General features: G+C 70.7%; 48 protein-coding genes (1 of these 48 running past the window's edge). 22 read left to right on the top strand and 26 right to left on the bottom strand.

The genetic code is table 11. The features are described from left to right. The 9 genes from IF11_RS0115785 to IF11_RS0115745 all read left to right on the top strand — a co-directional run. On the top strand, positions 1-20 hold the 3' portion of the coding sequence (locus IF11_RS0115785; RefSeq protein ID WP_030352225.1) for a hypothetical protein. Its footprint begins 1,120 nt before the window's first position; the window shows 20 of its 1,140 coding nt (coding positions 1,121-1,140); its start codon lies off the left edge, out of view; its stop codon occupies positions 18-20. Between the two features lie 18 nt (positions 21-38). Continuing rightward, positions 39-563 carry a phage baseplate assembly protein V gene (locus tag IF11_RS0115780; RefSeq protein WP_030352224.1) on the top strand — a complete coding sequence of 175 codons (525 nt, stop codon included), beginning with the start codon at positions 39-41 and terminating at the stop codon, positions 561-563. Positions 564-631: 68 nt separating this feature from the next. Further along, a complete protein-coding gene (locus tag IF11_RS0115775; RefSeq protein ID WP_030352223.1) occupies positions 632-967 on the top strand; it encodes a hypothetical protein in 336 nt (111 codons plus the stop codon). Continuing rightward, the gene (locus tag IF11_RS0115770; RefSeq protein WP_030352222.1) at positions 964-1,332 is read left to right on the top strand and encodes a GPW/gp25 family protein; all 369 of its coding nucleotides are present in this window, start codon (positions 964-966) and stop codon (positions 1,330-1,332) included. Before IF11_RS0115775 ends, IF11_RS0115770 begins: the two co-directional genes overlap by 4 nt. Continuing rightward, positions 1,329-4,526, top strand: coding sequence for a putative baseplate assembly protein (locus IF11_RS0115765; RefSeq protein WP_030352221.1), 3,198 nt, complete (start codon positions 1,329-1,331; stop codon positions 4,524-4,526). The genes IF11_RS0115770 and IF11_RS0115765 overlap by 4 nt, the downstream gene beginning before the upstream one ends. Then, entirely contained in the window at positions 4,523-8,353 is a 3,831-nt protein-coding gene (locus IF11_RS40175; RefSeq protein ID WP_037727847.1) for a putative baseplate assembly protein, read from the top strand. Before IF11_RS0115765 ends, IF11_RS40175 begins: the two co-directional genes overlap by 4 nt. After that, entirely contained in the window at positions 8,350-10,524 is a 2,175-nt protein-coding gene (locus IF11_RS40170; protein WP_030352219.1) for a hypothetical protein, read from the top strand. Before IF11_RS40175 ends, IF11_RS40170 begins: the two co-directional genes overlap by 4 nt. A 108-nt stretch (positions 10,525-10,632) precedes the next feature. Further along, entirely contained in the window at positions 10,633-12,228 is a 1,596-nt protein-coding gene (locus IF11_RS0115750; RefSeq protein WP_030352218.1) for a DUF6519 domain-containing protein, read from the top strand. A gap of 30 nt (positions 12,229-12,258) precedes the next feature. After that, the gene (locus IF11_RS0115745; protein WP_030352217.1) at positions 12,259-13,140 is read left to right on the top strand and encodes a peptidoglycan-binding protein; all 882 of its coding nucleotides are present in this window, start codon (positions 12,259-12,261) and stop codon (positions 13,138-13,140) included. 59 nt (positions 13,141-13,199) lie between these two features. On the opposite strand, the gene IF11_RS0115740 is transcribed toward IF11_RS0115745, so the two are convergent. From IF11_RS0115740 to IF11_RS0115730, 3 genes are all read right to left on the bottom strand, one after another. Further along, entirely contained in the window at positions 13,200-13,685 is a 486-nt protein-coding gene (locus tag IF11_RS0115740) for a MarR family winged helix-turn-helix transcriptional regulator (RefSeq protein WP_051745961.1), read from the bottom strand. After that, on the bottom strand, positions 13,682-14,278 hold the full coding sequence (locus IF11_RS0115735) for a hypothetical protein (protein ID WP_030352215.1): 597 nt from the start codon (positions 14,276-14,278) through the stop codon (positions 13,682-13,684). The genes IF11_RS0115740 and IF11_RS0115735 overlap by 4 nt, the downstream gene beginning before the upstream one ends. 241 nt (positions 14,279-14,519) lie before the next feature. Continuing rightward, positions 14,520-15,377 carry a GNAT family N-acetyltransferase gene (locus tag IF11_RS0115730; protein WP_030352214.1) on the bottom strand — a complete coding sequence of 286 codons (858 nt, stop codon included), beginning with the start codon at positions 15,375-15,377 and terminating at the stop codon, positions 14,520-14,522. 146 nt (positions 15,378-15,523) lie between these two features. On the opposite strand from IF11_RS0115730, the gene IF11_RS0115725 reads away from it, so the two are divergent. Beyond that, positions 15,524-16,789, top strand: coding sequence for a serine hydrolase domain-containing protein (locus IF11_RS0115725; protein ID WP_078490712.1), 1,266 nt, complete (start codon positions 15,524-15,526; stop codon positions 16,787-16,789). 98 nt (positions 16,790-16,887) lie between these two features. Here IF11_RS0115725 and pstB read toward each other — a convergent pair whose 3' ends face one another. The 10 genes from pstB to IF11_RS0115675 form a co-directional block, all read right to left on the bottom strand. Then, complete coding sequence (gene pstB, locus IF11_RS0115720; protein WP_030352212.1) at positions 16,888-17,724, bottom strand: phosphate ABC transporter ATP-binding protein PstB; 837 nt, start codon at positions 17,722-17,724, stop codon at positions 16,888-16,890. A 21-nt stretch (positions 17,725-17,745) separates the two neighbouring features. Continuing rightward, positions 17,746-18,723: a sortase gene (locus IF11_RS0115715; protein WP_051745960.1), complete on the bottom strand. Its 978-nt coding sequence runs from the start codon at positions 18,721-18,723 to the stop codon at positions 17,746-17,748. 181 nt (positions 18,724-18,904) lie between these two features. After that, positions 18,905-20,359, bottom strand: coding sequence for an Ig-like domain-containing protein (locus tag IF11_RS37790; RefSeq protein ID WP_030352210.1), 1,455 nt, complete (start codon positions 20,357-20,359; stop codon positions 18,905-18,907). A 146-nt stretch (positions 20,360-20,505) separates the two neighbouring features. Next, positions 20,506-21,507 carry a substrate-binding domain-containing protein gene (locus tag IF11_RS0115705; protein WP_051745959.1) on the bottom strand — a complete coding sequence of 334 codons (1,002 nt, stop codon included), beginning with the start codon at positions 21,505-21,507 and terminating at the stop codon, positions 20,506-20,508. Between the two features lie 256 nt (positions 21,508-21,763). Beyond that, positions 21,764-24,280 (bottom strand): hypothetical protein, encoded by a 2,517-nt coding sequence (locus IF11_RS37785; RefSeq protein WP_051745958.1) that lies wholly within the window; start codon positions 24,278-24,280, stop codon positions 21,764-21,766. Next, the gene (locus IF11_RS0115695; protein ID WP_030352207.1) at positions 24,277-26,010 is read right to left on the bottom strand and encodes a phosphate ABC transporter substrate-binding protein PstS; all 1,734 of its coding nucleotides are present in this window, start codon (positions 26,008-26,010) and stop codon (positions 24,277-24,279) included. Before IF11_RS0115695 ends, IF11_RS37785 begins: the two co-directional genes overlap by 4 nt. Continuing rightward, positions 26,007-27,323, bottom strand: a complete 1,317-nt coding sequence (pstA, locus tag IF11_RS36680; RefSeq protein ID WP_030352206.1) for a phosphate ABC transporter permease PstA — start codon at positions 27,321-27,323, stop codon at positions 26,007-26,009. The genes IF11_RS0115695 and pstA overlap by 4 nt, the downstream gene beginning before the upstream one ends. Before the next feature lie 63 nt (positions 27,324-27,386). Beyond that, positions 27,387-28,439, bottom strand: coding sequence for a phosphate ABC transporter permease subunit PstC (gene pstC, locus IF11_RS0115685; RefSeq protein WP_240627799.1), 1,053 nt, complete (start codon positions 28,437-28,439; stop codon positions 27,387-27,389). A 147-nt stretch (positions 28,440-28,586) separates the two neighbouring features. Further along, complete coding sequence (locus IF11_RS0115680; RefSeq protein ID WP_030352204.1) at positions 28,587-28,979, bottom strand: YegP family protein; 393 nt, start codon at positions 28,977-28,979, stop codon at positions 28,587-28,589. A gap of 303 nt (positions 28,980-29,282) precedes the next feature. Further along, a complete protein-coding gene (locus IF11_RS0115675) occupies positions 29,283-30,491 on the bottom strand; it encodes a S8 family peptidase (RefSeq protein ID WP_030352203.1) in 1,209 nt (402 codons plus the stop codon). Positions 30,492-30,967: 476 nt separating this feature from the next. Between IF11_RS0115675 and IF11_RS0115670 the strand changes: the two genes are divergently transcribed. Together IF11_RS0115670 and IF11_RS0115665 are read left to right on the top strand one after the other, a co-directional pair. After that, entirely contained in the window at positions 30,968-32,323 is a 1,356-nt protein-coding gene (locus tag IF11_RS0115670; protein WP_030352202.1) for a M14 family metallopeptidase, read from the top strand. A gap of 202 nt (positions 32,324-32,525) precedes the next feature. Beyond that, complete coding sequence (locus IF11_RS0115665) at positions 32,526-33,506, top strand: aldo/keto reductase (protein ID WP_030352201.1); 981 nt, start codon at positions 32,526-32,528, stop codon at positions 33,504-33,506. A gap of 66 nt (positions 33,507-33,572) precedes the next feature. Here IF11_RS0115665 and pdxR read toward each other — a convergent pair whose 3' ends face one another. The 4 genes from pdxR to IF11_RS0115650 all read right to left on the bottom strand — a co-directional run bounded on the left by pdxR (position 33,573) and on the right by IF11_RS0115650 (position 37,367). Then, complete coding sequence (gene pdxR, locus IF11_RS0115660) at positions 33,573-35,018, bottom strand: MocR-like pyridoxine biosynthesis transcription factor PdxR (protein WP_051745957.1); 1,446 nt, start codon at positions 35,016-35,018, stop codon at positions 33,573-33,575. Positions 35,019-35,055: 37 nt separating this feature from the next. Continuing rightward, positions 35,056-35,742 carry a hypothetical protein gene (locus IF11_RS40165; protein ID WP_051745956.1) on the bottom strand — a complete coding sequence of 229 codons (687 nt, stop codon included), beginning with the start codon at positions 35,740-35,742 and terminating at the stop codon, positions 35,056-35,058. Positions 35,743-35,898: 156 nt separating this feature from the next. After that, positions 35,899-36,204 (bottom strand): hypothetical protein, encoded by a 306-nt coding sequence (locus IF11_RS40160; RefSeq protein WP_051745955.1) that lies wholly within the window; start codon positions 36,202-36,204, stop codon positions 35,899-35,901. After that, positions 36,201-37,367: a hypothetical protein gene (locus tag IF11_RS0115650; protein ID WP_078490710.1), complete on the bottom strand. Its 1,167-nt coding sequence runs from the start codon at positions 37,365-37,367 to the stop codon at positions 36,201-36,203. The genes IF11_RS40160 and IF11_RS0115650 overlap by 4 nt, the downstream gene beginning before the upstream one ends. Positions 37,368-37,475: 108 nt before the next feature. Between IF11_RS0115650 and IF11_RS0115645 the strand changes: the two genes are divergently transcribed. After that, a complete protein-coding gene (locus tag IF11_RS0115645; protein ID WP_030352198.1) occupies positions 37,476-37,976 on the top strand; it encodes a hypothetical protein in 501 nt (166 codons plus the stop codon). Positions 37,977-38,045: 69 nt separating this feature from the next. On the opposite strand, the gene IF11_RS0115640 is transcribed toward IF11_RS0115645, so the two are convergent. Beyond that, positions 38,046-40,085: an ATP-binding protein gene (locus IF11_RS0115640; protein WP_030352197.1), complete on the bottom strand. Its 2,040-nt coding sequence runs from the start codon at positions 40,083-40,085 to the stop codon at positions 38,046-38,048. 316 nt (positions 40,086-40,401) lie between these two features. Here IF11_RS0115640 and IF11_RS0115635 point away from each other — a divergent pair, with 316 nt between their 5' ends. Then, on the top strand, positions 40,402-41,358 hold the full coding sequence (locus IF11_RS0115635; RefSeq protein WP_030352196.1) for a hypothetical protein: 957 nt from the start codon (positions 40,402-40,404) through the stop codon (positions 41,356-41,358). Between the two features lie 43 nt (positions 41,359-41,401). Here the strand turns inward: IF11_RS0115635 and IF11_RS0115630 are convergent, their stop codons facing one another. Further along, a complete protein-coding gene (locus IF11_RS0115630) occupies positions 41,402-42,877 on the bottom strand; it encodes a short-chain fatty acid transporter (RefSeq protein WP_030352195.1) in 1,476 nt (491 codons plus the stop codon). Positions 42,878-43,218: 341 nt separating this feature from the next. Here IF11_RS0115630 and IF11_RS0115625 point away from each other — a divergent pair, with 341 nt between their 5' ends. After that, a complete protein-coding gene (locus IF11_RS0115625) occupies positions 43,219-43,650 on the top strand; it encodes an Rrf2 family transcriptional regulator (protein ID WP_030352194.1) in 432 nt (143 codons plus the stop codon). 97 nt (positions 43,651-43,747) lie between these two features. Beyond that, positions 43,748-44,500, top strand: coding sequence for an SDR family NAD(P)-dependent oxidoreductase (locus tag IF11_RS0115620; protein WP_030352193.1), 753 nt, complete (start codon positions 43,748-43,750; stop codon positions 44,498-44,500). A gap of 3 nt (positions 44,501-44,503) precedes the next feature. On the opposite strand, the gene IF11_RS0115615 is transcribed toward IF11_RS0115620, so the two are convergent. Beyond that, entirely contained in the window at positions 44,504-45,481 is a 978-nt protein-coding gene (locus tag IF11_RS0115615; RefSeq protein WP_051745954.1) for an SDR family NAD(P)-dependent oxidoreductase, read from the bottom strand. A gap of 118 nt (positions 45,482-45,599) precedes the next feature. Continuing rightward, positions 45,600-46,346, bottom strand: a complete 747-nt coding sequence (locus IF11_RS0115610) for an SDR family oxidoreductase (RefSeq protein WP_030352191.1) — start codon at positions 46,344-46,346, stop codon at positions 45,600-45,602. Positions 46,347-46,738: 392 nt separating this feature from the next. On the opposite strand from IF11_RS0115610, the gene IF11_RS0115605 reads away from it, so the two are divergent. After that, entirely contained in the window at positions 46,739-47,266 is a 528-nt protein-coding gene (locus IF11_RS0115605; protein ID WP_051745953.1) for a DUF4142 domain-containing protein, read from the top strand. A 129-nt stretch (positions 47,267-47,395) separates the two neighbouring features. Here the strand turns inward: IF11_RS0115605 and IF11_RS40875 are convergent, their stop codons facing one another. Then, positions 47,396-47,569 carry a hypothetical protein gene (locus IF11_RS40875; RefSeq protein ID WP_157848435.1) on the bottom strand — a complete coding sequence of 58 codons (174 nt, stop codon included), beginning with the start codon at positions 47,567-47,569 and terminating at the stop codon, positions 47,396-47,398. A 212-nt stretch (positions 47,570-47,781) separates the two neighbouring features. On the opposite strand from IF11_RS40875, the gene IF11_RS0115595 reads away from it, so the two are divergent. Then, positions 47,782-48,858 (top strand): LLM class flavin-dependent oxidoreductase, encoded by a 1,077-nt coding sequence (locus IF11_RS0115595; protein ID WP_051745952.1) that lies wholly within the window; start codon positions 47,782-47,784, stop codon positions 48,856-48,858. Between the two features lie 384 nt (positions 48,859-49,242). Here IF11_RS0115595 and IF11_RS0115585 read toward each other — a convergent pair whose 3' ends face one another. The 3 genes from IF11_RS0115585 to IF11_RS38920 form a co-directional block, all read right to left on the bottom strand. Continuing rightward, positions 49,243-49,974: a 2OG-Fe(II) oxygenase gene (locus IF11_RS0115585; protein WP_030352188.1), complete on the bottom strand. Its 732-nt coding sequence runs from the start codon at positions 49,972-49,974 to the stop codon at positions 49,243-49,245. 202 nt (positions 49,975-50,176) lie between these two features. Further along, entirely contained in the window at positions 50,177-50,965 is a 789-nt protein-coding gene (locus IF11_RS0115580; protein ID WP_078490708.1) for a 2OG-Fe(II) oxygenase, read from the bottom strand. Between the two features lie 194 nt (positions 50,966-51,159). Then, entirely contained in the window at positions 51,160-51,720 is a 561-nt protein-coding gene (locus tag IF11_RS38920; RefSeq protein WP_078490707.1) for a DUF2690 domain-containing protein, read from the bottom strand. 420 nt (positions 51,721-52,140) lie between these two features. Between IF11_RS38920 and IF11_RS0115570 the strand changes: the two genes are divergently transcribed. The 3 genes from IF11_RS0115570 to IF11_RS0115560 all read left to right on the top strand — a co-directional run bounded on the left by IF11_RS0115570 (position 52,141) and on the right by IF11_RS0115560 (position 56,045). Continuing rightward, positions 52,141-53,100 carry a 5-dehydro-4-deoxyglucarate dehydratase gene (locus IF11_RS0115570; RefSeq protein ID WP_030352186.1) on the top strand — a complete coding sequence of 320 codons (960 nt, stop codon included), beginning with the start codon at positions 52,141-52,143 and terminating at the stop codon, positions 53,098-53,100. A gap of 143 nt (positions 53,101-53,243) precedes the next feature. Then, positions 53,244-54,581, top strand: a complete 1,338-nt coding sequence (locus tag IF11_RS0115565; RefSeq protein WP_030352185.1) for a gluconate:H+ symporter — start codon at positions 53,244-53,246, stop codon at positions 54,579-54,581. Between the two features lie 132 nt (positions 54,582-54,713). Continuing rightward, entirely contained in the window at positions 54,714-56,045 is a 1,332-nt protein-coding gene (locus IF11_RS0115560) for an enolase C-terminal domain-like protein (protein WP_030352184.1), read from the top strand. 705 nt (positions 56,046-56,750) lie between these two features. Here IF11_RS0115560 and IF11_RS0115555 read toward each other — a convergent pair. After that, a complete protein-coding gene (locus IF11_RS0115555; protein ID WP_030352183.1) occupies positions 56,751-57,188 on the bottom strand; it encodes a hypothetical protein in 438 nt (145 codons plus the stop codon). A 79-nt stretch (positions 57,189-57,267) separates the two neighbouring features. On the opposite strand from IF11_RS0115555, the gene IF11_RS0115550 reads away from it, so the two are divergent. Further along, entirely contained in the window at positions 57,268-57,573 is a 306-nt protein-coding gene (locus IF11_RS0115550) for a transposase (protein WP_211266751.1), read from the top strand. Positions 57,574-57,671 lie beyond the last annotated feature (98 nt).

Below are 57,671 nucleotides of genomic sequence, written 5' to 3'. Positions count from 1 at the left end.
GCACGACCGTGCGCCCGTAAGGACCAGGAGAATTTCGTATGGCGGCACCGAACAACCGCTTCCTCGGCAAGTTCCGGGGCCGCGTGATCGACAACAGGGATCCGCTCAGGATCGGCAGGATCACGGCCCAGGTGCCGGATGTGCTGGGCGACGAGGCGTCCACCTGGGCGCTGCCCTGTCTGCCCTTCACCGGGCGTCAGTCGGGGCAGTACGCCGTCCCGGAGATCGGTGCCGGTGTGTGGGTGGAGTTCGAGCAGGGGGATGCCAGCTTCCCTGTCTGGACGGGGTGTTGGTACGGAGACGCCGCCGAGCTGCCGCCGCGCGCGAGCGCCGAGTTGCCCGCCTCGCAGCCGGTGGTGATCCAGACCCCCGGCGCTCACAAGCTGGTGATGTCGGACGTGCCCGGCGGCGACGGGATCCTGCTGGAGGCCAAGGGCGGGGCGTACGTCCAGATCGACGAGAAGGGCGTGACCATCGGCAACGGCAAGGGGGCGTCCATCGTGCTGATCGGCGACGAGGTCAGCATCAACGAAGGCCGGCTGATCGTGCCGAAGAAGCGATAGCGACAGCGAGAGCGACAGCGAGAGCGACAGCGAGAGCGATGACGACGAACAGAACGGGGAGAGGTCTGTTGTCCGGGAATGTTGTGAACGGTGGGTCCACGATCAGCTGCCCGCACGGCGGCCGGGTCGTACCCGCCTCCGCCCGATCGTCCGGTGTACGGATCGACGGCCTGCCCGTGCCCACCGCCACCGATGTCTTCACCGTCAGCGGCTGCCCGCATCTCATCGACGGCGTACCGCATCCGTGTGTCACGGTCCGCTGGACGCCGGAGCGCGGCGGTGTGCTGATCGACGGCGCGCCCGCGCTGCTCGACAGCACGTCCGCGCTCTGCTTCAGCGCCGCTCTGGTGCCGCAGGGCCCGCCGGTCGTCGCGACGGCCGCGAGGGGGGTTGCGTCCCGATGAGGAGCGACATCGCCTTCCCCTTCCGTACCGACCGGCGCGGGCGCACCGCGCACGCCGACTACGACGACCATGTGCGGGATCTGATCGAGCAGTTGCTCTTCACCAGCCCTGGCGAGCGCGTGATGCGCCCCGACTTCGGCTGCGGTCTGCTCGATCTGGTCTTCACACCGAACAGCCCCGAACTGGCCTCCGCCCTGGAGCTGTCCGTGCAGGCGTCGCTCCAGCGCTGGCTGGGCGAACTGATCGAGGTGGAGGCGCTGGACGTGGTGAGCGAGGAGAACGTGGTGCGGGTGTATCTGCGCTATGTGGTGCGCTCCACCGCGAGCCGGCGCGACGAGGTGTTCGAGGGGAGCGGCCCGGTATGAGTGTGCCGAGCGATCAGTTGGTCTGCCGTACGGACGGCAGGCGTACGAAGGTAAGGGCCGCGCGGCTCGGTGGTGTGGACGCGGTCGAGGTCGGTGACGACGGGCTCACGCTCACCGTCACTTTCCTCGGCAAGGCGCCCCACGGGCTCTGCCCGGAGAACATCCGGATCGACGGCGGCCGGCGGATCACCGGTATCGAGGCCGTCGAGGTGTCGGTCGAGCGCGAGGAGGACCCGGAGCTGGACGACCGGCTGTTCGTCACGCTCGACCGCACCGGCGACACCTCCCGCTACCGGCTCTCGATTGTCGGGACGGATCCGTACGGACGGCCCGGCACCGAACCGTTCCCGGGCTTCGACCAGCGCTACTTCTGGGCCGACTTCGACTTCCGGGCGGACTGTCCCACCCCCTTCGACTGCGCCGATGAGCGGCCGGAGTGCCCGACTGTCCACACTCCCGCGCCCGTCATCGACTACACCGCGCGCGACTACGACACGATCCGCCGGCTGATCCTGGACCGGCTGGCGCTCACCACCCCGGACTGGGTCGAGCGCAATGCAGCCGACCTCGGGACGACACTGGTCGAACTCATCGCCCACACCGCTGATCTGATCAGTTATCAGCAGGACGCGGTCGCGACCGAGGCGTATCTCGACACGGCACGGCGCCGGGTGTCCGTACGCCGTCATGTGCGGCTCATCGACTATCCGATGCACGACGGGGTCAACGCCCGCGCGTTCGTCACGGTCGAGACCGTACGCCGGCTGACACTGCCGCCCGGTACGTTCCGCTTCGCCGCCGTCGATGTCCGTACGCTCGGGCCGCGCGACCGGCCCGAGATCGGTACGGTCGTCGACGACCGGGATCTGGCCGTGCTGGACGAACGCGGTTCGGTGGAGGTCTTCGAACCGGTCGTCGCCGAGGAGCCGTTGGTCCTGTCCCCCGAGCACAACACCATCCGCTTCTGGACCTGGGGCGACGAGGTGTGCGCGCTGCCCCGGGGAGCCACCGCCGCCACGCTCCGTGACGAGTGGGTGGACGAGGAGTCGGCGGACAAGGAGTGCGCGGCGCGGACGCTGGAGCTGTCGCCGGGCGATCTGCTGCTGATCGAGGAGGTACGGGGGCCGCGTTCCGGTACGCCCGGCGACGCCGATCCGGCGCACCGGCAGGCCGTACGCCTCACCTCCGTCACCCCGGGCGTGGACCGGCTCTCGGACCAGCCCGTCCTGGAGGTCACCTGGGCGCGGGAGGACGCGCTCACCTTCCCCGTCTGTCTGTCCACGCGCGGCGGCCCCGGCTGCGAGCCGGTCGAGGACGTGAGCGTGGCGCGCGGGAATGTCGTGCTCGTCGACCACGGCCGGTCGCTGACCTTCCATGGCGGCGCGGCCCAGACGGTCACGGTCCCGCCCGCGCCGGCCGTCCTCGGCTCCTGCGAGCCGTCGGGCTTCGGCTGCTGGGACGGGGACGCGGGAAACGCCACGGCCGAGCTGATCAACACCCGTATCGGACAGACGCGTTGCGGCCGGTCACTGACGGCCGATCAGGTCCGCGAGCTGTTCACCGTCGTCGGTGAGGACGCGACGGTACGCGCCGGAGTCAGCCTGGAGCTGGCCGGGCGGAGGCGGGAGAAGGTCGTTCCCAGCACCGCCTACGCCCAGGCGGAGGCGCTGGCTACCCTGCTGGCTCAGGTCACCTATCCCGGCATCCGGCCGCGCTTCCGGCCGGTGCTCGACCGCTCCCCCGTCGTCCAGTCCGTACCGTTCCCGGAACCCCGCCATGTCTCGGCCGGACAGGCCACGCGACTGGCGGCCATCGGGGGCCGGGTGCGGGAGCGGCTGGTGGAGCTGTGGCGCAGTGCTCGCGATCACGATGGTCTGACGGACTATGAGATCGCCGAGCTGACCGTGCTGTTCGGCCTGCGCGTCCTGGAACGTGTTGAGCTGCGGCGCCATCCGGTGCGCGCGCTGCGTGAGTTGCTGCACCGCGGCGAGCGGCTGCTCGCCGCGAAGCTGCGCCGGCTTGAGGTGCTGAGCGCGCGGGCGCGGGCGGGCGCGGTGCTCGACGGGTCCATCGCCTGGGAGATCGCGCACAGTTGGGGACCGGCGTACGCGGTCGGACTGCACCCCGGTGAGGCGGTGCTGCGCGGGCCCGCCGCGGCCCTCGTACAGGATCCGCGGGCCGCGCTGCCCGCGGTGAGTGTCACGGACGGCGACGCGTCCTGGGCCCCCCGGCGGGATCTGCTCTCCAGCGGCCCGCGCGACCGGCACTTCGTCGGCGAGCTGGAGGACGACGGACGGATCGCCCTGCGCTTCGGTGACGGGCGGCACGGCGCGCGACCGCGACCGGGTGCCCGGCTGGAGCTCCACTACCGGCTCGGCGGTGGCACGGCGGGCAATGTCGGCGCGGAGGCCATCAACCATCTGGTGCTGTGCCGTGATCCCGACGCGTCCGACGCCGGGGACCCGATGCCGGTGGCGGGGGTACGCAATCCGTTGCCCGCCGTCGGCGGTACGGAGCCCGAACCCATCGACCAGGTACGGCAGTTGGCGCCGCTCGATCTCAAGCGCTCGCGGCTGCGCGCCGTCACCGCCGAGGACTACGCGGCCCTGGCCGCCGGGCTCCCGGGGGTACAGCGCGCGGCGGCGGAGATCCGCTGGACGGGCAGTGTCCAGGAGGCGCATGTCGCCATCGACGCGCTGGGGAACGGTGATCCGTCGCCCGAGCTGCTCGATTCGGTGTCGTACGCCCTGGAGAGCTACCGCCGGATCGGCCATGACCTGGTCGTCGGCCCCGCCAGGAACGTACCGCTGGACATCGCTCTCGCGGTGTGTGCCGCGCCCGGCCACCAGCACGGGCAGATCCTGGCCGAGCTGTACCGGCTGCTGGGCAGCGGACGGCTGTCGGGCGGCCGGCTCGGGTTCTTCCACCCCGACGCGCTGACCTTCGGCGAACCGGTGCGGCTCAGCAGGCTGGTGGCCACGGCGGCGGCCGTACAGGGCGTGGAGAGCGTCACCGTCACCCGGCTGAACCGGCTGTTCCACGAGTCCCCCGCCGGTCACACCGACACGGACGACACCGCACTGGAGGCAGGTGTGCTGCGGCTCGGCCCGCTGGAGATCGCGCGCTGCGACAACGACCCCGACCGGCCCGAGAACGGCCGGCTCTCGATCGAGCTGGGCGGAGGTACGCGATGAACGCCACCAGCGGCTACGACTCCAAAAGCCACGACCCCTGCGGCTGCGGCTGCGGTGGGCACGACGAGCGCCACGCGCCCCGGCCGCTGTACAACCCGCCGGGCCGGACGGCCCTCGACTACCGGGTCGGTGAGTACGGCTCGTTCCTCGCGGCCATGCTCGACCGGCTCGCCTCCCCCGCCTACCCCGCGCTGCGCGGACTGACCGTCCGTACCCCGGACGACCCGGCGATCGGGCTGCTGGACTCCTGGGCGGTCGTCGGTGACCTGCTCACGTTCCACTCCGAGCGGATCGCCGAGGAGGGGTATCTCCGTACGGCCCGTGAGTACCGTTCGCTGGCCCTGCTGGGGCGGCTGGTCGGGCACCGGCCACGGCCCGGTATCGCCGCCGACACCCATCTCGCGTACACCCTGGACCGCGATCCGCGCGCCGAGGACCTGCCGGTGCTGATCCCGCGCGGCGCGCGCAGCAACAGTGTGCCCGCCTCGGCCGACGAGGAGTCGCGGACCTTCGAGACCAGTGAGGATCTGACGGCCCGCTGGGCCTGGAACGAGCTGGCGGTACGCCGGCGCCGGCCCGCCCTGCTCACCCCGGACGATCTGCGCAAGCGTTCCGAGATCCAGATCTCCGGGACGGCCGCCTCGCTCCAGACCGGGGACAGGCTGCTCTTCGTCTTCGGCGCGGACGGGGAAGCGGCCGGGCGGCGGCTGCTGCTGCCGGTCGCGCGGGTCCGGATCGACCGGGACGACGAGGTGACGGCGATCGGTCTGCCGCAGTCCGCGCCGCCTTCGCCGGCCGAGCTGGTGGCGGAGCTGCGCGAGTGGATCACCAAGGACGGGCGGGAGGCCGAGGAGGGCGATCCCACCCCCGACAACCCCAATCCGCGCCCTGTCAGCCTGATCATCGAGGACTTCGACAGTCAGGTACTGGCGCCGTTGCGCGCCGATCTGGACGGCATCACGTCCCCGGCGGCGTTCGCCCGACGGCTCGCGGATCCGCATGAGCGGCTCGCCGAGGCGCAGGCCGTCGCGGCTCCGTACGAGGAGGTCGTGGCCTGGTTCGAGCAGTTGGAGGCCGTGCTCGGCGAACTGATGGAACGGGCGGCCGAGTTGGAGCCCTCGCAGCCCGTGCCACCAGCCCCCGTGAACGCGCCCGCGAACGCCACCGTGGACTCCCCCGCGCACGCCGGGGCGGCGGACTCCCCGGCCATGCGGGCGCTCGGCGCCGTACTGCCCGCGCTGCGCACCCGCGTGGTGAAGCCCCCGTCGGGCGCCCGCGCGCTCCCGCACGACCCGGCGCGGCTCCTCGCGCCGGGCTCCGACCTCGGCGCGCGGCTGCTGTCCGCTCTCGATCCGCGGGTCGCCGACGGGATGTACGCGGCGTGGCGCAACGCCGCCCCGGCCGTGCCCGCGCTGCTGCGGGAGCTCCAGGCGATGCGGGTGACCGCCGCTCCCTTCGGGGCGACGGCGCCGCTCAAGCCCGTCCAGGACGAGCGCGGGCGGGTCATCCGGCAGACCGACTGGCCGCTGGGCGGCTCGTCCCTCACCACCATGCGGATCGTGTACGACGCCGCCGGCCGGGTGCCGGTACGGGCCGAGTTCCAGCACACGGAGACCGGCTCGTCCGTACAGCGGTCGGAGAATCTGCCCGCCGAGATCACGTTCGATCTGGCGCCGGGCCGGGTCTCGCTGGTGACCCGTACCGCCCAGGACCGCGATCTGAGCTGGCTCTCCCGGCGCCCGGCCGACTCCCAGGAGCCGGGCGTGACCGCCCAGTTGCTGCCCGGTCTCCCCGAGCGGACGCTCTTCGTCTCCCGTCCCGGCGAGGACGGCCGGGTCCATGTCGCCGTCCACAACGGCGATGCCCAGGAGTGGTGGCTCGCTCCCGGCGAGCACAAGCAGGTCACCCACGCGGGGCTTGAGCTGACCGTGCGGTACACCGCCGGCAGCGAGCCGGCGAATGTCGAGATCGGTCTCGCGACCATCCCCGAACAGGCCAACCGCCATGTCCTGCCACTCGATTCCGTCCAGGACGGCATCACGGTCGGCAGCTGGGTCGCGGTCGAGCGGCCCCGCAAGGGCGCCGAGGGGCCCGACGGGATCCCGGGCGACAAGAAGCTCGCGTCCCTGACCACCCGCGTGACCGCCGTGCGCACCGCCGCGTACACCAACTACGGCATCACGGGCCGGGGCACGGAACTGACGCTCGCCGACCCCTGGCTGGACGAGCACGACGTCCTGCTGTCCACGATCCGTGACACCACCGTGCACGCGGGCGGTGAGGCGCTGCGGCCGGCCGACGAGCCGCTGGGCGAGGACGTTCACGGCAATGAACTCGAACTGGCCGAGCTGTACGACGGGTTGCGGCCGGGACGCCATCTGATCGTGTCGGGCGAGCGCACCGACATCCCGCACACGGCCGGGGTGCGCGGCACCGAACTGGCGGTGATCGCCGCGGTGGAGCAGGTGCTGGACCCCCACCTGCCCGGTGACCATGTCCATACGAAGCTGACGCTCACCACCGATCTGGCCTGTCGCTACCGCCGTGACACCGTGCGCGTCCAGGGCAATGTGGTGCCCGCGTCGCACGGCGAGAGCCGCGACGAGCCGATCGGCAGCGGCGACGCGGACCGGATCAACCAGACGTTCGCCCTCTGGCAGTCGCCGCTGACCTGGCTGCCGGCCGACAATCCGCTGGGCGCCACGCCCACCCTGGAGGTACGGGTCGACGGTCTGCTCTGGCACGCGGTGGACAGCCTGGCCGGACGCGGGCCGCGCGAGCGGGTGTATGTCACCGGCACGGCCGCGGACGGGCGGACGACCGTGACCTTCGGCGACGGGGTGTTCGGCGCCCGGCTGCCGTCCGGGCACGAGAACGTCCGGGCCCGGTACCGCTTCGGCACCGGCAGCGCCGCCAACCTCCCGGCGGACCGGATCACCCAGGCCGTCACCCGCCCGCTGGGCGTCACGGCCGTCACCAATCCGCAGCCCGCCACGGGCGGCGCGGACGCCGACGGCCCCGGTCTGACCCGGCGCACGATCCCGCTCGCGGTCTCCGCTCTGGACCGGCTCGTGTCCCTCAGGGACTACGAGGACTTCGCCCGCTCCCGGGCGGGCATCGGCCGGGCCACGGCCCGCGAGATCTACGACGGGCGGCGGCGGGTGCTGCATATGACGGTCGCCGGGGTCGATGACATCGCGATCGCCGAGGACTCCGAGGTGCTGCGCGCCCTGCGGACCTCGCTCGCCCGGTACGGTGACTCGCGGCTCCCCGTGCGCGTGGATGTACGCGAGTTGGTGCTGCTGCTGCTCGCGGCGCGGGTGAAGGTGGCCCGTGATCACACCTGGAGTGTGGTCGAACCCCGGCTGCGCCAGGCGCTGCTGACTGAATTCGGCAGTGGCCGACGGGAGTTGGGACAGCCCGCCCGGCTCTCGGACGTGCTGGCGACGGCCCACCGGGTGCCCGGGGTGGACTATGTGGATGTCGATGTCTTCACCGGGGTGCCCGCGTCCGTCACACCGGAGGAACTGATCGCGCTCGCGGGACAGTTGGACCGGCCGCGCCCGTCGGTCCCGGCGCGGCTCGCCACATACGACGAGGACGTGCACGTGGTCACCGAGCAGGACGGCGAGACGCTCACCCGGATCGCCGGTCGGTACGGCATCCCGCTGGCCGAACTGCTGCGGCTGAACCCGGACATCACCGATACCCGGCGGCCGGCGAAGGGCCGGGCGCTGTGTGTCTTCCGGGGCATCAGGCCGGCCCAGCTCGCCCTGTTGTCACCGCATGTCGCGGACACGCTGATTCTGACGGAGGTCACCGCATGAGCAGGGAACCGGACGGGCTCGCGGAGCTGCTCCCGCAGTGGCACCGGCTGCGCGACGCCGAGGGCGGGGAGCCGCTGCGCGCGCTGCTCGCGGTGATCGCCGAGCAGGTCGACCGGGTCCGCGACGGGGTCGAACAGAGCTATGAGGACTGGTTCGTGGAGACCGCGGCGCCCTGGGTGCTGCCGTATCTCGGCGATCTGGTCGGCTACACCCCGCTGCCCGGCTATGAACGGGTGCTCGCGAGGGGGCTGGAGAGCGGCGGGGGCGCGGAGGAGGCGCGCGACCGGCTCGCCGAGGCGCTGGCGCCGCGCAGCGATGTCGCCGCGACTGTCGCCAACCGGCGGCGCAAGGGCACGCTCGCGCTGCTGGAGGAGCTGGCCGAGGACGTCGCGGGATGGCCCGCGCGTGCGGTGGAGTTCTCCCGGCTCCTCGCGCATCAGCAGCCGGTCAAGCTGTACGGATCGGGGACGGCGGCGGTGAACGCGCGCCGGCTGGAGCGGGGCCGGCTCGTGGACGTACGGGAGGGCGCGGCCCTGGATCTGGCGGGCGGGCCGTTCGGCGCGGTCGCGCGGTCGGTGAACGTACGGCGGGCCGGCTCGGCGCGTACGCAGGGCGGCCAATCCCCGGCGGGCGTGGGCCTGTTCGTGTGGCGGCTGAAGCCGTACCACCTGACCAAGGCGCCCGCGTACTGCGTCGACCGGGCCCGTAATCTCTACACGTTCTCGATCCTGGGCAATGACACCCCGCTGGTGACCAGGCCGGTGCCGGAGCCGTCGGCCACCCATGTCGCGACCATCGACAACGTCCCCGCGTATATCCGCCGCAGGCAGCTCGCCGACCGGCTCTCGGACTACTACGGGCCCGGCAGGAGCTTTACGGTCTGGCGCGACGGCCAGGACGAGCCGGTGGCGCCGGCGGATCTCGTGGTGGCGGATCTGACGGACTGGCGCTACCGGCCCAAACGCGGGCAGGTCGCCGTCGATCCCGAGCTGGGCCGGATCGCCTTCGGCTCGCGCTCCGCGCCGCGCCAGGGCGTCTGGGTCACGTACCACTACGCGTTCTCGGACGACACGGGCGGCGGTGAGTACCCGCGCGACCGGGAGACGCCGGTGTCCGCGGCGGTCTACCGGGTCGGCCCGGGCCAGCGGTACCAGCGGATCATGGACGCGTACGGGCAGTGGCGCGCGGACCGGCGGGCCGGGCACTGCGGGCCCGACGGGCTGATCGAGATCACGCACAGCGGCGCCTACCAGGAGCAGCTGGACTTCGATCTGGACCCCGGCGACCGGCTGGAGGTGCGGGCGGCCGAGGGCACCCGGCCGGTGATCCGGCTGCTCGACTGGTACAGCAACCGGCCCGACGCGCTCAATATCCGGGCACGGGACGAAGACGGGGAGGCGGGCGCGGGGGAGGCTCCCCGGATCGTGCTGGACGGGCTGCTGATCACCGGGCGCGGGCTCCATGTCGCCGGTCCCATGGGCGCGGTGGTGCTGCGGCACTGCACGCTCGTACCGGGCTGGTCGCTGGAGCCCCACTGCGATCCGCACTCCCCCGAGGAGCCGAGTCTGGTGCTGGACAGGACCACCGCGTGCGTGGAGATCGAGCGGTGTGTTCTCGGCACCATCGAGGTGATCGGTGACGAGGTGGGGCACGACCCGCTGCCGCTCCATATCCGCGACAGCGTCCTCGACGCCACCGGTCACGACCGGGCGGCCCTGTCCGCCCCGGACTGCCGGCATGCCCACGCCGTGCTGCACGCGCACCGCACCACCGTCATCGGGGAGATCCACACGCACGCGGTGGAGATCGCCGAGAACTCCGTCTTCACCGGGGCGCTGCGGGTGGCCAGGCGGGGCGTCGGGTGCGTGCGGTTCTCGTACGTACCGCCCGGCTCGCGCACCCCGCGCCGCCATCGCTGCCGGCCGGACCTGGTGGGTGGCGAGGAGGCCGCGCGGGTGCGGCCGTTGTTCACCAGTGAGCGGTACGGCACGCCCGCGTACGGGCAGTTGGCGGCCGGGTGCGCCGAGGAGATCGAGCGGGGCGCCGAGGACGGCTCCGAGATGGGCGCCTTCCACGATCTCTACCAGCCGCAGCGTCTGGACAGTCTGCGGGCGCGGCTCGCCGAGTACACCCCGGCGGGTACCGACGCCGGGATCATCACCGTGACCTGAGCCCTGAGACCCAAGACCTCCATCGCCGTGTGCCCCGCCTCATGCCCGACGCCGTAACTCCGTATCCCGCGCGACCGAATGCCGAACTTCCGAGGGGGACCCCTTCCCATGCACGCAGATATCTCCCGCATCACCTTCCGTCCCGACCGGCACTACTCGGCGGTGATCGCCCAGCAGGGCCGCGTCCAGCTCGACGCGGACGCCAATGAGCAGGCAGCGATCCAGCTGCACCAGGCCCGTACCCTCGCCGCCGATCTGATCGGGTGGCACGGCGGTCCGCGCGGTGCCACCGGATTCGCGCTGGATTTCGTGGGCGGCGGCCGGGAGTTGGACGATCTGTCCATCGCGGGCGGCCGTTACTACGTGGACGGCATCCTGGTGGACGCGACACGCCCGGCGCCCGGGGTGCCGGTCGAGGACGACGCGGCCCCGGCCGAGGACGGTGACCAGGACGCTCCGGCGGCGCCGGAATCGCCGGCCACCTGGACGTACTGGGACCAGCCCGACGCGTACCGCGACCCGGAGCGGCCCGGCGACCGGCTGCCCACCCAATACCCCTATCTGGCCTATCTGAAGGTGTGGGAGCGTTCGGTCACGGCGGCCGAGGACCCGCTGCTGCGGGAGGTCGCGCTGGGCTCGGCGATGCCCGACACGGCGGCCAGGCTCAAGGTCGTCTGGCAGATGCTGCCGCTGCCCGGCGAGCGGCTGGAGCTGGATCCGGCGGACGGAATGCCACAGGAGCAGGCCCGCGCGGCGTTCACCAAGTGGGTAGCGGCGCAGGCGCCGACGGCGCGGATGGCGGCGCGCGCCCGGCGGCCCGAGCACGCGGACGAGGACCCGTGCCTGGTGAGGCCGGACGCGCGGTACCGGGGCCCGGAGAACCAGATGTACCGGGTGGAGATCCACCAGGGCGGCGCGGCGAAGGACGCGACGTTCAAGTGGTCCAGGGAGAACGGTTCGGTGACCTTCCCGGTCGACGGGCTCGACGGTACGTGGGTGGAGCTGGCCTCGCTCGGCGGTGACGACAAGCTCGATCTGAACGTCGGTGACCAGGTCGAGTTCGCCGACACCGCGTATCTGAGCAGGGGCGAGCCGCTGCCGCTGCTCAGGGTGGAGGAGGTCGACCTGCCGGGACGGCGCGTACGGCTCTCCGCCGAGCCGGACCCGTCGGTGGGACGCCGGCCGGAGCTGCACCCGTTCCTGCGCCGGTGGGACCACCGGCCCGGCTCGCATCACACGAGCGGCTCGGGGTCGTCGGGACGGCAGAAGCGGAGCGTCGCGAAGCCGCGCGACGGCGCGCTGCGGATCGAGGAGGGCGGCTGGCTGCCGCTGGAGGACGGCGTACTCGTCTACTTCGAGCCGGGGAAGACATATCGCTCCGGTGACTTCTGGACCGTTCCCGCGCGTACCGCCACCGGCGATGTCGAATGGCCGACGGACGCGGCCCGCAGGCCGCTGCTTCGCGCCCCGAGCGGGATCCAGGTCCACTACGCTCCGCTGGCATGGGTGGTCGGTGAAGGGTCCGCCGTCGATCTGCGGATGGCGTTCGCCCCGCTGGCCACCGCGATCCCCGCGGCGGACGAAGCGGAACTGGCGGCGGAGACGGCGGCCGAGGAAGAGGCCGTCGCCGCCGAACTGGCCGCGGCGGACGACACCGCGGGGCCCGCGCCGGAACAGAACAGTGAGGAAAAGACCGAGAACTGACATAGCGTCAGGAATAGAAGGAGCACCACGATGGCAACGCCTCTGACCGCCGCCAAACTGCTGCAAGCCCTCCGTAACGAGGGTCTGCGCGTCGTCGAGCACCGCAGCTGGCGCACGCACAACCGCAACCACAAGGGTCCGTGGGGGCCGATGCACGGAGTGATGATCCATCACACCGTGACGTCGGGGACGCAGAGCTCCGTGGAGCTCTGCTACAACGGCCATTCGAGCCTGCCGGGCCCGCTGTGCCACGGTGTGATCGCCAAGGACGGCTCGGTCCATCTGGTCGGCAACGGCCGGGCCAACCACGCGGGGCTCGGCGACGACGATGTCCTGCGCGCGGTGATCAACGAGTCGGCGCTGCCCGCCGACAACGAGGCCAACACCGACGGCAACCGCTACTTCTACGGCTTCGAGTGCGTGAATCTGGGCGACGGCAAGGACCCATGGCCCGCCGCCCAGTTGGAGGCGATCGAGAAGGCCGCAGCGGCCATCTGCCGGGCGCACGGCTGGTCGCAGCGCTCGGTGATCGGTCATAAGGAGTGGCAGCCGGGGAAGATCGATCCGCGCGGCTTCACGATGGACTCGATGCGCAAGCGAATAGGGGACCGGCTCGGCGGCAAGCCGGACGGCCCCTCGACGCCGCCGCCGAAGCCTCCGGCGACCTACGAACCGTTCCCCGGAACCGCCTTCTTCGCGGTCGGCCGGCGCAGCGCCGTGATCACGGCGATGGGCAAGCGGCTGGTGGCGGAGGGCTGCGGACGGTACGAGGTGGGCCCGGGGCCCGACTGGTCGGAGGCCGACCGCAAGTCGTACGCCGCCTGGCAGCGCAAGCTCGGCTACTCGGGGAGCGACGCCGACGGTGTGCCGGGCAAGACGAGCTGGGACAAGCTCAAGGTGCCCAACGTCTGATCCCTCGCACGTCCTTGCGCGCCACGACCGCGGGTTACGTCCCGAGGTTCCGCGCCGGCTCAGATGCCCCGGGGCAGTTCGCCGGGGTACGTCGTGGCGCGCTCGGACAGTGCCTCCAGCGCGGGCAGCGCGGCGTCCAGGGCGCGCTGTTCCTCCGCCGTGAGCAGGGTGATCTGCTCGGCGAGGCGGGCGGCGGTCTCGCGGCGCCTGGCCTCCAGCACGGCCCTGCCCGTACGGCTGAGCGCGACCAGGCTGGCGCGCTGGTCCTGCGGATCGGGATGGCGTTCGATCCAGCCGGTGCTGTCGAGCAGATCCACCATGCGGGAGGTGGTGGACAGGGCGATGCCCATGCGTGCGGCGAGTTCGCTGATGCGCAGCGGGCCATGAGCCGCGAGCGCGGCCAGGGCGGCCTGCCGGCTGGGGGTGAGGTCGCCGGGGGCACTCCGGGAACGCAGTACGGGAAGAAGGTGCTGGATCGCCAGCCGGAGCCGGCCGGCGATCTCGGCGATCTCGGCCGGGTCCGGGCCGGGTGCGGGCGCGGTCATCGTGGTCCCTCGGGCGGGGGCGGGGGCGCCGGGGACGGCCGCGCGTACGGCTGCGGGAACAGCTTCGGGGAGGATCGCGCGGACGGTTCGGGGGACGTCAGCGGCGCGGGGGCCGGCGAGGCAGAGGCGTCCGGACACTGTTCCGCCGCGGCACGAGTCGCGGCCAGGTGCCGGTCACCGTGGATATAGCGTCCGCCCCGGAGCAGCGAGGCGAAGGCCGCGACCAGGCAGGCGGCGATCGCGAAGTCGAAGGCGACGGAGAGGCCGTCGGAGAACGGCGGGGAGATCAGCGCCGGGAAGAAGGCGCGCCCCGTCAGATAGTCGGCGTGCCCGGCGGGCAACTGGGCGAGCACATGCGGTCCGAGCAGCGTCTGCACCGGGTTGTATCCCAGGAGCGAGGCGAACAGCACGCCGACCGGCGGCAGCGCGGCGACCCTCGCCGCGTCCGCCGCAGGCACACCCTGGGCGGTCAGACCATGGGTGAGAGCCCCGGGAAGCACCCCGGCGAGGCCCGCGATCATCAAGGAGAAGAAGATGCCGATGGAGAGCACCGTGGCGGAGTTCTGGAAGGTGGTGCTGATCCCGGCGCCCACCCCGCGCTGGTCGGGCGGCAGACATATTGATCGTCGCGATCAGTACGCCGAGCGTGGTGTTGGACAGGGCGATCCACTTGTAGTGCGGTCCCGGCTCACGGTCGGTGCCGGCCCGTGACCCGGCCGGTTTCGCGACTGTCCACCGCACTGGGCATCACTCCCGTCGCACGTGATCGACGGATTTACTTGCTTGACCTCAACCAATCCAATCCCGGTTCGGCGCCGATGCCAGTGCCGGGAATTACCCGAGCTCAAGACTGGTGACGGCGTACAGCCCCGCTAGGTCCATTTCCGGCACGGGGCCGGTATACATGCGCGCGGCCTCGAAGGAGGGCGTCAGTCCGAGCTCTTCCGCGAGCCGTACGGACGGCGCGTTGATATCCGGGATGTCGATCGCCACGGGTGCCCCGGGGACGGTCGCGGCCAGTCCGCTCAGCAGCGCGGCGGCGACCTCCGGGGACGAGGCGTAGAGCGGCCCGATGCGTGAAGCGCCGCTACAGGGACGGATGGCCGCGAAGCCGCGCAGTTCACCGTCGTGCACGGCCGCGAGGCTCGTACGGTCGGGCAGCCCGATCCACGAGGCGAGGAAGGCGTCGCGCTCCGCCGGGAAGAACCGCCGGTCGTAGGCGGCGAGTTGGTCGAAGGAAATCCGGCGGGCGTCGATCAGCGCGATGCCGTCCGGAATTCCGGTGGCCGCGATGCCGGCGGCCGCCGGCACGCCTTCGTAACGGACATTGTTCCAGGCCTTGCGGAAGCCGGACTTACGGTAGTTCTCCTGCTGGTCGATCACCCCGTCGAGCCCTACGTTCCGGCCGGCCAGCCGCGCCATGGCCGCCCGCCAGACCTGAATTCCGTATCCCTGTCCGCGCACGGCGGGCCGGGCGATATAGAAACCGATGAATCCGAAATCGGTGCCATAGCGCACGGCGGAAACAGATGTGACGGCCTCACCATTCAGGCGTCCGAAGATAAAACCGCCCGGATCGGTCGGGAAGAAGGAGTGCCTGTCGGACTTTCCTGGATTCCAGCCCTCCTCGTCGGCCCATGTACCGAGCTGTTCGATGTAGTCGGCGTTCGCGGTCACAATCTCAAACGTCACCCTCGGCCTCCAGTGCGGTGGGCTCACACCCTGCCACAGCCAGGACCGGGAACCAACGGAAGTGGATCAACTCTCGGCCAGGTGAGAACTTCCGGTGCGGTGCGGGCGTCTGTCCGTCGAACACACGCACAGACACAGGAGTTCACATGGCCGTACGTACGAAACGCAGGAACCGTCCGACCCGTTCGTCCTCGCCCCGTCCGTCCCCGGCGCATCGCGGCGGCGCGCGGCGTGCGTGGCTGGGGGCGCTGGTCGCGGCGGCCCTGGCGAGTACCGCGCTCACCGGCCCCGCCGTCGCCGCCTCGGCCGCGCAGAACGGGGACGGAAACGGGAACGGGAGCGTAGCCGCGGCCGGGAGAGCCGGTCACCACGCCACGCAGCAGCAGCTGGACGCCGCCGTCAGCGACGGGGTCCCCGGCGCACTGGCGCAGGTGACGGACCGCGACGGCGTCTGGAACGGCGCCGCCGGAGTCGCGGACCGGACGACCGGCCGCGAGCGGCTGCCCGGGGACACGTACCGCATCGCCTCCCTCACCAAGACCTTCGTCGCCACCGTGCTGCTCCAGCTGGAGGCCGAGGGCCGCCTCGATCTGGACGACACCGTCGAGTCCCGGCTGCCGGGGGTGGTGCGCGGCAGCGGCCATGACGGGCGTACCGTCACCGTCCGCCAGCTGCTCAATCACACCAGCGGGATCTTCAACTACAACTCGGACCCGGAGTTCCGCCAGAAGGTCGCCGGAGACGGCTTTCTGACGCACCGTTATGACACCTGGCAGCCCGAGCAGTTGATCGCGCTCGCCATGAGCCACCCGCCCTACTTCGCGCCCGGAACGGACTTCCACTACTCCAACACCAACTACATCCTCGCCGGGATGATCGTGGAGAGGGTGACAGGACGCCCGTACGGCACCGAGATCGAGCGCCGTATCCTGCGCCCGCTGAAGCTGCGCGCCACCAGCGCGCCGGGGACCGATGTGCGGATGCCCCATCCCTCGGGCCGGGCCTACTCGAAGCTGCTGTCGCCGGATCCCGCCGCGGAGATCCATGATGTGACCGAGCTGAACCCGACGGTCGCAGGGGCGTCAGGGTCGATGATCTCCAACTCGGCGGATCTGCAACGCTTCTACCGCGCGCTGCTCCGGGGCGAGTTGCTGCCGGCGGAGCAACTGGCCGAGATGATGGACACCGTCGACGTGGGCGCGGGCGCACCGTCCGGCTACGGCTACGGGCTGGGTCTGCTGCGCCAGGAACTGCCGTGCGGCGTGGAGATCTGGGGCCACGGCGGCGATACGCGCGGCTCGCAGTCCGCGATCGCGATGACTCGCGACGGAAGCCACTCGATCGCCTTCAACTTCAACGCGGACTGGGCGGGTGACACCAAGAAGGTCGTCGCGGCGGAGTTCTGCGGCTGACGTCAGGCCGACGCCGGTGGGGGCGGGCGACCGATGCGCCGATCGCCCCCGCCGGTATCGGTGCCACCGGTATCCGTGCCACTGGTATCCGTGCTCGCTCAGCCGAACCGGCCGTTGACGTAGTCGGCGGTCCTGCTGTCCTGGGGCGCGTTGAACATCGCGTCCGTGTCACCGTGTTCGACGATTACCCCGGGTGTCCCCTGCTCCGCGAGGAAGAAGGCACAGGAGTCGGAGACCCGCGCGGCCTGCTGCATATTGTGCGTGACGATGACGATCGTCACCTCCGTCTTCAGCTCGGCGATCGTCTCCTCGATGCGCCGCGTCGAGGTCGGGTCGAGCGCCGAGCACGGCTCGTCCATCAGCAGCACCCGCGGCCGCACCGCCAGCGATCGCGCGATGCACAGCCGCTGCTGCTGGCCGCCGGAGAGCGCGCCGCCCGGCTGGCGCAGCCTGTCCTTGACCTCGCGCCAGAGCCCGGCCTTGGTGAGACACTCCTCGACGAGATCGTCCTTGCTGTCGCGCCCCGCCTTGATGCCATTGAGCTTCAGCCCGGCCAGGACGTTGTCGTACAGCGACATGGCGGGAAACGGATTGGGCTTCTGGAAGACCATGCCGATCTGCCGGCGGGCATGGGTGATGCGCCGTCCGCGGTCGTAGATGTCTCCCCCGTCGAGCAGCACGCGTCCGGCGAGGGCGGCGGTCGGGATCAGTTCGTGCATACGGTTGAGGGTGCGCAGGAAGGTCGACTTGCCGCAGCCCGAGGGGCCGATCAGCGCGGTGACCTCGTGCGCGGGCATGGTCAGCGAGACCCGGTCGAGCACCTTGTGGTCCCCGAACCACGCGGAGACGGTATCGGCGCGCAGTGTGGCGGCGGTGTCGCCGCCCACCGCGGACTGGACCAGGGTGTCGGCGAGTTGGGGCGGCGTCACCGTCATGGTGGGGCAACTCCCTTTCTTTCAGAGCAGGTTCGGCAGGAGGCGGGTGGCGGCGGCGGAGACGGCGAGGCCCAGTACGGCCAGGACGGGCACGGCACAGATCCAGGTCTGCCACCGGCCCCACACCCGGTGGGCCCAGGCGGCGAGGAGCGCGGCGAGGAAGAGCGCCTGGGTCCACAGGAAGACCGCGAGCCAGGCGGCACCGTCGCCCTTGAGCGCCTCTTCGGCGGATCCGATCCACCCGGCGCGGCGCTCGCGCGGTGGGCTTGGCTGTACGGGCGTGGTCAGTTCGGCGTCCACGCGCAGCACCCCCGAGGGGGTGTACGGGGCGCCGGTGGCGGTGATGAGGGTGAGCCGGCCCTGATTCTGCCCACCGCTGGGCGTGGGCAGCGCGTCGCCCGCGCGCCGGATGCCGGTGACCCGGTACTCCGCCTTGCCCTGGCCCGTCATCAGGGTGATCGTGGCGTTGTCGGGGATCCGGTCGAGCCGGGAGAACGGGCTTCCGTACCCCCACTGTCTGCCCATGATCACGGCGGTTCCCGACTGGCCGGGCAGCGCGGTGTCACGGCGGTGCCCGGGGCCGGACATCAGCACACCGGAGGTGGTGCCCTCGCCGACGACCTCGTGGACACCGAGGGCGGGGATGTCCAGCAGTGCGACGGGGGCGCCCAGGGCGAGTTCCTTGCCGTCGTTGTCGAGCGGGCCCACCGGGGCGGTGCCCTCGGCGAGTTGCTTGCGCAGCTCGTCGTAGGCGACCTGCTGGTCACGCGCGTGCTGGAGATGTCCGACGACGGTGAGGTTCGCGGCGAAACCGAGCAGTACGGCGGCGAGCACGCACAGCGCGGCCCCGGCCAGCGCCAGCCCCGGGCGGACGGGGGCCCGCTGGGCTCCCCGACGCCCCGCGGGCTCCTTGGGCTCCGCCGTCTCCTCGGCTCCGGCGGGCGGTGAGGGGGTGTCCGGCGGGGCGGGGGCGGACGGCGGCGGTGTCAGAACGGCCACGGTGGCTGCGCTCCTCGCTGACAGGGTCGGGGGTGAGGGTGGGAGGGGCGGATGGGACCAGCCGGAGACCGGCGCGGAGACGGGGGTACGTAAGGGGTCGCGTACGGGTACGAGTTCGGGGCCCGGAGGCAGACACACGGCCTGCCCCCGGAAGCCGACGCACCTCGGGACCCGTCCCGCCTCAGTCGCCCGCCGTGCCCGAAGGCGTGGCGAAGGTCAGCAGGCCCCCGCGGCGCGCGCCGACCACGAACGCGGCGCCCACGAAGCACAGCGCCAGGGAGGCCAGGGCGATCGAGGCGACGCCGGTGCCGGTCGAGGCGAGGGAACCGCCCCCGCCGCTGCCACCGCCGCTGCCACCGGCCGCGCCGGAGTCACCGCCCGTGTCACCGCCCGTGTCACCGCCGGAGGTGCCCGCCGCCGCGCCGCCGTCCGCGCCCGTGGAGTCGCTGGGCTCGGGGGTGGGCTCCGTCACCTCGCCCGTGGTGAACGCGAAGGCGAGGCTGTGGCCGCCCTCCGTGTCCTCGGCGAGCGTCAGCACATGGTCGCCGTCCGCGAGTTCCGCCGGGACGGTGAACGGATAGTCCTGGACGATGCCGGCCGCGTCCGCCGTGGCGTCCTCGAAGGTCGCGTCGCTCTCGGCGAGGGTCACCTTCACGGTCGCGTCCTTGGCGTAACCGCGGGCGGTGATCGTCACCTTCTGGCCGGCTTCCAGGTTCGGGTTCGCTTCGAGCGGATTGCCGTCCGCGTCCACCACATCGAGGTCGGCGGGCACGCCGGGCTCGCCGGTCGGCTGCTCGGAGTCGCTGGGCGTCGGCGAACCGCCCGGCGGGGTGCCGGGCTCGTCGACCGTATAGCCGTTGACGGCATTGCTCGAACCGGCGTACGCGTCAGGATCCGTGGGGGTGAACTGGGCGCGGATGTTCTGGACGCCCTTGGGCAGCGCGGTCGTCGTGAACACGGCGGTGCCGTTCTCGACCGCCTTCGTGCCGAGCGCGACCGGTTCCGTACCGACGCGCTCGGAGGTCAGAGTCACCTCACCGGCCGCCGCCTCGGGGGTCACCTTCACCGTGACCGTCACCTCGCTGCCCTGCGCGGGGTGGTTCTCCGGAGCGGCCGTCAGCTCCACGCTGGTCGTCTCCGCCGCGGCGAGTGTCCAGGTGTCGCCCGTGACCACGATGTTCGTGGTGAAGAAGGCCGGGGGCGTGTTCGGGTCGAGGACGTTGACGCAGTCCAGCCGCAGCTCGTACGTACCGTCATGGGCCCCGTCGGGGTACCACTCGGTGAGGGCGTCGAAGAGGGTGCGGAAGTTCTCCGGCATCTCGGTGTCGATGGGCCCGGCGTCGTACGGTCCCGTCGTCGCGTTGCCCACGCGGATCGGTGTGCTGTCCTTCGGGTGGAGCACATTGAGCCGTACGGCACCACCCTGCCCCTCCGGGCACGCGGTGTCGGTGGTGACCCGTGGGACGAGCGGGTTGTCCATGATGCTGCCGGTGGTACGGCCGAGGGTCAGATCGCCGAGCCGGTCGGCCGCGCTCGCGGTGGCCGCGGCGCCGAGCACGGCGGCGGCCGCGCCCATGAGCAGGGCGCAGCACAGCAGCAGCGCCGGGAGTGATCTCGCTCGCGCGAGGCGTGTCATGGTCGGATCCCCCACAGGGTGTCGGTGTCGCGGTTGGTGTTGATGTCGGAGTCGGTGTCAGCGGGATACGGGACGGGAACGGGATACGCCGCGGGGCCGGGCACCTGGAGGGTGCCCGGCCTTGGCGTGGTGGGAAGGGACGGTGATCAGCGCTCGCCCTTCAGGGCGGTGGCGCCGCAGGCGGTGCCGAGGGTGCCGAAGCCGTACGCCTGGATCTGCGGCGTCTGGCCACAGACCTTGGAGGCGGTGCCGACGAACGCGCTGACGACGTTGGCGTCGGCGGTGGTTCCGGTGATCTTGGCGGTCGGGACGACGTTGTAGACATCACGGTTGTAGGGGAAGGCGGTGTTGAGCGAGCCGTCCGCGTTGCGCGGCGCGACGCTGTTCACCTTGCCGAGCACCGTGACGCCGTGACGGTCCGTCACCACACCGTTGGTCTGGGCGATGTACTGCGCCACGGAGTACGGGGCGATGTCGCCGGCGGTGTCCAGCGCGGTGCCGTCGTGCTCCTGGACGGTGCCGTTGACGCAGGTGCCGAGCTGGGCCTCGGTGACCCCGATCTTCTCCAGGAAGAAGGACCGCGTGCCCGAGCCGGACTGCGGCAGGAGCGGGGTCAGGGTGACGCCGTTGTGCGTGGTCTTGACGCAGGTGTAGATGTCCCGCAGCTGGGCGGTGGTCAGGTCCAGGCTGCTGTTGAGCGCGCTGTCCGAGCGGACCGCGATGGTCACCGCGTCCTTGGCGAACGGAATCCAGGTCAGCTTGGTGGTCGTCGTGTCCACCGGGCCCCGGGAGGAGCGGGCGAAGTCGAGGCAGCCGGTGTTGTTGAGGACCGCGTTGCGCAGGGCGTCGATGCCGGCCGAGGAGCCGTTGGGCCGGTTGATCGTGCAGCCGGTGGCGCGGGTCTTGATGGTGGCGGTACCCGTCGCGTTGTAGGACGCGATGAGCTGACCGTCCGGGACACCGTCGGGGTCCGGGATGACCGCGCCGAGGCGGTTGAGGACGTCCTGCGTGGTGTCGGAGCCCACGCCGGCGAGCTGGCGGTACTCACCGACCGCCGGGTCGGCGGAGGCTGCGGGGGCCAGCAGGCCCACACCGAGAGCGGCAGCACCGACGACGGCACCCAGGCGAACACGGGACTTGACGTTCACTTCTGTTCTCCTCCGTGAATACGGATTTCGAGGAATGGACTGTCAAGAAGAATCCGGATTTCGTTCCGCCGACCCGTCGGCCGGCACCGTGAAGATTTCCTCATATGCACAGTCCAGGACCACCAACTCCGCCGGATAATAAGGTTACGGGGGCATTTCCTAGGAGACACTTGGAGAACTCACCCATGGTTATGGAGAATTCCCGGAGGGCGGTGAGCCGCTCCGGGAGATCCCCTGGACCGGACGTGCTCCTATGTCACCCGGGACCGCCTCCCGCCGTCGCCGCCCTGCGCGCGGAGAGCCGCAGCAGTACGGGGCCGGCCAGCGCGGCCACGCCACCGGCGACCAGGACGCCGAGCAGCACCCAGCGGACGATGCCCAGTACCTCGCCGGGGGTCAGACCGCCGGAGGCGAGTCCGCTCTTCTCCCCGGGGCCGGGAGCGCCGGCCGCCGCGCCCGGCGAGGCGGATGTCCCGGGGGCGCCCGCTCCGCCGCCGGTGGCTCCCCCGGCCCCGGCACCGGCCGTTCCGCCGGCTCCTCCGCCGGCCCCGGCGCCGTCACCACCGCCGATGGACCCGCCGCCCGACGCACCGCCGACCGACCCGCCATCGGCCGGCGGGGGAGCGGAGGGACCGGCCACCTTGCCGCGTACCAACTGGTCGGCGGCGGAGAGCGCCTGGTCGCGCAGCGCCTTGGTCATCGGCGCGTATCCGGGCGGCAGCTCACCGGGCGTCAGTCCCTGGGTCTGTCCGGCGCCGGCCGCGTAGCGGATCAGTCGCGCGTAGTCCTGACGCGCGTCCGCGGGCTGGTCGACGGGGGCCATGGCGTAGGCGACCGCCGTCAGCGGATACGCGCCGCTCTTCGCGGTGGCCGGGCTCGGCGCCTTCACCCCCTTGACGGCCGAGTCGGGCATACGGGCGACGGCCTTCAGCATCGAGTCGGCGTTCGGCCGTACGTAGACACCGTCGGCGTTCGGGAGCGCGGCGATGTCGAGTGCGTAGCGGGAGGCGGACGCCGCGTCGACGACGCCGTACGCCCGACGGGTCCCGGGGATGCTGTCCGAGGGCACCAGTTTGATGCCCTGCGGGGAGTTGGCGTCGAGCGTGGCGAGGAACGTGGCGCCGGTGGCACCGCGCCGGACTCGCAGCGCGCCGTCGTGCATGTCGTTGGAGTACGGGGACTTCTCCAGCTGGCCGTACGCGATGGTGCGGTCGACGCCGCCGTTGTCGGGCAGTGTCATGCGCGTCTCGGTCGTGTCGGCCTTCGGGAAGTCGAGTGGCGCGTCCGTGTCGAGGCCCAGCGTCAGGTAGAAGGGGTTCACCTTCATCCCCCAGGGGTCAGGCTTGCCCCGCAGGAAGTCCCGGGCCTCCGCGTTCGACTGGAGATAGCGCCAGAGCAGGCTGTTGACATCTGAATTGCCGGCCTGGAGGAGTATTCCGCCCGGACCGAGCTGGGGCTGTGTCGGACGGTCGAAGTAGGGATTCAGTTTCATGAATTCCGGGTCGACGACAATGGATTGCGCGTTCCCCTTCAGATGGTCCGGGACCGGATTCTGAAAGCTCATCTGCCGGATGTCATAGGGGTAGGAGCCGGTCACCAGTTTGGCGAGCAGCCGGGGGCTGAGTTTCAGGTCGCGCACCTGGCCGGCCTGTTCGTCCTCCCAGAAGAAGCCGACCGTGAGCGCGCTGACCGCGACCGGCGCGTACACCACGCCCGTCGCCTCCTCGATGGGGGCCACGGTGACGCCCATCCCGGGCGAGGTCGGTGTGGGGTTCCCGATGAGGCGACGCGCGTAGTCCTCGGCGGCCTGGCTGTAGGTGAATCGAGCGTCGGCGCCCGCGCACAGCGTGGCCTGCCAGGATGTGATGGCGTCGGTCAAGAGCTCGGAGCCGATGACGCGCCGCTCGGCCTTGTCCGCCGGGCAGGTGCTGCCGACCGCGCCGAACTCCAGGGGAAAGACGAGCCGTTGGTCCCAGTTGGACTGGCTGAGCGGGGAGGTGTGCACACCTACGCCGACGTTGACGGTGCCGTCCGGGTCATGCTCGCCACGGGGGACGACGACCAGCCAGCACTTCCGGGGGTTCCCCGCTCCGGCCGCGCTGCCGACGTCTCCGCAGCCCAGGTAGGGGGCTTCGATCGCCGATTTCACCTCGAAGACGGCCTCACCGGTGCCGTCGCTCCGTGTCCTCAGCCACGGCTGGGCGTTCGTGTCGTTGTTGCTGAAATAGGTGGCGTCGGCGGGCGAGTCGGTCGGATCGCCCTGCAGCGGCTGGAACGGGACGAACGGGTTGTCATCGCCGGCGTCCGCGTACTCCTTCTCCAGCGGGTCCGTGCCCTTCGGCAGGGTGCGCTGGCTCATCCAGTGGGTGCCACCGCGGTTTCCCCCGAACTCGCACTGCTCCCGGTCCGGGCCCGCCGGTTCATCTCCCCAGCACTGCATGATCTGGAGGAAGTTCTGGTAGCCGTCTGCGGGCGGCACGGCGGGGCCCTCCCAGGTCACATCGACCCCCTGGGCCCGCAGGTTCTTCGTCTGGTGGACGGTCACCTTGAGGCCGGAGAAGTCGTCGTACGGTCCCTTCCGGCCGGTCAGTGTCATGGCGGAGTCCGCGGCCTTCATACCGCTCCCCGTCTCCGCCGCCTGTGCCCGGTCCGTGCCCGGGGGCAGCGGTACGAGCGCGAGGAGGAGCGCGGCGAGGAGCGCCCCGACGCCGGCGCCCACACGCCGGGAGATCGTGGATCCGCCTTCCCACGGCTGGAGTTGACGGATTCTCATACCGATCCCTCCCTGCGGCGGGCCCGTGCGGCGAGCGCGCGTGCGGTGAGCGGCGGGCCGACGACCACACCGACGAGGAGCAGGGCGGAGAGCGCCATCAGCGCGCCGCGCAGCCCGGTCGCCTCGTCCGAGGCGAGGGTGACCGGATTCCCGACCACCGAGGAGTCGCCGCCGCCGGTTCCGTCCCCGCTGATCAGTTCGCCCGTATCGGGGTCGATGACACCGCCGGACGCGCCGGACGCGGCGGCCGCCGACCCCGGGGAGCCGGGGGCGCCGCCCGTGGATCCGCCGGTGCCGCCGGTGGCCCCGGATCCGCCGGTGCCCGCGGAGGATCCGCCCGTACCGCCGGACCCGCCCGTGCCTCCCAAACCACCGCCGCCCGAACCGCCGTTGGGACCCTGGGCCGATGGCTTCACCGGGGTCTTCTGGCCCTTGGCGCCCGCCGTGCCGTCGGAGCACTGGGTCGGGCCCTTCTGGTCACAGGCCTTCGGCTGAGGGGCGTTCTTGGCGAGGGTGTTGGTCCCGTCCGAGGAGAAGGTGGGGTTGCGGCAGGAGTTGATATTGATCTTGTCCGTGGGCGCGCCCGGGATACGCCGTACCTGCTCGAAGCCCGCCTGGACGAGGTTCTTGGGCAGCGGGGAGTACCCCAGCTCCTCGGCGATCTGCTGGCCGTCGCAGAGGAAGTAGTTGGCGAAGGTGCCCAGCGAGAGGCCCTTCTCCTTGGTCATCGGGTTCTGCTCGCCCGCCAGCGAGGTGGGCAGGATCATGTAGCTGTAGCTGGAGAGCGGATAGGCCCTGGGGTCACGGGAGCCGTAGACGCCGTCCAGGATCTGGGTCAGATAGCTCGTGGAGTTCTTGTCCGGGTTGATCCGCGCGCCGAGCAGCCCCACGGCGACGCTGGACGCGGTGGGTTCGACATAGAAGCGGGAGGCGTTGAGCATCTTCGCCACCGGGAAGCCGGTCGAGATGGCGTACGAGTACTCGACGTAGGTGATGGCGCCCTCGGCCTGGCTCTGCTTCACATAGCCGGAGACTCCGAGCGATCCGGACTTGGCGATCGTGGAGGTGCCCGGCACCACCGGGAAGTACGAGGTGAGACCGCACGGGGTGGCGCGTCCCGCGCGGGCGCAGTAGTCGTTCCAGGCCGAGGCGTGCTGCTTGGACAGCCAGGTGGTCAGCTGCGCCGTCGTACCGGAGCCGTCGGAGCGTACGACCGGCACGATCCGGCGGGCGGGGAGGGTGAGGCCCGGATTGTCGGCCCTGATCTCGGCCGCGTTCCACATGGTGATCTTGGAGGTGAAGATCCTGGCGAGGACATCGCCGGAGAGCCGCAGGTTGGTGACCCGCTTGCCACCGATCTTCAGGTTGTACATGAAGGCCGTACCACCGGCCACGATCGGCATATAGGCATAGCCGCGCTTGGGCGGGGCATCGGTGACCCCGCCCTCCTTGAGGCCGTACGGGATCTCGGAGACACCGAAGTCGACGGAGCCGTTCCTGAACTGCTCACGGCCGTTGGAGGAGCCGGTCGCCGCGAAGTTGACGGTCATACCGAAGTTGGAGGCGACATTGCGGCGCCACTGGTCCAGGGCGTTGGAACTCCAGGTGGAGCCCGCACCGTTGATCTTCGGATAGGTCACCGCCCAGGCGGGCGGCGGGCCGACGGCGAGCAGCGCGCAGAGCAGCGCGGCCAGCCCCATGGCCAGTCGGGAGACGGTCGCGGGTCTCACGGGGTACTCCTGTCGGGCTTGACTGCGGGTACGGGGAAAGTCGGTGCGGGCGAGGTGGCGGCAGCCGCGGGCGCCGGCGCGGCGGTGCCCGTACCGGTGTGGGTACGGGTGTGCGTACGGCCCGCGAAGCGCTCGGCGTCGCGGCGCGAGGCGAGCACCCGGCGGTGGGTCTGACGGCGCGTCAGCTTGCCCGGCGCGCGTCCGCCGATGAGCCGGGCCAGGACGAACAGCAGCAGCACCAGCGCCATCAGCGTCGCCGCGGTGCCGAATCCGCGGGCGATCATGGCGGGTTCGGGCGACTTGACGAATTCGAAGGTGGCGAGCGGCAGCGAGACCTGCGGCCCGTTGAACGGATCGGCGTTCATCTCCGCGGTGAACCCCGCGGTCAGCAGCACCGGGGAGGTCTCCCCCACCCCGCGCGCGGTGCCGAGGATCACCGACGTGGTCAGCCCGGAGCGGGCGGTGGGCAGCACCACATGCCAGGCGGTGCGCCAGCGCGAGGTGCCCAGCGCGTACGACGCCTCCCGCAGCGAGCCCGGCACCAGCCGGATCACCACATCGGCGGCCCGGATGATGATCGGCAGCATCATCACGCCGAGCGCCAGGGACGCGGCGAGACCCGACTTCCCGATGCCCAGGGCGAGGATCGCGGTCGCGTAGATGAACAGGCCGGCCACGATGGACGGCAGCGCCGTCATGGCCTCGACGATGGTACGGACGAACCGCGCGAACCGGCCGGGCACTTCATTGAGGAAGACCGCGCAGACCAGTCCGGCGGGCACGGTGAGGACCAGCGCGATGAGGATCTGTTCCAGGGTGCCGACGATGGCGTGCAGGATGCCGCCGGCGCTCAGTGGGTCGAGAGGGCCCGCGAGCGTCATGTCCTCGGTGAAGAAGTTCAGATGGGGCAGCGCCCTGCGGCCTTCCCACAGCGTGTAGACGATCACGAACGCCAGGGCGACGACCATGACCAGGCCGACCGTGCGGACGACGACCCCGGCGAGCCGGTCCCGGACGGTGGGCCCGTCCTCGTCGAAGGAGACCAGCAGCGCGTAGAGGCCGAGGAAGAGCGCGTACGCGACGACCAGGAAGCCGATCACTCCGTTGAACGGCAGCAGCCATACGAAGAGCAGCGCGGTCAGGCTGGCGGCCGCGGCGCCGGAACCCAGCAGCGCGTAGGTGTCCGTGGCACGCCTCAGCGCCAGGGAGCGCCGCCGCTCCCCGGCCGGCTCCACGGGCCGCGGCCGGCTCGCGGGCAGGACGGTACGCCGTTCCTCCGCGACGGAGGGCGGCGACTCGGGTGCGAGGGTCATGACGGGCGGGTCCCCTTAGGACAGGGTCTGGAGATCGTGCAGGGCTTGGGCATCGCAGAAGGCCTACGCGTCGCTCGCCGCGCCTGAGCGGCTGCGCGCGACGATGGACGAGGCGACGAAGTTGACGATGAGGGTCATCACGAAGAGCGCGAGGCCGGCGGCCATCAGCGCGGACATCCCGAACGGGCTGGCTTCCCCGTACCGCAGCGCGATCAGCGAGGAGACGGAGCTGGTGCCGCTCTGGAGGACATGCCACTGGATCTGGAAGACCGGCGAGATGATCAGGTAGACGGCGATGGTCTCGCCCAGGGCGCGGCCGAGCCCGAGCATGGTGCCGCCGATCATGCCGCCCTTGCCGAACGGCAGCACGACGCTGCGGATCATCCCCCAGCGGGTGGCGCCGAGCGCGTAGGCGCCCTCGCGCTCACCGGCCGGCGCCTGTGTGAACACCTCACGCATCACCGAGCAGATGATGGGCGCGACCATCAGCGCCACCACGATGCCCGCGATGAGGGTCGAGGAGGTGTAGACGGTCTCGGTGGCGAGCGGATCGCGCGGATCGGCGCCGATGACACCGAGCGGCGGGAACCAGCCGAGGTAGGTGGCGATCCAGCGGGCGGTGGGCAGCACGGCGCCCTCGAAGAAGAACAGCCCCCACAGTCCGTAGACGACACTCGGCACGGCCGCCATCAGGTCGACCACGCTGATCAGCGTCCCGCGCATCCCGGGCGGCGCGTACTCGGAGATGTAGAGCGCCCCGCACACCGCCAGCGGCACCGCCACCACGATCGCCACCAGCGCGATCAGTACGGTGCCGACGATGACGGCGGCGATACCGAAGCGGCCCGCGTCCGGCTCCCAGGCCGCGGTGGTGAGAAAGGACCACCCGGCCCGGTCGAGCGCCTGCCACGCGCGGTACAGCAGGAAGCCGCCCACGAGCAGCATCACGGCGAGCACGAGTCCGCCGCCGCCACGGGCCACACCCCGGAAGATCCGGTCGGGCAGCCCGGGGTCGGCGTACAGGCCACGCGGCCCTTCGTCGGCGGCCGGTCCCTCGGTCGCGAGCCCAACGGATCGCTGGGCGGCGATGGTTCGCTCCCCTGTTCGTCTCAGCACACCCATGACGCTCACGGGGCGCGGTTGACACGCAGGCACCTCCGTCTGAACGAGGCGCCTCCTAGAGGCAACTTCGGGTGACGAACGTGTGGGCGTACCGTGCGGAGACCCCGGACGCCCTTACTTCCCAAGCCCGCTGTCGGGGCGTCAGCTCATGCTCCATGGCACCTCGCCGCTCTCCCCCAACTCCCTCAGCAACTCGCGGAATCGGGTGTACGCGACCCGGCAGGTCGAGTACCGCTCGTAGGAGCGGGCGGACACGATGGTCCGGCGTCCGCTCTCGTCCCGGACGATCCACATCCAGCCGTTGGCCTCCGCCGTGTGCTGGACCCCTCCGGTCAGGGCCGCGTGCCGTCTGCACACCTCCTCGAACGCGGCGCGGCACCGCTCGTACGAGGCGAAGGCGAGCGCCGAGACGGCGACCACCCGCCCGTTCTGCGCCACCACGCGCCATCGGTACCGGCCGTCCGCGTCGATGTCGGTCTGACAGCGCAGCCCGGCGGCGCTCCGTAATCTCCCGCTCTCATCGGCAGATCTCATGTCCCCACGTCCCCACCCCTGCCGCTCGTCCCTGTCGGACCGCGCATACGGCCCGTGGAGCGGCAGGTGCAACCTATTGAGACGATCGTGACGGGCGGGATCCAAACGACGCCCCGCCGCCAGGATTCGCCAGGAAGTTGCCCCTAGGCCACCTCTTCGCCGGGAGCGCCGGAGCCGACGACGGCGGTGTTGGTGGCGACCACGGCGACGGCGGACAGGCGTAACGCCCGGCGCCATGTGGTCGGCGCCGGGCGTCACACTCTCAGATCGTCCGGTGGGTCGTCCGGTGGGTCGTCCGCTGGGTTACGGGACTATCCGCAGGAGCTTGTTGGGCGAGCCGGTACCGGGGTTGGTCACGACTCCGTTGGTGGCGCCGTTCACCAGGGCCGTGGAGACCTGGGCCGGGGTCGCGGTGGGGTGCCCCGCGAGATAGACGGCAGCGGCGCCGGCCACATGCGGTGTGGCCATCGACGTGCCGGAGATGCTGCTGGTGGCCGTGTCCGAGGTGTTCCAGGCACTGGTGATGGCGCTGCCCGGAGCGAAGAGGTCCACGCGCGCGCCGAAGTTGGAGTAGCTGGCGCGGGCGTCGGTGCTGGTCGTCGCGCCGACGGTGATGGCGTCCGCGACACGGGCCGGCGAGTAGTTCTGGGCGTTGGCTCCGGAATTACCGGCGGCGATCGCGTACGTCACACCGCTGTTGATGGAGTTCTGCACGGCGGTGTCCAGCGCGGCGTCGGCACCGCCGCCGAGCGACACGTTCGCCACCGACGGGCCGCTGTGGTTGTTGGTGACCCAGTCGATACCGGCCACGACCTGGGCCGTGGTGCCCGAACCGGCGTTGTTGAGCACACGCACGGCGACGATCTTGGCCTTCTTGGCCACGCCGTACACCGTGCCCGCGGCGTTGGCGGCCACGTGGGTGCCGTGGCCGTTGCCGTCCTGCGCCGTGTTGTCGTTGTCGACGGCGTCGTAGCCGTACGAGGCCCGTCCGGCGATGTCCTGGTGGGTGATGCGGACGCCGGTGTCGATGACGTAGACGGTCGTGCCCTCACCGGCGGTGTCCGGGTAGGTGTAGCTGTTGTTCAGCGGCAGCGCCGCCTGGTCGATCCGGTCGAGTCCCCAGGACGGCGGGTTGGTCTGGGTGGCGAACGCGTGGACCTCGCGGTCCTGGAAGACCTTGTCGACGGCCGGGTCGGCGGCGAGTCTGCGCGCCTGCGCGGGCGAGAGCTCGGCCGCGTAGCCGTTGAGGGCCGCCGTGTACGTCCGCTTGACGGTCCCGCCGTACTCGGACACCACGCTCCGGCCCGCGGCCGAGGCGGACTTGAGGCCGGCGGTCTTCTTGAGTGTGACGATGTAGCTGCCTTGCACCGCGTCCTTGGCATCGGCGCCGACGACCGTACCCACGGCGGGGGCCGCCTGGGCGGGAACGGCGAGGGCGGTCATGGCCGCAGCCGCCGCTGCCGCCGTGATCGCCGCGGCGATCCGTGTCTTGGTGGTACGCAACACTGCCATCGTGAGGGATCCTCCTCATCGGGTGCGCTGGGGTGCGTGCGCAACGTGGGGGCACATACGGGATGTACGCATGCGGAGCGGACTCCGTGGTTCCGGGGACCGCCCGCTAAAGACCTTCGCTGAGACGGCGTCAGACGACAAGAGGTCCGACGGGATGTCATAGCCATGACATGGTCGCGCAATAACCCCGTAGCGAGGATGCGCCCGCTTGGGGACGTACAGGGCGCCTCATTACGGCAGTTGTACGCGACGGCCCCGCTCGTCACCGGCGAGCGCGACGGTGACGACAGCGGAGGCACCTGCCTCGGTCCGAACGCGGGCCCGGCCCGGGCGCCCGCCCGTGTCGACGACCGCCGCGTGACGCCCTCTTTGCCCGCCGCATGCGCACCCTTGACCCGGTCATGCCAAAGCCTCACGATGACCCCGGGCACGTACTGCGCGCCCACACCCCCACAACTCCACATCCAGGAGACTTCATGCGGCTCCGAATACGCGGAAGCGGCGGCACCAGTCGCAGACGGACAGCCACCCTGGCCGTCGCACTGACCCTGACCCTCGGCGTCACGGCGACGGCCACGGCCACCAGCGCCGATTCCACTCCCTCACCGGCCGCCGCCAGGGCCACGGCCGCGGACGAGGACATCCAGCAGTACGAGATCGTCATGCACGCCACGTCCGCGACGCGCACCGCGCTCGCCAGGACAGGCGTGACGATCGACGCCTCCGACAGCGAGAGCGTGGTCGTCTCCGCCGACCCCGCGCAGGTGAAGAGGCTCCGCGCGCTCGGCTACGCGCCGACGCCGCTGGGCGCCGCCCCGGACCGTACCCTGAACGGCGCCGTGACACCGTTCGACTTCCCCTCGGCCGACTCGAATTACCACAACTACGCCGAGATGACGAGCGAGATCAACTCCGTCATCTCCGCGAACCCGGGTATCGCGAGCCAACGCGTCATCGGCACCACGTACCAGGGCCGGAACATCACGGCCATCAAGATCAGCGACAACGTCGGCACCGACGAGAACGAGCCCGAGGTCCTCTTCACCCACCATCAGCACGCGCGCGAACATCTCACCGTCGAGATGGCGCTGTATCTGCTGAAGGAGCTGACCTCCGGCTACGGCACCGACTCACGCATCACCAACATCGTCAACAACCGTGAGATCTGGATCGTCCCGGACCTCAACCCGGACGGCGGCGAGTACGACATCGCCACCGGCTCCTACCGCAGCTGGCGCAAGAACCGGCAGCCCAACTCGGGCTCCACCGCGGTCGGTACGGACCTCAACCGCAACTGGGCCTACCGCTGGGGCTGCTGCGGCGGCTCGTCCGGCAGCGCCTCGTCGGACACCTACCGGGGCAGCGCCGCCGAGTCCGCGCCCGAGGTGAAGGTTGTGGCGGACTTCGTACGCGGCCGGGTCGTGGGCGGTACGCAGCAGATCAAAGCCGCGATCGACTTCCACACCTACAGCGAGCTGGTGCTCTGGCCCTTCGGCTACACCACGGCCGACACCACCACCGGAATGACCGCGGACGACCGCAACGCCTTCGCCGCCATCGGCCAGAAGATGGCCGCCAGCAACGGCTACACGCCCGAGCAGTCCAGTGACCTCTACATCACGGACGGCTCGATCGACGACTGGCTGTGGGGCACGCACAAGATCTTCGGATACACCTTCGAGATGTATCCGTCGTCGGGCGGCGGCGGCTTCTACCCGCCCGACGAGGTGATCACCCGCGAGACGAGCCGGAACCGCGACGCCGTACTGCAACTGCTGGAGAACGCGGACTGCATGTACCGGTCCATCGGCAAGGAAGCCCAGTACTGCTGACCGGTCTCAGCTGACCGGCCCATGAGGGGGGCGTCTCCGTTTCCTACGGAGACGCTTCCCAGGGGACGCCCCCGGGCTCAGGACGTCCACGCCCAATTGGCTCGGTTTTCCCGTCGGATATCGGACCGGTACACCGAGCCGGTCGGCGCCTACCGTGAAGTCAGAACACCATCCGAGGAACAGCGAGACAAGGGAGTCCGGCATGCTACGACGCCGTATCGGAGGGCCCTCCGGCCCCACAGCGGGCGCGCTGTGCCTGGGCACGCTGCCCTTCGGCAGCACCGTGGACGAGAAGACGTCGTTCGCCATCCTCGACCGGTTCGTCGAGGCGGGCGGCAATCTGATCGACACCGCCAACAACTATGTCTTCTGGCACCCCGGCACCACCGGCGACGAGAGCGAGGCCACCGTCGGCCGCTGGCTGGCGAGCCGTCGCGCCAGGGACGAGGTGCTGATCTCCACCAAGGCCGGGGCGCGCCCCACCGTCCCCGGCACGGGCCTGGAGACGGCCGAGGGGCTGTCCGCCACGGCGATACGGAAGGCCGCGCGGGAGAGTCTGAGACGTCTGGGCACGGACCGGATCGATCTGTACTGGGCGCATGTCGAGGACCGGTCCGTCCCCCTGGAGGAGACACTCGGCACGCTCGACGAACTGGTACTGGCCGGACAGGTGGGCATCCTGGGCTGCTCCAACCACACCACGTGGCGGACCGAGCGGGCGCGCGCCCTCGCCCGCGCCCGCGGCTGGACGGGCTACACCTGTGTGCAGCAGCGCTACTCCTACCTCCAGCCGCGCTTCGACATGGGCCTGCCGGAGTCCGCGCACGTCCATGTGACTCCCGAACTGCTGGATTACGTACGCGATGAGCCGGACCTGACGGTCATGGCGTATTCGTCGCTCCTCTCGGGCGCCTATACGCGGGCCGACAAACCACTGGCGGCGGCCTACGACCATCCCGGCACCGCATCGCGCCTCGCCGTTCTGCGTGAGGTCGCCGCGGAGCTGGGCGCGACGCCGAATCAGGTCGTTCTCTCCTGGCTGCTCGGCGGAGACGTGCCGGTGATGCCGATCGTGGGCGCGAGTTCCGTGGAGCAACTGGACGAGATCCTCGGCGCTCTCGATGTGAAGCTGACGCCGGACACGCGGGAGCGGCTCGACCGGGCGGGACTATCGGCGTCCTGACCCTGGACCCGGCGCGACGGTCGTTCGGGGCACGCCTCCTCGCGCGCATGCGCCAGGAGACACACCTCAGGCCGTCGTACGGGACGCGCCTGCCCCGTCGGCCCGCCGCGGTGCCTCGTGGATCGCTTCCGCCAGCCGCCGGACGGCGCCCGGCACCGCCGAGTCGGCCAGGTTGCCGTAGCCGAGCACCAGCGTCGCGCCCCGCGACGACGCGGCCATGCGGTACTCGTCGAGATCCGCCACCCGCACATCGCGCCGCGCGGCTCCCCGTACGACATCTCCCGCCGCGCGGTCGGCGAGATGGAGCAGCAGATGGAACCCGGCCGCCGCGCCGGAGACCTGATGGCCCGGCAGCGACGAGGCGATCTCCCGGAGGAGGTGGTCCCGCCGCCTCCGGTACCGCAGCCGCGACGCCCGCAGATGCCGGTCGTAGGAACCCGCGTCGAGGAAGCCGGCGAAGGCCCGCTGGTCGATCACGGGCGGCGGCGTGCCGATGGTGTCCGCGCCGGAGAGTGCCTCGATCCAGCGCGGGGGCGCCGCCACCCAGCCGATCCGCAGCGCCGGAGAGAGGGTCTTGCTGATCGAGCCCATGAGCGCGACCCGTTCCGGCGCCATGCCCTGAAGGGTGCCCACGGGGTGTCTGTCGTAGCGGAACTCCGCGTCGTAGTCGTCCTCCATGACCAGTCCGTCGACCTCGTCGGCCCAGGCGATCAGTTCGGCGCGGCGCGGTGGCGTGAGGACCACACCGGTCGGGAACTGGTGGGCGGGCGCCACGATCACGGACCGTACCTCCGGCAGCGCGCGCAGCAGATCGACCCGCAGGCCGTCGTCGTCCACGGGGACCGGGACGGGGACGAGCCCCGCCGCCGCGACGGCCGCGCGCAGTCGTGACCAGCCGGGGTCCTCCACGGCGACACGGGTGTGTCCCCCGGCGCGCAGCGCACGGCACATCCGGAGCACCCCGTCCAGCGTTCCCCCGCAGACGATGAGGTGTCCCGCGTCCAGCGACGCCCCCCGCCCCCGCGCGAGATACGCGGCGAGCCGCTGCCGGAGCCGGTGGTGCCCCGCGGGGTCGGGGTAGCCGAGTTCGGCCGAGGGCAGCGTGCCGGTCGCCTCCCGCACGGCGTCGGCCCAGCGTTTACGGGGAAACGCGCGGAGGTCGGGCATGCCCGGCACCAGATCGAACTCCGGCTTCCAGGGCTCCTCCCGGACGGCTCGCGGGTGCCGGGGGCCGGGAACGGCCCCGGCGCGCACCCTGGTTGCCGAGCCACCGCGTGCCTCGACATAGCCCTCCGCGATGAGCTGGGAGTACGCCTCCGTCACCACCCAGCGGGAGCAGCCGAGGTCGGCGGCGAGCGCCCTGCTGGGCGGCAGAGCGCTGCCGGGGACGATACGGCCACCGACCACCGCTGCCCGGAGAGCACGGGCGAGCCGCAGATGCAGCGGACCGGCGGACGGCGTGCCCAGGTCCAGGAGCGTGCCCCAGGCCGGATCCGTAGGGTCGTGTGCCATGGGGCGTGATGGTACCGATCACACGGAGGGCCCCGGGTCAGCCGGGCAGGGTGATACGCAACGGACCGCAGCCGATACGGTCGGCCTCCGCCTCCACATAGCGAGGGAGCAGCGCGCGGATGTCGGCGGAGCGGCGCGCGTCGTCCGCCCGGACCAGGAAGGTGACCTCACCTGTCTGGCACACCGCCTGGAACACCCCGAAGTCATCCCGGATGAAGCCGTGTCCGTCGTTGCCGCCGGTGGCCTCGATCTCCTTGCCGCCGTCGAGGGCCGGCCTCTTGTAGAGCACGGACAGCCGCGGATCCTCCACCGTCATCAGCCGCAGCGCGGGACGGTCGAACAGCACATCGGTGTCGCAGGTGCGGACCGGCCCCTCGCCGTTGGTCACCAGGGGACGGTCGAACTTGCCTCTCCCCCGCTTCCCGGGGAGGCGCAGCCCCTCGATGCCGCACAGACCCTTGGCTTCCGCGTCCTCGAACCGCGCCGGTTTCGCCATCCGCGCCACCGGATCGGCGAGGACGCCCTCGCACCCCTCTTCGGCCAGGAAGCCGTTGACGAGTGTGACCACGGCACTGGCGAGGTGATCGCGCTGCCCCGTGTCGACTTCGTCTTGGTAGATGGTCCAGCCCGTCTCCATGTCGATCACGAGAGGGCCGTCGTGCTCATCGGGCCGGCCGGTGCAGCCGTCGGGCACCGCGAGCCAGGCCCTGGTGTCCGAGGCCATCCCGAGCAGCCCGCCGCCCAGGGGCGTCAGCCGCGCGGACAGGAACTCATCGGCCCATCGCTCGCCCGAGCCGCCCTGCCGAGCGTCGAGCTGATGGACCTGTACGGTGATCCGGCGGCCCCGGGGCGACTGCAGGCGGCACTGCCCCGACGGTCCTTAGGATTCGATCCGGTCCGAACCGAGCTCCACCTCGGACGCCCTGATGTCCGTCTTCCCGCCGAACAGCGCCGCCACATCGTCCTTGCCGAGCGCCCCCCAGCACGCCCGGTCGTCCGTGAACGGCCCCGTCCCCGTCTGCCAGGCCACTCCCGCGCCGCCGAGCACGGCCCCGGCCACGGCGGCGGCCAGCGCGGGCCGCAGCCGGCCGCGCGTCAGCCGCCGCCAGTGCCACCAGGGCCAGTGGGGTGCGGGGACGGCGTCCATGCCGGTGTCAGTGTGGGTGCCGGTGTCGGTGTCATTCATCGTTCGGATCCCCCAGATGCGACGGGCGCGACGGGCGGGCAACCGAGCCGCCCCGTCACGGCGTTGGTGAAGGCGGTGAAGTACGGCGTCGTCTCGCCCGCGAGCTCGTCCACCATCAGCAGGGTCACGGGTCGCCCCGCGCAGTCGGCCCGTACGACCTTGTAGGCGTCGGCGAAGACCCCGGAACCGCGCCAGCCGCTCGCGGGCGCTCCGCTGCCCGTCGTACCGTCGAAGAGCGCGGCCAGCCTGGGCTGGGCGACCATCAGGGCGTCGAAGTACCGGCCCCCGCCCATCTCGCGCCGTACCGCACAGGACTGGAGATCCGAGGTGACCGCGCCGACCTGGTATTCGAGGGTCTTGCTCGTCTCCCGGTCGAACTCCAGGCCCTTGATGCGGCACGCGCCCGAGTAGAGGCTGCTCTCGTCGCCCTCCGGAAGCATGAGTACGGGCGAGGAGACCCGCAGCGGCTTCGCGGGGGCGCAACCCGCCGCCTCCATACCCCGGTTGGCGGCGGAGACGAGCAGTCCGGCCACGGAACGGACACCGCCGAGCCCCGCCTTGGACTTCATGGAGCCGCCCTTGCTCCATGAAGTCCGCGCGTCGGAGTCGAGCGTGACCGCCGTCGGCCGGCCGTCGCGGGTGTCGCACCGTTCGGGCAGTACGAGCAGACCGCGACCGCCGTCGGTGGCCCCGGGCAGCCCGTCGGGCAGGGGTACGGCACGACCGCCGAGGTACGCGCCGATCCACTCCATGCGCTCCGCGGCGTCCTTGGGCGCCGGGCCATAGGTGAGTGTGATCTCGGCGTTCCGGGAGGTCTCGTCGCCGTCGCGGCCCGTGGAGCTGGAGCGGAGTGCGACCTCGCACCGGCCGGTCGGCCGTTGCGGGGTCGGTGCGGTCTCCTCGGAGGTACGAGCGCCCTCGTCTTCGCCGGCGACAGGCGTGTCGCTCAGGAACCCGGGCCCGCTGTTCGTCTCCCAGGAGCCCCAGCAGTAACGGTCCTCTCGGCTGAACGGCCAGCTGTCCGTGGCCCACGTACCGAGCGCCGCGGCCAGCAGCACGGTGGCAGCGCCCACCAGCACGCCCCCGCGCCGGGTCCGTACGAACCCCTTCAGCCGGCTCGCCCGGCCCTGACCGCGATCGGCCTGATCGGCTCCGTCCGCCATGTCATCCCCCTGTCCCCGTAAGGCTCTTGATCGTATCGAGAGCGTTCGAGCGGGTCGGAGCGGGTCCCGTCGGGTCCGAGCAGGTGTTCATGTAGTCCACCGGGACGGGTGGCGGCGGCCGCCGCCCTGGACGACGACCCGTGGGAACTCCCCGCGGCGCCCTACGCGGAGGCCGCGACCGCGTGCGACCTCCTCGTCTCCCTGCTCCCGGCGCGCGCCGGCGGCGGTCTCGAACCACTGCTCTCCCCCACGGGCACGCCACAGCCGACCGTGCACGCCCTCGCGGTGGAGTCCGGTGATCTGGACGCGCTGTGGGAGGTCCTCACCCGGCTGCACCGCGCCCTCGACGACGAGCCGGGCACGGAGGGGCTCCTGGATCTCGTCGGACAGGCCGGCGCCGAGTGGGGCGACCCGCCGCGCTCACCGCGCTGTCTGATCTCCCAGCTCGAACGCGTGGTGGCGGTCCTGGAGTTGGACACCTTCGCGGTACGGACGCTGGCGGTCGTCATGACCGACGGGCGGGCGGGGACGACGAGGGCGCTGGACGAGACGGGGCAGACCGCCTACGAGGCCGTCACCGCCGCCTGGTCCACCACGCTCCAGTCCTGACCGCGGGCGCGGTGCGAGGGCTTGTCGCCGCGTGGCCGGCCCTCCCGCGGCCGGCCGGTGCCGGGGGCTCTACGAGGGCAGATGGCCCTGGAGCGCGCGGACGAGCCCGCTCCTGGCGTCGTCGGCCAGCCCCCGGTCGTACGCCCTCTCGTAAGCGGGGTCGCCCGCCGCCTCGCGTGCCCGCCGCTCCCACTCCTCGCGGAGCGCGCCGAGTTCGGGGGAGCCGCGATGGGGGTGGCCGATCATGCGCCAGTACGCGTGTCCCGTGCCGTACGTACGGGCCGCCTCCACACCGTCGCCCTGGACCGCGATCGCTCCGGCGAGCAGATCGAGACCGAGAGCGATCCCGAGGCTGTCGCGCAGCTCGTACTTGCCCGCGAGCATCGCGCGCGCATGGCTCTCGGCATCGCGCGGACGGCCCTGCAAGAGGTGTATGAAGGCGAGTTGGTGGTCGGCGTAGGCGCGCGCCCAGCGCTCTCCGTAGCGGAGGCTGAGCCGTTGCAGCCCGGCGGCCTCTTCGCGCGCGTCATCGAGCCGGCCGAGCGCGGTGAGCGCGAAGAGCCTTATCACCCGGCAGCGCAGCTGCGACGGGGCGTCGAGCGGGTCGCCCGGCAGATTGCGCAGCGCGCGGTCGCAGACGGTGTGCGCGGCGAGGGGGCGGCCCATCATCAGGCAGTTGAAGCCGACGAGGTGGGCCGCGGAGAGCAGGGATTCCGGATCGCGGTCGTGCCAGGCGGAGACGCTGCACTCCTCGCCGACCCGGCGGGCGGCCTCATGGTCGCCCTGGAGCGCGAGGGTGATGCCGAGGGCCCAGAGAGCACGGGTGCGGTGCTGTCCTCCGGCGGGGTGGAGGCGCAGCGCGCGTTCCAGACAGCCGCGCGCCTGGTGGAGGTGGCCGCAGCAGCTCCAGAAGAGTCCGGTGCGGCCCGCCATCTCCACGCCCTGTTCGGGGTCGTGTTCGAGGAGGTGGTCGATGGCCGCGCACAGATCGGCGTGGGTTTCGGCGATGCGCCGGTACCAGGCGACCTGTTCCGGACCGAGCCAGCCGGCGTGGGCCCGGCGCGCGAGGCCGGCGAAGTGGGCCGCGTGCCGGTCGGCGAGGAGCCGCTCCTCGCCGAGCTCGCCCAGCCACAGGGCGCCGTATTCGCGGATCGTGTCCAGCATGCGATAACGGCCGTCGTCGCCACCGTCCCTGCGCAGGACGGATTTGGCGACGAGTCCGGCCAGGGCGGTGGTGACCGCGTCGGGGGTCAGGGGGCCGCCGGTGCAGACGGCGCGCGCGTCGTCCGGTTCGATGTCGCCGCGGAAGACCGAGAGCCTGGCCCACAGCAGACGTTCCAGCGGCGCGCAGAGCTCGTGGCTCCACCCGATCGCCGTACGCAGCGCGCGGTGGCGGCGGGGCCAGACATTGTCATCGGTCAGCACATCCAGCCGACTGGTCAGCAGGTCCGCGACCTGCTCGACGGAATGATCCGCCAGCCGGGCACAGGCCAGTTCGACCGCCAGCGGAATGCCTTCGAGGCGGTGACAGATCCGGACCGCCGCCGCGGCCGTGCCCGGGTCGTCCAGCGACATCTGGGGCGCGGTACGGGCCGCCCGGTCGCGGAAGAGCCGCAGCGCCTCGTCGTCGCCCTCCAGGGGCAGCGGCAGTACGTCGAGGCAGTGCTCACCCCGCGCCCCGAGCGGCTGGCGGCTCGTGGCCAGCACGGTCAGCCCTGGTGCGGCGGTCAGCAGTTCACCGACCAGATGCCCGACCGCCGCCACCGTGCGTTCGCAGCAGTCCAGCACCAGCAGCAACCGCCGCTCCGCCAGCCACTCGCACAACGCCTCCACCGGCGACCGCAACGAATGATCCGACAGCCCGACGGCATCACACACCGTCCCCAGCAGCAGCCTCTCGTCATACAACGGCGACAGATCCGCCCACCACACCCCATCCGGGAACAAGCCGTCCGCCCGCTCCGCAGCACGCAGCGCCAGCCGGCTCTTGCCCACGCCACCGCTGCCCGTGAGCGTGACCAACTGGTGCTCCGCGATTGCCCGTTCGATCCAGTCCAGCTCGCTGTTTCGGCCAACGAAACTGGTCGTCACGACGGGAAGGTTGCCCACCACGGCTATATCCTGGCCCTGTTGCGGTCAACGGCCTACACCCCTGGTCGGAAACGGCCAGAATCGGCCGGGAGTGGACCCAGAACAATCAACCATCCACACGGTTCGGACACGAGTGGGCAATTCCGGTGATCCAAGGGCAGCGAGCCGACGCGGACAGCAGTACGGTCACTCAACGGCACGGTCACCGGTCCGGGCACGGTCAGCGGTACGAGCACGGTCAAGTGCCGCGTTCGCCACAGCCCGCATGCGAAGTGGCGTCCACCCCCGCAGGCTGGAGGAAGGCGAAGAGCCGGGGAGACGAACGAGGTGGAGCATGGGACAGCCACTCGGCCGGCGGGCGCTGCTGCTGGGAGCAGGCGGGCTGCTGATGGGAGTGGCGGGGTGCTCGGGTTCCCCGTCCGCGCCCGCGTCCGCCTCGGCGTCCCGGTCCGGTTCGCCCGCGCCGTCCTCCTCGTTGCCGGCGACCACGCCCTGGCGGCCCGACCGGGACGATATCGACCCCGCCGTGAAGCTGCGTGCCGTACAGGTCGTGGAGGCGATCGGCGCCTGGGCCCCCGGCCAGGGCGGTGCGGCGGCGGCGAAGAAGCGGGTGGCCGCGCTCGGGGCGGCGCCGTCGCTGGTGGATCAGGCGGGGCCGCTGCTGCCCGGCGCGCCCGAGGCCGCCCTCCAGGTGATCGACGCGCAGTACGGCGGGATCCTGGCGGACTCGGCCAGCGTGCTGGTGGTGTGCCGGCAGTGGACCCCGGGGCACGCCGGCGGCACGACCGTCGACGTACGGCTGAGCCGGGCGCAACCACGCTGGGACGTGACCGCGCTGCACCCGGCGCGCCCCGGCGCCGCCGCCGCTTCGCTGCCCGACGCCGCGCGCCGGGTCCTGGCCGAGTCACGGATCCTGCTGCCTCCCGCCGCCGAGGCGGACATCCGCAGCGGGAACGTCCATCCGAGCGTGCTGCGAGCCCTGCTGCGGCTGGCCGGTACGTACCGGATGTACGTGAGTGTGGTGCGCTCCGGCCATCCGCTGAATGTGTTCGGCACCAGCCGGCCCAGTGACCATCTGCGCGGCCGGGCGTTCGACGTCTGGCAGATCGACGGACACCGGGTCGTCGATCCGGCCACCTCGCGCCGGCTGGTCGAGTCGTTCATGCGGGACGCGGCGGCGGCCGGCTCGTACAACGTCGGCGGACCGGTCCGGCTCTCCGGAGGCGCGCCCGGTCAGTTCTTCACCGACAACACCCATCACGACCATGTGCACGCGGGGTTCACGACCTGACGCCGCCGCGCCCCCACCCTCTGGTACCGCTGGGCACTCGCGCTCAGGGGAAGGGGAGGGTACGGGCGAACAGGGTGACGAGGATCAGCACGACCGGGAAGCACACCAGGAACATCGCGAAGGTGTAGCCCATGATGTCGCGTGCCTTGAGCCCGAGGATCGTCAGCGTGGGCAGCATCCAGAACGGCTGGAGCAGATTGGCGCTCGCCTCGCCGAGGTCGTACACCACGACCACCCAGCCCTGGTTCACCTGGAGTTGGTTGGCCGCGTCCAGGACGTAGGGCGCCTCGATGACCCACTTGCTGCCGCCGCTGGGGACGAAGACACCGAGCACACAGCTGTAGATGGCGATGAGGGCCGGGTAGAAGAACTCGTTCGACACCGACACCAGCCAGCCGGCGATGGTCTTGCTCAGCCCGGTGAAGGCGATCATCCCGAAGATCCCGCCGTACAGCGGGAATTGGAGCAGTACGCCCGAAGCCGCCGGTGTCCCCTCCTTGACCGCCTGGGCCAGCCGCACCGGACGCCAGTGCAGGATGAGCGCCAGCAGGATGAGGATGAGGTTGACGGTGTTCAGATCCAGGGCGTTGAGGGCGCTGCCCTCCGCGCGGGCGAAGTGCCGTGCCAGGTACCAGACTCCGAGCGCGAAGAGCAGGATCGCGAAGACGGGGCTGTACTCGATCCACTCCCCCGGTCGGCCTCGGCGCAGCTCGGCACGTCCCTCCGCCACACTGGGACCCAGCTCGACGCCCATCTCCTCGGCGGTCTTCGCGCGCTCCGGTGACGGTGACAGGAACCACGCCATACCGACGGCGACGACGAACACGATCGCCGTGGCCGCCATGCCCTGCCAGAGGAAGATGGTGTCCGTGAGGGGGATGAGACCGCTGCCGCGCCCCTCCTCGATGACCTTCTGCACGGCGGGCGGGCTCGACGCGGCGCTGGCCACCTGGAGCGCCGCGGACCCGGACAGACCCTGGGCCCATACGGTGCCGAGTCCGAGGAAGGCCATCGCGCCCAGCGCCCGGTAGTCGACGCCCGGGACCCTGCGTGCGATCTCCTTGGCGAGGATCGCCGTGAAGATCAGACTGAAGGCCCAGTTCAGATAGGACGTCACCATCGCGACGGCCGCGGTGTACGCGATGGCGCCGCGCGGGGTACGGGGCACCCGCGCGAGCCGGCCGATCAGCCGCCCGACCGGCGGTGAGACCGCGACCGCGTACCCGGCGATAATGATCATCGCCATCTGGAGCGTGAAGGTGATCAGGGACCAGAAGCCCTGGCCCCACGCGTCCACCAGTCCGTACCCGGTCGTCGCCGCCGGATCCGACGGGGCGCCGAACAGATCCTCGCCGGTCACGAGCCCGAGCGCGAAGACCGCGAACGTACCCACCAGCACGAAGCCCAGCGCGTCGGGCAGCCATCTCTCGGAGAACGCGGTGAAGCGCAGCGCCATGCGCGCCGGCCAGGGCTCCTTGCCGGTCGGTGGGGCCGGCTCCCGCGGGGGCGCTGTGGTCATCGGGTGTCCTCCTGTAGAGCGTCCTGGCTGCCGCGGTCCGGGGACCCGTGTCCGTGGATCGCCGGACCGCGAGTCCAGGTGTGCGGTGCCGAGGATCTTCGGCCGCTCCTGGCCGGAAGACAATGGAGGTGATCCACATAGCGCGCGACCACATCATGTGGTGACTCGACTTCCGGTAGGTCCGTGAGGATCAGTACGGTGACCACACGCAGGGACCCGGACGCGAGGCGCCGGTCGACGCGACGATTGACGCGTTTTGTCGTAACACTTACCGTTGCGACTATCGGGGGTGCGGAAGGTACGGGTGGAAGGCACGGGAGGGTACGGGAGGTGAAGAACGAGTGAGCGCGAACAGCAGGCTGACGATCGCGGCCCACGCACTGACCTGGATAGAACTCCACCGGCGCCAGGGGCACGAGATCGCCACCTCGGAGCAGATCGCGGGAAGCGTGAACACCAACCCCGTGGTCATCCGACGCCTGCTCGGAGAGCTGCGCGAGGCCGGGATCGTCGAATCGCGGCGTGGTGCGGGCGCGGGCTGGACCCTGGCGCGCGGGCTCGAAGCCATCACACTGCTGGACGTCTACGACGCCGTGGAGCCCAGCCCCCTGTTCGCCATGCACCGCGCCGAACCGAACCTGGACTGTCCGGTGGGTTTCGGGATCCGGCCGACGATGCAGAGCGTGTACGACGGAATCGATGTCGTCCTGCGCGATGAACTGGCTCGCACCACGCTGGCCGATGTCCTCCAGAACGTGCTGGCCGCGCGCTAGGACTGGCGTTTTCGGCGCGTCGTACCGCGAGTGCGTGCGTATATCGTTTTTCGCACTCTTTAATGTAACAAAACTCATTACCTCAGGGATGGATGTCATGGGACAGCTGGAAAACAAGGTGGCCCTCGTGACCGGCGGCTCGACGGGCATCGGGTTCGCCACCGCACGCCGGTTCACCGAAGAAGGCGCCACCGTCTATCTGACCGGACGGCGCAAGCCCGAACTGGACGCCGCCGTGGAAGCCATTGGGGAACGGGCCGTCGGCGTACAGAGCGATGTGTCGAACCTGCGGGATCTCGACACCCTCTTCGAGACGATCGGGACCCGCAGCGGGCGCCTGGACGTCGTGGTCGCCAACGCGGGCGGCGGCGGACTCGCACGGCTCGGGAAGATCACCGAGGAGCACTACGCCACGACCTTCGACATCAACGTCAAAGGGCTCATCTTCACCGTCCAGAAAGCCCTGCCGCTGCTGCCCGACGGCGCGTCCGTGATCGTGCTCTCCTCCACCAACGCCTCGCTGGGCGTCGAGGCGATGAGCGTCTACAGCGCCACCAAGGCCGCCATCCGCAACCTCGCCCGCACCTGGGCCGCGGAGCTCGCCGGCCGCGGGATCCGTGTCAACGCCATCGCCCCGGGGCCGATCGAGACCCCCGGCATCGAGGGCCTGGCGGGCGACAACGCGCAGGTCCGGCAGAAGCTCAAGGACAGCTTCACGGCCCAGAACCCGCTGGGCAGGATGGGCCGCCCGGACGAGGTCGCCGCCATGGCCGTCTTCCTCGCCTCGGACCAGAGCTCCTTCACCACCGGCGCGGAGCTCTTCGTCGACGGAGGCCTCGCCCAGATCTGACCGTCAGGAAGCGTTCGAGAGCCGGTCGGGCCATTCGGTCATCAGCGCCGCCTCGGCTGCGCTGAGAGCCGAGCCCTGTGCCCCCTGGCCAACGGCGTGAGGGGCGAGGAGGTCGTCCAGGCCGATGCGGGTGAGGAATTCGGCGCGGATACGGTCGGCGACCTCGCTGACCTCTTCGGAGCCGTCGTTCGCGGGGTCGACATGGACCCGGAAGGGGCGGCTGCCGTGCGGTGTGTCGACCACCTCGACGATGGCGTCGGCCACCTGCGACACATCGGCGTCGGCAGGGGCGAGCGCGGCCAGGCGCTCGGAGACCTGGTCCATCAGACCGGCGTAGCGGGCCTCGTAGGCGGGCACGACAGTCTGCTCGGAGGGATGGCCCCCGGTGACGAAGTGATTGGTGCCCGAGGTGAAGGAACCCGGCACGACAATGGAGGTCTCGATGTTGAAGCGGGCCAGCTCGGCGGCGTAGGAGACCGCGAGGGAGTCCATGGCCGCCTTCGCGGCGAAGTACGGCGCGAGATAGGGCGGGGTGCCGCCGCGCGTGGACGTGGAGCCGATCCAGAGGACCAATCCGTGCCGCTGGGCCCGGAGATGAGGCAGCACGGCCCGGTTGACACGCTGGGTCCCCAGCACATTCGTGTCGTAGACGGCCACCAGTTCCTCGGGCGTGAAGGCCTCGGTGGGGCCGGTCACCATATGGCCGGCGTTGTGGATGACCACGTCGAGCGAACCGGCCTCGGCCAGAACGGTGTTGACCGCCGCGTCGACGGACTCCTGCGAGAGCACATCGAGTTCCACGGTGCGCAGGTCCACGTGGTGCTCGGCCGCGTATGCCTCGGCCTCGGCGACCCGGCCCGCGTTGCGGCCGGTTGTGTTGCGCATCGCGGCGTAGACGGAGTGGCCGGACCGGGCGAGGGCGCGGGCGGCCAGCGCTCCGAATCCGGACCCGGCGCCCGTGATCACGATGGTCTTGCCCATGACGGAACTCCTCAGTTGGTTGATGGGGTGCTGGGGTGCGGCAGCGGCGGAAGAAGCCGCTGGAGAGGCGGGGAAGGGGCGCGCCCGGGAAACGGAGTGCCGAACGGGCCCTGCACCGTCAGACGATGCCGCCATTGGCACGCAGCACCTGCCCGTTGACCCAGCGAGCGGGACCGGCGAGGAAGGAGACGACCTCGGCGATGTCCTGCGGGGTGCCCAGCCGCTCCAGGGGTGCCTGGGCGGCCATCTTCGCGATGGTCTGCTCGTCCTTGCCGTCCAGGAACAGCGCGGTAGCGGTCGGTCCGGGGGCCACGGCGTTGACGGTGATGTCCCGGCCGCGCAGCTCCCGGGCGAGGATCAGTGTGATGGCCTCGACCGCGCCCTTGGTGGCGGCGTAGCCGCTGTAGCCGGGGAGTGCCAGCGCCAGGACGGAGCTGGAGAAGTTGATGATCGCCCCGCCCGCCCGGAGCCTGCGCGCGGCCTGCTGGTCGACGACGAACGTCCCGCGGATGTTCGTGCGGTGCATACGGTCGAGGGCGTCCAGGTCGATCTCGGCCAGCGGCGCCAGCGTCATGACGCCCGCCGCGTGCACGACCACGTCGATCCCGCCGTACGCGTCCTCCGCCGCGTCGAAGAGCGCCGCTACGGCCGTCTCGTCGGCCACGTCCGCGCGGAACGCCATCGCCTGCCCGCCGGCGGCGGTGATGGCGGCGACCGCCGCCTCGGCCTCGGTGTTGTTGCCGGCGTAGTTGAGGACGACGGCGAATCCGTCGGCGGACAGCCGCTCGGCGCTCTCGCGGCCGATGCCGCGGGATCCTCCGGTGACGATCGCTACCCGACGCGGAGAAACGGTCTGCTCGGTCATGGCACTGCTCCTTGTCTCGACCGGGTAGCGCTGCTCGCAACCCGACAAGAGCAACGCTAACACTTTTCGGTTAGCGACGGTATCGATCGTCCGTAGCGTCGCTCGTCCGTAGCGTCGCTACGAGGAGCCCCCTTCCGGGCCTCGCACATGCCTCGCCGCAGTTACCACGACGCCCGCGGACGGACGGGGTCGGCGACGGCGCGCGACACGTCGAGCGGGCCTCCGGCTCGATGCGAATGTCGCGGCCATTCGTGTGACTGAGAAGCGATTGTGTGACCGGTCCGTTCCGCCAGGGAATGCATGGGCTCCGGGCACCGACTCGCGTGCCCGTCCAGCGACCGGTCCGACGTCGACCCGTGTGCGGTCCGGACCGGGCGAAGGGAGCAACGCAGATGATCGCTGTGCGACGCATAGCCGCCGCCACGATGCTGGCGGCACTGGCCGGCCTATCCGCGCCTTCCGCGTACGCGGCGGCCCCGGCCACCGATGACGCGCCATTCCTGAAGGCGATTCACCAGGGCAACCTGGCGGAGATCGCGGCCGGACGGAGCGCACGCAAGAACGCCAAGGCGGCATGCGTGAAGTCGGCCGGCGCCACGCTGGTGCGCGACCACAGCAAGCTGGACGTCGGCGTCAAGGCGTTGGCGAGCACACTGCACGTCACACTGTCGCCCTCGCCCTCCTCCGTGCAGGAGAAGGCGATGACCGCCATGCAGGCCAACGTGGGTACGAGCGCGTACGACACCAACTGGCTGACCACCGAGACCAGGACCCGCGAGGAGACGCTGGCCCTGATCGACCGCGAAACCGCCACCGGAGGCAACGCCGAGGTCAAGTCGGCTGCCCGGGCGGCACGCCCCGTAGTGGCGAAGCACCTGGAACTGATCCGTGCCTGCGAGGCACGCATCAAACGGTCTTGATCCCCGCGGGGACCGGCGGAACGGCCGGAGACCGTGGGCGGCCTCGGGGACTCGGTCGCCCACCGCGACATACGGCAAGGGCCGCAGGGCAGTCGACGACAGCCCTGCGGCCTTCTGCCGGCGGGTACCTCACCGTCGGGCGCTCTTCCAACTGGCCCAGGCCAGGGTGGCGAGCACCGCGGTGATGGCGATGTCGCCGATCCCGAGCGACGTACCGGATCCGGCTCTCTCGTTCAGTGAGGCGATGGTTCCGACGGCGAGGGCTGCGAAGAGGATGGCCAGGACGGTCCAGAACGCTTTCATCGCGGCCCCCAGGTGTGGAACATGAACGCCAACCTAGCGGCCGACCCGCACCAGGGGCGGGGTTTCGTACGATCTCGGCAGGGTTCCGTCCTCCCGGCGCGGCGGAGGGACGGTGAACCTCCGGCCTCCGCCTCGGCCTCGGCCTCCGCCTCTGCCTCTGCCTCGGCCTCGGCCTGGGGGAATCCTCGTACGGCACGGTTGTTGCACCAGGTGTGAGTATCGCAGCGACTGTTCCCTTCTCCGTGCTGGACCGCTCCCGTATCCGGGAGGGGTCGGACGGCCCTCAGGCGCTGCGCGACAGCGTGGCGTTCGGACGGCGGATCGAGGCCCTCGGCTATCACCGCTTCTGGGTCTCCGAGCACCACAGCGTGCCGGGCGTCGCCGGCTCGGCTCCGACCGTACTCGCGGCAGCCGTCGCCGCCGCCACGTCGACGATCCGCGTCGGAACCGGCGGTGTGATGCTGCCGAACCACCAACCCCTCGTCGTCGCCGAGCAGTTCGGGGTGCTGGAATCCCTCTTTCCCGGCCGTATCGACATGGGTCTCGGGCGGTCGGTGGGGTTCACCGACGGGATACGCAAGGCACTCGGCCGGGACAAACAGGACGCGGCCGACTTCCCCGGGCAGCTCGCCGAACTCCTCGGATACTTCACCGGCACCCAGACCGCGCACCCCCAGGTCCACGCCCACCCCGCCGAGGGGCTGCGGGTCCCCGTCTTCGTCCTGGCCACCGGGCAGGGCGCGCGGGTCGCGGCGGAGGCCGGGCTGCCGCTGGTCATCGCCGCCGTACGGGGTGAGGACGCGATGCTCCGGGCCATCGAGGAGTACCGCGGCGGCTTCCGCTCCTCCGCCTGGGGCGAGCGGCCGTACGTCGTCCTGTCCGGCACAGTCGCGGTGGCGGAGACGACGCGGGAGGCTCGCTCGCTGCTGCTCCCGGAGGCCTGGTCGACGGCGTACTCCCGCACCCACGGGGAGTTCCCGCCGCTGGCCTCGGTCGACAGGATTCTCGCCACCCCCATGACGGAGCGCGAGCGCACACTGTTCGAGGAGGCGCGGCGCGGGCAGTTGTACGGCACGGAGGACGAGGTGGCGGCCGGTCTCCAGAAGCTGCTGGCGCGCAGCGAGGCCGACGAATTCCTGGTCACGACCAGCACCTACGACCGCGAGGCGCTGCTCGACTCGTACGCCCGGCTGGCGCGGCTGCTGGGGCTGACCGGCCCGCGGACCCCCTCCCCGGCCCCTGCGTCAGCGCCCGTGACGCCGATGTCGCGGAGCACGCCGATGGGCTAGCGGCTCCGTACCTCGCCGAGGCCGAGGCCGCTCCCCGCGCACGGGCATACCCCACTCGGTGTCGTACGTGCACGGTGCCAAGGCGCGATGAAGTGCTGCTCTCCTCCGACTCTTCGGGGGTGGCTTTCCACCGCTGGTACTGGGCGGGCAGACACACCGCGCACGGCCGGTATCCCGCGGCGATGGCGGTGGCCTCGTCGGCGAAGAAGACCCGGTACCGCAGGTAGTGGCCGCGGGCTATCGCACGGAGCGCCGAGGGGCAGTCCAGGCGCCCGTACAGCTTTCCGCGCCGGTGTCCGCCGAGCGTGCCCGGCGTACTACTCCGATACGGCATGTTGTCCGGGCCGCAGAGCGTGTACATGCGCCGGTCAGCGGTCCGGGCTGTCATTTCGCGTCGTGGAAGACGAGGCCGAGGGTGTGCCGCCGGCCGGAGCGGACGGTGCTCACTCCGTGCCGCATGGGGCCCGTGGACCAGCCGCGCTTGGAGGCGACGGGCCGGTCGCGGGTGGTGAAGATCAGCCCGTGGCCCTGGGGCAGGGTCGTGGACGATCCGCGGGACTGCGCGCGCGGGCGCTGCTCGGTCATGATGAACTCACCGCCGCTGTAGTCGACTCCGGGCACATCCAGACCGATGACGACCTGGAGGGGGAAGACGGCCTCGCCGAACACGTCGCGGTGCAGGGCGTTCCAGTCCCCGGCGCCGTACCGCAGCAGGATCTGCGCGGACTTGGACTGGCCGGCTTCATGACAGCGCGCGAGCCACTCCTCCAGTGTGTCCGGCCACGGGGACGGCCGGCCGAGTTTGGCGGCCCAGTCACGAGCGATGGGCAGCAGGCGCGGATAGAACGCCTGCCGCAACTCTCTTACGGGCTCCGGTAGTTCGTGGGTGAAGTAGCGGTACTGGCCGGAGCCGAAGCGGTGGCGGGCCATGTCGATGGTGGTGCGGAAGCGCTCGGCCTCGTCGTACAAGGCGACGATCGAGGCACACTCGTCAGGCGTGAGCAGCCTGCCGGTCAGGGTGCTGCCGTACGCGTTGACCTCGCCGGTGAGCGCCTCCCAGTCCGCGGTGTCGACCCGGGCGGCGAGCGTGGGTTCAAGGTGGGTGGTGTGGATCACGGTGCTCTCCCGGGCGGTGGACGTCGCAGGGCCACTGTGGCGTTGCGCGCGTGGCCCCGCGACCGCTGTGAGCCGCTCATGCGGCGTGGTGGATGTCGGATGTTTCGAGGTCCAGCAGTTGTCGCTTGCGCTCCAGGCCGCCGGCGTAGCCCTTGAGGGTGCTGTCCGCTCCGGGGGGGGTGGCGGGGGCCTGCGGACCGGGTCAGCGGGCGTTGTGGAAGATGACACCGAGTGTGTTGCGCTGCCCGGATTCGACGGCGTTCGTGCCGTGGCGCATGGGGTGGCGGCGGTAGCCGTTCTTGCCCGGGATGGGACGGTGCCGGACGGGAAAGATCATGCCCTGCCCGAGTTCCGGCTTGACGACGATCGCCTTGGACTGAAAGCGCGGACGCTGTTCGACGAAGACGTTCTCGCCGCCGGTGAAGTCCTCGCCGGGCCGGTTGAGCATGATGGCGATCTGCAGGGGGAAGACGACATCGCCGTAGATGTCCTGGTGCAGGCAGGCGTAGTCGCCCTCGCCGTAGTTGAGGATCAGCGGAGTGGGGCGGTGCTGTCCGTTGGCCGCGCACTCCTCGGTCAGCTCTTCGAGCGTCTCCGGGAAGGCGCGCTCGCCGAGCATCGGGGCCCACTGGTTGGCGATCCACGCCAGCGGCGGGTACAGCTTCTCGCGCAGCGCCCGCACGAGCGGTGGCAGTGGGTTGGCGTAGTACTTGTAGGTGCCACGGCCGAAGTTGTACCGCTGCATCACCACAACCGACCGGAACATCGCCGCGTCGTCGAAGGTGCCGATGATCTGCCGGCACTGCGCGTGCGAGAGCAGCGGTGGGGTCAGCGCGACACCGTTCTCGTTCAACTCTTCATAGAGCGCTGGCCAGTTCAGCTCGGCGAGCGCGGGCAGGTCCTTGTCGTACGGCACATGCGGGGTGTGCGGGATGTGCGGTACGTCCCCGGTGGCGGGGGCGTCGCCGAACAGCTGGGCGGGGTGGTTCATGGTGTGCTTCCTTGCGGTGATGCCGGCCGGTGCCGGGGGGGGCCGGGGCCGGGAGCCCGTGCGGACCCGCTCGTTGATCAATGGTGAGCTGCCCCGAGCGGGAAAGCTGGCGCTCATCGGACATCGCGCTCCGACTCCGTGCCGACCGGTCGACACCGTGATGGAGAGCTGTGCCCACAACCGGCACCGCTCGGTTATCGCCAGGCAGTGGCCTCGGTGGCATGCACGCAGTAGGTCTCATAGGTACTTTTGCCGCCAGGTTTCGGAATCGCGCAGGCTGTTACCTGGAACTCGCCATCCGGAGTGGCGACCATGTTGGTGAACTTATCGTCGTCATATTCGATCTCTGCGGTTCGTTCGGTACCGCCGGCGACCTTCACCGTGACCAGGTCCCCAGGGTTGCCCCGCTGAATCCTCCCCCAAACCGCCTTGCAATCCTCGCTGTAACGGATCTGAAGCAGGGCAGGGTTATTGGCCTCGGGCTTGAACGTGCGGGCGTCCTCGCCACAGCCTTGATTCTGAGGATTCTTGCCCTCACACGCTTCGCCGGGACAGGTCGGCTCATCGAGGAGGGCCTTCATCCAATGATCCCCAAGCGGGGTCAGGAAAGCAGCCGCAAGCGCACCTGCGATGACGCCTACCAAGGCTAACGCCGCCGCGTTGCGATTCAGATTGAGCCTGCGGCGCCAGCCGGGAGCGGGCGGTGCGGGCTCGGGAGGCGCGGCCGAGCTGCCCTCGGTGTCACTCGTAGCCATGGATTCACGTTCTTTGCCCCTTCCCATGGCGTCAAGGAGCGGAGTGGGAGCAAAGGGAGCATTCAAGTGCGTTCACGTGCGCCCCTGAACAAGGAAGTGAGAGACGCCGGCCACAACCCACCGGGCCGGCCGGCCCGCCGCGCGCCGCAGCCGGAGATCGTCATGCGACACCACAAGACCGCGGGGGGTCGCGATCCGCTGCTCCGGCGCAGCCGCCTGGTGAGAGACCAGAAGGCAGACCATCGCGCGGCGTTGAGAGTCCGGTGGCCCCGTGCGTCGACTTCGCTTCGCGGGCGCCTACGCCATCCGGCATCGGCACATCGTGAATCCGCGTCGGCCGCACCCATTGACCCCGCCGGGTTCACCAGCCTAGCCTCCATTCCCATACATGGACGCCATCTGCATATAGGGACGGGATTCATGACACGGTTCTGCGCGGAGGTCGAAGGCGTTGCCCAGCGGCTGCGTGACGGCATGGCGCGTGGGGTGCTGGCCTTCCCCCTCACGAGCTTCCGGGATGACGGCAGCCTCGACCTGGAGTCGTACCGGGCGTACCTGACCGCCCAGTTGGCCACGGCACCGGGCGCGGTGTTCCCCGCTTGCGGAACCGGGGAGTTCGGCGCGCTGGACGAGGACGAGTACCGCGCGGTCGTCACGGCCACGGTCGAGGTGTCCGACGGCCGGCTGCCGGTCGTCGCGGGCATCGGTTACGGCTGGGCGCAGGCGCTGCGATTCGCACGGATCGCGGAAGAGGCGGGCGCGGACGCCGCGTTGGTGCTGCCCCACTACCTGGTCGAGGCACCGCAGGACGGTCTGGTGGAGCAGTTGCGCCGGATCGCCGCCGGCACCCGGCTGCCGCTGATCGCGTACCAGCGCGGCCAGGTCGCCTTCACCACCGGCAGCCTGCGCCGGATCGCGGAAATCCCCACCGTCATCGGACTCAAGGACGGGCACAGCGACCTCGACCGTCTCCAGCGCCTCACGCTCGCGGCACCCGACGGCTTTCTCTTCTTCAACGGCGCCGCCACCGCCGAGATCCAGGCCCGTGCCTATGGCACGGTGGGTGTTCCCGCCTACTCCTCGGCCGTCCATGCCTTCGCGCCCGAAATCGCGAACGCCTTCTTCACCGCTCTGCGAGACGGGGACGGAGTGGGTGTCGACAAGTTCCTGCGGGACTTCTACGTCCCGCTGGTCGAACTGCGCGACAGGGTGCCGGGCTATGCCATCTCGTTGGTCAAGGCCGCCGCCCGGCTGCGCGGCCTCCCGGTCGGTCCGGTACGCGCCCCGCTCACCGACCCCGACCCGGACGAACTCGCCGAGCTGACGCGGGTGCTGGACGACGGCCTGAACCTGGTGGGGACCGTACGACGACCGGGCTGACGCGCCCGCGAGCGCAGGATCGCCGCCCACCACCCGCCCGTATCGCCTCGCACCAGTGTCCTGTGCCCTGCCGCTCCTCCACGCCCTCCGACGGTCCCGCGGACCCTCCGGCTACTCGACCCACAGTTCAAAGGGGAACTGACATGCCTCTGCTCGTAGTCGGAATCAGCGTTCTGATTCTGCTCTTCCTCATGACCAAGCTGAGAGTGAACGGCTTCGCCGCCCTCCTGCTCGTCGCGGTCGGGGTCGGGCTGGTCCAGGGGATTCCGGTGGCGGAGATCCCGGACATCCTCTCGGACGGCATCGGTGGCCAGATCGGTGACACGATGCTCACCATCGGGCTCGGTGCCATGGTCGGCCGCGTCATGGGGGATTCCGGCGCCGCACAGCGCATAGCCGGCAAGCTCCTCGACGCCTTCGGCCCACGATGGGTCCAGGTGGCCATGGTGGTGACGGCGATGCTCATCGGCGTCACCATGTTCTACGAGGTCGCCTTCGTCATCATCGTGCCCGTCGCGTTCACCATCGTCCGGGTCACCGGGGCGAACCTGCTGTGGGTCGGGCTGCCGATGTCGATCGCCCTGTCCACCATGCACAGCTTCCTCCCGCCCCACCCCGGCCCCACCGCCGTGGCCGCGGCCTTCCACGCCTCCGTCGGACTGACGTTGTTCTACGGCCTTTTCATCGCCGTCCCGATCGGTGCGCTCATCGCCCTGGTGTGGCCGCGTCTTCCCTTCGTCAGGGCGATGAACCCCTCCATCCCCAAGGGCCTGGTCAGCGAGCGCGTGTTCGCCGACGAGGAGATGCCCGGCATGGCCTGGTCGCTGTCCGTGGCCCTCTTCCCCGTGGTGCTGATCGCGGGCGCCGCGGTGACCGACATGGCCGTATCCGGTTCGAACCCGTTCCTGCACTTCGTCGCCTTCATCGGATCAGCGCCGATCGCGCTCCTGCTGACCCTGCTCCTGGCGATCTGGGCGTTCGGACCGCGGATCGGCCGCAGCCTGGCGGACGTCAGCGCGTCCTGCACCTCGGCGGCGCAGGCGATGGCGATGATCCTCCTGGTGATCGGCGCCGGCGGCGCCTTCAAGCAAGTCCTCGTCGACGGCGGGATCTCCGACTACATCAAGGACCTCACCCACGGCTGGCCCGTCTCGCCGATCATCCTCGCGTGGCTCATCGCGGTCATCCTCCGAGTGGCTCTCGGGTCGGCGACGGTCGCCGTCGTCACGGCCTCCGGCGTGGTGCTGCCGCTTCTGGCGGGCAGCGGGGTCCACCCCGAGCTCATGGTCCTTGCCGTCTCCTGCGGGTCGATCGCCTTCTCCCACGTCAACGACCCCGGATTCTGGATGTTCAAGGAGTACTTCAACCTCTCGGTGATCGACGCGATCAAAGCCCGCACCACCTACACGACGGTGCTCGCGATCCTCGGTCTGGGCGGCGTCCTGGTGGTCGAGTGGGCCCTCAACGTCCTCAACCTCTGAAGCCTCCAAAACCTCTGAGCCCGCTGATCCCCTCTCAACAGAACGCATCCTGACGAGAATCGGAGCCACCACCCCCATGCCACTGACAGCCACCCCGGCGAACAGCCGCCGCACACCCGGGGGTACCCGGTCATGAGCCTGCCGACCGTCACCGCATTCTCCGTCTACCCGGTCGCCGGCCGGGACAGCATGGAGCTCAACCTCTCCGGCGCACACGGCCCCTACTTCACCCGTAACGTGGTGGTCCTCAAGGACTCCGAGGGACGTACGGGGCTGGGGGAAGTACCGGGCGGAGAGAAGATCACCCAGACGCTGCGTGATGCCGAGCCCCTTGTCGTCGGCGCGAAGGTCGGCGACTACAAGCGCGTCCTGCGCGAGATCGGGGACCGGTTCGCCGGCCGCGACTCCGGCGGACGGGGCGACCAGACCTTCGACCTGCGTACCACCGTCCACGCCGTCACCGCCGTCGAGTCGGCGCTGCTCGACCTCCTGGGGCAGCACCTCGACGTCCCCGTCGCGGCACTCCTGGGCGACGGGCAGCAGCGCGACTCCGTCCGGGTCCTCGGCTACCTGTTCTACGTCGGTGACCCCGACCGCACCGACCTGGAGTACGTCCGTGATCCCGACTCCGCCGTGGACTGGTACCGGATCCGGCACGAAGAGGCCCTGTCGCCCGAGGCGATCGTCCGTCAGGCCGAGGCCGCCTACGACCTGTACGGCTTCCGCGACTTCAAGCTCAAGGGCGGCGTCCTGGAGGGCGGCGAGGAGGTCAAGGCCGTACGCGCGCTCAAGGACCGCTTCCCCCAAGCCCGTATCACCCTCGACCCCAACGGCGCGTGGTCGCTGCGCGAGGCAGTCGAGCTGTGCCGGCCCCTGATCGGTACGCTCGCGTACGCCGAGGACCCCTGCGGAGCCGAGGGCGGCTACTCCGGACGCGAGATCCTGGCCGAGTTCCGGCGCGCCACCGGCCTCCCCACGGCGACCAACATGATCGCCACCGACTGGCGGCAGATGACCCACGCCCTGGCCCTCCAGTCGGTATCCATCCCGCTGGCCGACCCGCACTTCTGGACCATGCAGGGCTCGGTGCGCGTGGCTCAGCTGTGCAATGCGATGGGCCTGACCTGGGGATGCCACTCGAACAACCACTTCGACATCTCCCTGGCCATGGTGACCCACTGCGGAGCGGCGGCCCCGGGCGAGTACAACGCCCTGGACACGCACTGGATCTGGCAAGAAGGCCGGGAGCGGCTGACCACCGCCCCGCCCCGCATCATCGACGGCGAGATCGCCGTACCCGACGCCCCCGGTCTGGGAGTCCGGATCGATATGGACCGCCTCCTCGCGGCACACGACTTGTACCGGGAGAAGGCACTGGGGGCGCGTGACGACGCCATCGGGATGCGCTACCTCGTCCCCGACTGGAAGTTCGACAGCAAACGCCCCTGCCTTGTGCGCTACTGAACGTGATCGGGCGATGTCGGGCTGTTCGCGGCTGGTCCCCAGTTGGTCCCCAGAACTCTGGTCCCCAGAACTACGGAAAAGGCGGTACCGGATGTCTCCGATACCGCCTACGACCCGCGAAAACGCTGGTCGGGACGACAGGATTTGAACCTGCGACCCCTTGACCCCCAGCAACGCGCTCGGCACCGCGTTGAAGACCTGAACAGCCACACCCCGCTGTACTGCGCCGTACAACGCAGTCAAAGCATGTACCGCACGCTACACGGCCGCCAGAGTCACCATGGCGCAGGCCGAGGACGTTACGCCTCCATCGAGTGACCCGAAGCGCGGTCAGGCGTCCTTGAGCGCGTCGGGACGACGCCGACCATTACCTCCCTGCGCCCGCATACGCGCGCAGGGTCTCCGGCGCCATCGCCTCCATTCAACACGAAAAGCGTCACGAAGGAGATCACGCCACATCTTGCTGAGGTCGAGGCGGATGTGCACACCGGACGAGGTTATTGAACGTGCTCCACTTTGCATGGCGAGTTATTGAACGCGTTCGACCTCTCCTTCCTCGTGCACCTCTGTAAGCCCTTCGTAAGTCGATGACCTGCGCGGATAAATTATCGGCACCCGCAGGAACAGTCATGCCGGATCGGAGGCCGGGAGCCCCTTTGCGCGGCCACGAAGAAGGTAACGGGGCCCCCGCAGAGAACGAACGGGTCAGGAAAAGGAGATGACGAACGGGCACTCCGGACCGTGATGATCCCCCCGGGCCTCGTAGCCCGCGATGTAGGCATCCGCACGGCCGACGTGGATGATGTTGCCGTCGACGGTGCAGCGATCGCCCGCGCGGAGCAGGTCCCACAGCGGATCGGTGTCCTCGATCGGATAGAGGGACTTGGCTCCGGAGTAGGTGATGGTGACCGTGCCGTCGTTCTGGTGGACGGTCTCCCCCTCGAAGCCGTACATCCGAAGCTCGGAGACACACAGCAGCGGCTTGGCTATGGCCTGCTCGATCGCCTTGGCGTAGCTCGGGAGTTCGGTGCGGATGACCTCGTGGAGGCGGTCGGCGAACTTCATGGTGGCGGAGCAGGAGTAGGAGCAGGGCATGTACGGGACCAGGCCGTACAGCGTGTGCCGGAGGTGGGGGTTGCACAAGGGGGGACCTTGACCCCGGATTTTGGACACCGGAGAGACTTGGATCTTGATGGTCCAGGAGAACGGAGTCCCTGTGGGGATGAAGCACTATCCCGCCGAGTTCAAGGCGGACGCGGTCGCGTTGTACCGGTCGAGGCCGGGAGCGACAATCAAGTCGGTCGCCGCTGATCTCGGGGTGAACACCGAGACGCTGAGGAACTGGATCCGAGCCGCGGACGGGCGCCAGCCCGGCGCTCACTCCGCACCGCCGACCGCTGCCCGAACCGAAGGCAACGACGTTCAGGCGGAGCTGACCGCAGCACGCAAGAGGATCCGCGAACTCGAGGAAGAACGCGACATCCTCCGTAAGGCGGCCCGGTATTTCGCGACGGAGACGCGCTGGTGAGGACCCGTAATTTAACTACTGCTTGAGTTGATCTCGTCGTGGTGCTCGATCAGGCGCTTCAGGGCTTCGAGTGTGCGGGGAGGGTGGGTCCTGTGGAA

Source organism: Streptomyces scopuliridis RB72 (assembly GCF_000718095.1).
Taxonomy (GTDB): Bacteria; Actinomycetota; Actinomycetes; order Streptomycetales; family Streptomycetaceae; genus Streptomyces; species Streptomyces scopuliridis.
This window is presented reverse-complemented; position numbering and strand designations above follow the sequence as displayed.

Bases quoted from the DNA above. Each gene is read 5' to 3' on its own strand.
- IF11_RS0115780 (WP_030352224.1), top strand. From the start codon at position 39: ATGGCGGCACCGAACAACCGCTTCCTCGGCAAGTTCCGGGGCCGCGTG.
- IF11_RS0115770 (WP_030352222.1), top strand. From the start codon at position 964: ATGAGGAGCGACATCGCCTTCCCCTTCCGTACCGACCGGCGCGGGCGC.
- IF11_RS0115765 (WP_030352221.1), top strand. From the start codon at position 1,329: ATGAGTGTGCCGAGCGATCAGTTGGTCTGCCGTACGGACGGCAGGCGT.
- IF11_RS40175 (WP_037727847.1), top strand. From the start codon at position 4,523: ATGAACGCCACCAGCGGCTACGACTCCAAAAGCCACGACCCCTGCGGC.
- IF11_RS40170 (WP_030352219.1), top strand. From the start codon at position 8,350: ATGAGCAGGGAACCGGACGGGCTCGCGGAGCTGCTCCCGCAGTGGCAC.
- IF11_RS0115750 (WP_030352218.1), top strand. From the start codon at position 10,633: ATGCACGCAGATATCTCCCGCATCACCTTCCGTCCCGACCGGCACTAC.
- IF11_RS0115745 (WP_030352217.1), top strand. From the start codon at position 12,259: ATGGCAACGCCTCTGACCGCCGCCAAACTGCTGCAAGCCCTCCGTAAC.
- IF11_RS0115740 (WP_051745961.1), bottom strand. From the start codon at position 13,685: ATGACCGCGCCCGCACCCGGCCCGGACCCGGCCGAGATCGCCGAGATC.
- IF11_RS0115725 (WP_078490712.1), top strand. From the start codon at position 15,524: ATGGCCGTACGTACGAAACGCAGGAACCGTCCGACCCGTTCGTCCTCG.
- pstB (WP_030352212.1), bottom strand. From the start codon at position 17,724: ATGACGGTGACGCCGCCCCAACTCGCCGACACCCTGGTCCAGTCCGCG.
- IF11_RS37790 (WP_030352210.1), bottom strand. From the start codon at position 20,359: ATGACACGCCTCGCGCGAGCGAGATCACTCCCGGCGCTGCTGCTGTGC.
- IF11_RS37785 (WP_051745958.1), bottom strand. From the start codon at position 24,280: ATGAGAATCCGTCAACTCCAGCCGTGGGAAGGCGGATCCACGATCTCC.
- pstA (WP_030352206.1), bottom strand. From the start codon at position 27,323: ATGACCCTCGCACCCGAGTCGCCGCCCTCCGTCGCGGAGGAACGGCGT.
- IF11_RS0115680 (WP_030352204.1), bottom strand. From the start codon at position 28,979: ATGAGATCTGCCGATGAGAGCGGGAGATTACGGAGCGCCGCCGGGCTG.
- IF11_RS0115675 (WP_030352203.1), bottom strand. From the start codon at position 30,491: ATGGCAGTGTTGCGTACCACCAAGACACGGATCGCCGCGGCGATCACG.
- IF11_RS0115670 (WP_030352202.1), top strand. From the start codon at position 30,968: ATGCGGCTCCGAATACGCGGAAGCGGCGGCACCAGTCGCAGACGGACA.
- IF11_RS0115665 (WP_030352201.1), top strand. From the start codon at position 32,526: ATGCTACGACGCCGTATCGGAGGGCCCTCCGGCCCCACAGCGGGCGCG.
- pdxR (WP_051745957.1), bottom strand. From the start codon at position 35,018: ATGGCACACGACCCTACGGATCCGGCCTGGGGCACGCTCCTGGACCTG.
- IF11_RS40165 (WP_051745956.1), bottom strand. From the start codon at position 35,742: ATGGCCTCGGACACCAGGGCCTGGCTCGCGGTGCCCGACGGCTGCACC.
- IF11_RS40160 (WP_051745955.1), bottom strand. From the start codon at position 36,204: ATGAATGACACCGACACCGGCACCCACACTGACACCGGCATGGACGCC.
- IF11_RS0115650 (WP_078490710.1), bottom strand. From the start codon at position 37,367: ATGGCGGACGGAGCCGATCAGGCCGATCGCGGTCAGGGCCGGGCGAGC.
- IF11_RS0115635 (WP_030352196.1), top strand. From the start codon at position 40,402: ATGGGACAGCCACTCGGCCGGCGGGCGCTGCTGCTGGGAGCAGGCGGG.
- IF11_RS0115630 (WP_030352195.1), bottom strand. From the start codon at position 42,877: ATGACCACAGCGCCCCCGCGGGAGCCGGCCCCACCGACCGGCAAGGAG.
- IF11_RS0115620 (WP_030352193.1), top strand. From the start codon at position 43,748: ATGGGACAGCTGGAAAACAAGGTGGCCCTCGTGACCGGCGGCTCGACG.
- IF11_RS0115615 (WP_051745954.1), bottom strand. From the start codon at position 45,481: ATGGGCAAGACCATCGTGATCACGGGCGCCGGGTCCGGATTCGGAGCG.
- IF11_RS0115610 (WP_030352191.1), bottom strand. From the start codon at position 46,346: ATGACCGAGCAGACCGTTTCTCCGCGTCGGGTAGCGATCGTCACCGGA.
- IF11_RS0115605 (WP_051745953.1), top strand. From the start codon at position 46,739: ATGATCGCTGTGCGACGCATAGCCGCCGCCACGATGCTGGCGGCACTG.
- IF11_RS40875 (WP_157848435.1), bottom strand. From the start codon at position 47,569: ATGAAAGCGTTCTGGACCGTCCTGGCCATCCTCTTCGCAGCCCTCGCC.
- IF11_RS0115580 (WP_078490708.1), bottom strand. From the start codon at position 50,965: ATGAACCACCCCGCCCAGCTGTTCGGCGACGCCCCCGCCACCGGGGAC.
- IF11_RS38920 (WP_078490707.1), bottom strand. From the start codon at position 51,720: ATGGCTACGAGTGACACCGAGGGCAGCTCGGCCGCGCCTCCCGAGCCC.
- IF11_RS0115570 (WP_030352186.1), top strand. From the start codon at position 52,141: ATGACACGGTTCTGCGCGGAGGTCGAAGGCGTTGCCCAGCGGCTGCGT.
- IF11_RS0115565 (WP_030352185.1), top strand. From the start codon at position 53,244: ATGCCTCTGCTCGTAGTCGGAATCAGCGTTCTGATTCTGCTCTTCCTC.
- IF11_RS0115560 (WP_030352184.1), top strand. From the start codon at position 54,714: ATGAGCCTGCCGACCGTCACCGCATTCTCCGTCTACCCGGTCGCCGGC.
- IF11_RS0115550 (WP_211266751.1), top strand. From the start codon at position 57,268: ATGAAGCACTATCCCGCCGAGTTCAAGGCGGACGCGGTCGCGTTGTAC.